Raw genomic sequence first — 57,671 nt, 5'->3', positions numbered from 1 at the left:
CGCCCGCCTGCTGGACCTGGTGGCCTCGTTACCTGACCAGCTCGACACCGTGGTCGGCGAACGCGGCTACCGGTTGTCCGGCGGCGAACGGCAACGGCTCACCATCGCCCGCCTGCTGCTCGCCAAGCCGCGCGTGGTGATCCTGGACGAGGCCACCGCGCACCTGGACTCGGAATCGGAGGCCGCCGTGCAGGAGGCGCTGACCGAGGCGCTGCAGGGCCGCACGTCGCTGGTGATCGCCCACCGTCTCTCGACGATCCGGGCGGCCGACCAGATCCTGGTGCTGGAGCACGGCGACATCGTCGAGCGGGGCACGCACACCGAGCTGATGACCGCCGAGGGCCGGTACGCCGACCTCTACAACACGCAGTTCGCCGAGCCTCCGGTGGTCGGTGTGGTGCCGACGCCGAAGTTCAGCGAGCGCCTCGGGGTGCCGCAGACGAACTGATCCCGGCAGGCGGACCCGCCGAGCCCGCCCCAGGGATCGGCGCCTGGAGCGAAGGTGTCCGGGGTGGTTGTGCGGGGCCGCGGCCGCAGGAGTGGTTCGGGAGCTTGTCCGAGGGCAAGGGCTGTCGGCAAACGGCATCGGGGTCCGGTGTCCGAGGCGTGGGCGGCTGGGGGACGGCTCCCGAGCGGGACGGCTGAGTAAGGACGGCCGCCGGGAAACGACCCCTGGGATGGCCGTGTGCGGCAGTGGCCGCGAGAGTGGTTCCGAGAGCTTGTTCGTGGAAAGGCTGCTTGGAAGAGGCGTCCGGGCCAGCTGTCCGGGTGTCGGCGGCGCGAGCCCGACCGAAGGGGACGGCTGCCAGGAGACGGTGCCTTGGGTGGTCGTGCGGGGCAGCTGTCCGGGTGTCGGCGGCGCGAGCCCGACCGAAGGGGACGGCTGCCAGGAGACGGTGCCTTGGGTGGTCGTGCGGGGCAGCGGCCGCAGGAGTGGTTCAGGGCGCTTGTACGTGGGGAAGAGGTGCCTGGGAGCGGCGTCTGGGCTGGGTGTCCAAGGTGTCGGCGGCGATTGCGTGGACGGCTGAGGAACGCGGCTGAGAGGGACAGCTGAGGGGACGGCCGCCGGAGACAGCTGACGGGCCAAGTCCGAGGCTTCGCGGCGGCTGCGTAAGCGATCGCCGTGCCCGGCTGAGCGGACAGGCGTCGGCAAACGACTTCCCGGGTGTCCGCGGCGGTCTCCGGCCGGCGCAATGCGGCGGTGGCCCGGCCAGCCGATCGGCTGGGTCGCGGCTCATCCTCCTGACCGGGTGATCGGCTGATGTCCCGCGGATCCCGTTCCGCCACGGTGAGAACCACCGAGGCGGAAGGGGTCGAGATGAGCATCTCCGGGGGCGGGCACGTGAGCCGGCGAGCGCTGATCGTCGGCGCGGTGGCGGCGGGCGGGCTGACGGGACGGGGCGGGGCGAGTGCGGCGGCGCAGGAGTCTGCTGTGCAGGCGCCGCGGATCGGGCCGGGTGACGTGCGGTACGAGAACCTGTTGCGGGGCAACAACTTCCGGTTCGCCGGGCGGCCCGACGAGATTCGGGTGGCCACCTCGGCCGACCAGGTGGTCCGCGCGGTGGACGAGGCGGTGCGGGCCGGGCGGCGGATCGCGGTGCGCAGTGGCGGGCACTGCTTCGAGAACCTCACGGCGGCGCCGGAGTTCAGGACGTTGCTCGACCTCTCGGGGATGAACGACGTCGGGTACGACGCGCGGCGGAAGGCCTTCTCGGTGCAGCCGGGGGCCACGCTCGGGCAGGTGTACCGGACGTTGTGCGCGGGGTGGGGCGTCACGATTCCCGGTGGCGGGTGTCCGGAGGTGGGGGCCGGCGGGCACATCGCGGGTGGTGGGTACGGGCCGTTGTCGCGCAGGTACGGGGCCGTGGTGGACCACCTGTACGGCGTCGAGGTCGTCGTGGTCGGCGAGGACGGGCGGGCGCGCCTGGTGGTCGCCACGCGGGAGCGGGATGATCCCCATCGCGAGCTGTGGTGGGCGCACACCGGGGGTGGTGGCGGCAACTTCGGTGTCGTGACCAGGTACTGGTTGCGGTCGCCGGGCGCCGGGGAGCGGTTGTTGCCGCCGGTGCCGCGGACGATGTTGCAGCACGTGGTCTTCTGGGACTGGGGACAGCTCACCGAGGAGAAGCTGGGCGGGTTGCTGCGCAACTTCGGGACGTGGCACGAGCGCAACAGCGCGCCGGGGGTGCCGCAGGCCGGGCTGTACGGGGTCCTCGAGGTGAAGCACCAGGCCGGTGGCGTGGTGATGCTCGCGGTGCAGGCCGACGCGGACCTGCCGGGCGTCGACGCGATGGTGACGGAGTTCGTGGACGCCGTGTCGGCGGGGCTCGGCCTCACGCCGGTGTTCGACCTGCGCAGGACGATGCCGTGGCTGCACCGGATGACGTGGCCGGGCACCGGTGAACCGGGGGACGTGCTCACCCGGCGGTACAAGATCAAGGCGGCCTACCTGCGCCGGTCGTACACGCCGAGGCAGCTGAACGCCTTGTGGCGCAACCTCACCGGGCCCGACGGCGGGGCGGGGAGCGTGCTGCTGATCGGGTACGGAGGTCAGGCCAACGCGGTGCGGCCGCAGGACACCGCGATCGCGCAACGGGACGTGGTGATGAAGGCGGTCTACCAGGCGGTGTGGAGCGAGGAACACGAGGACGCGGCCAATCTCGCCTGGGTGCGCGCGCTCTACCGCGATGTGTACGCCGACACCGGTGGCGTGCCCGTGCCGAACGAGGTCAACGACGGCTCCTACATCAACTACGCCGACGCCGACCTGGCGGACCCGGCGTGGAACACCTCGGGCGTGTCCGCGCAGCGCCTCTACTACAAGGACAACTACCCGCGCCTGCGACAGATCAAGGCCCGCTGGGATCCGCGCAACGTCTTCAGCCACGCCCTTGCGATCGAGGCCTAGGCTTGTGGGCCGGGGGAGGAACGCGGATGAGCATTCCTGCGGCGCGGTGGCCTTACGTCCTGCTGGCGGTGCTGGCCGCGGCCACCACGCTCGACCGGCGGCCGGAGCCCGCCGAGCTCGTGCTGTGCGCGGTCGTGGCGGCCTGGCTGGCGGCGGGGACGACCCTGCCGATCAGACCGTGGGTGGTCGCCGTGGGGCTGACCGCGCTCACGGGAGCGCTGGTGGCGCTCAACCCGTTGTTCGGGTTCCTCACGCCGGTGCCGTACTTCTACACGTTCCGCACGATCGCCTTTCCCTGGCAGCCGGTGAACGTGGCGGCGGTCGCCGTGGTGGCGGGCACGGCCCAGTCGTACGGGATCGACAAGTCGACTTCCGGCGGCGTCGCCATCTGGCTCGCCGTCATCGCCGGCAACGCCGTGCCCATGTGCGCGTACGCGTTCGTGGCGCGGAAATCCGACCAGCAGGAGGCGGAACGGGAGCAGGCGCTCGCTCAGGCACGCGAGGCGAACCGCAGGCTCGCGGAGTCGTTGGCGGACAACGCCACGCTGCACGAGCAACTGGTCGTGCAGGCACGCGAGGCCGGGGTGCGCGACGAGCGGCAGCGGATGGCGCGGGAGATCCACGACACGCTCGCCCAGGGGCTCACCGGCATCATCAGCCAGCTCCGCGCCGCCGACGACAGGACGTGGGCCCGCCACGTCGCGGCCGCCACCGAGCTCGCCAGGGAGAGCCTCGACGAGACGAGGAGGTCCGTCGCGGCACTGCGTCCCGAACCGCTGCGGACCGCGCGGCTGACCGAGGCGCTCACCGGCGTCGCCGGGAAGTGGTCGGCGCTGCACGGGATCCCGGTCGAGGTCACGACCACCGGCGACGCGCGGCCGATCGCGCCGGAGGCCGAGTTCGCGCTGCTGCGCGCCGCGCAGGAGGCGCTGGCGAACGTGGCGAGGCACGCGCGGGCCGGCCGGGTCGGCGTCACGTTGTCGTACCTGGAGAACGAGGTGGCGCTGGACGTGCGCGACGACGGCCGCGGGTTCGGCGACGTCCGGCCCGGAGGGTTCGGGCTCGAAGCGATGAGGCAGCGGATCGAAGGACTGGCGGGCACGGTGCAGATCGAGTCCGAACCCGGTGCGGGCACGGGAGTGTCGGCCCGCGTGCCACTGGAGGCGAGAGCGTGATCAAGGTGCTGGTCGTCGACGACCACCCGGTGGTCAGGGACGGGCTCGCGAGCCTGTTCGCCCAGGACCCCGGTTTCGAGGTGGTCGGCGAGGCGGGCGACGGCGCCGAGGCGGTGCGGCTCGCCCAGGCGCTGCGGCCCGACGTCGTGCTGATGGACCTGCGCATGCCGGGCACGGACGGCCTCACCGCCACCAGGGAGCTCGCGGGCATCGCCCATGTGCTGGTGCTGACCACCTACGACAACGACAACGACGTGGTGGCGGCGGTCGAGGCGGGCGCCACCGGCTACCTGCTCAAGGACGCTCCGCGCGACGAGCTCGTGCGCGCGGTCAGGGCCACCGCGCGGGGCGAGGCCGTGCTCGCCCCGGCCGCGGCGGCGTTGCTGATGAAACGGGTGCGCGGCGCCGCGGCGGAGGTGCTCAGCCCGCGCGAGCTGGAGGTGCTGCGGTGGGGGGGGCGGGGGGGGGGCGGGGCGGCGGGGGGGGGCCCCCCCCCCCGCGACGTGGCCCGGGGCCTCTTCATCACCGAGGCCACCGTCAAGTCGCACCTGCTCAACATCTACGCCAAGCTGGAGGTGGGCGACCGGGCGGCCGCCGTCACCGAGGCGTTCCACCGCGGGCTGCTCGTCCCGCGCGAGCAGCGGTTCAGCCCTTGAGGAACGCCGCCGTCGCGTTCAGCGCGCTCTGCGACGAGCCCGCCTTCTCCACGACCACCGCGAACGCCACGTTGTTCTGGTAGCCGACGAACCAGCCGTGCGCCTCACCGCCGCTCGCCTCCGCCGTGCCGGTCTTCCCGGCCAGGCCGGGGATGCCGGCGAGCTGCTTCGCCGTGCCCGCGGTGACCACCTCGCGCATCATCGCGCGCAGCGGCGGCAGGACGGCGGCGGGCGGGCCCGCCGCCACGTCGTTCGGCTCGGACGGCTTGCCGCGCAGCAGCGTCGGCGTCGGCGTCCTGCCCGAGACGACGGTGGCGGCGACCAGCGCCATGCCGAACGGACTGGCCACCACGTTGCCCTGGCCGAAGCTGTTCTCCACCCGCTGGTCGCCGGTGGCCGGTGGGACCTTGCCGGTGTTCGTCTCCGCGCCGGGGACGACCCAGTCGGCGCCCAGGCCGAACCGTTTCGCCATGTTCGGCAGGGCGTTCGGCTCGAGCTTGGAGCCCAGGTCGCCGAACGTCGTGTTGCACGACAGCGCGAACGCCGTGCGGAACGGCACGCTGTCGTGGCCGAAGTCCGCGTTGTTGATCCTGCGGGTGCCGATGGTGGCGGTGGCCGGGCAGGGGACGGCGGTGCCGCTCTGCACCAGGCCCGCGTTCATGACCGCCGCCGCGGTGACGATCTTCATCGTCGAGCCGGGGGCGTAGCGGCCGACGAACGGGTTGGTGCCGGCCAGCGCCTTGTTCTGCGCCACGGCCAGGATCTCGCTGGTGGAGGCCTCGATCGCCACGATCGCCGCGCCCTGCGGGAGGGCGTCCACGGCTGCCTGGGCCGCGGCCTGGCGGGCGGGGTCGATGGTGACGGTGATCTTCTCGCCGCCCTCCGCCTTCTTGGCGTCCAGCACGGTGAACGCGCCGCCCGCGGTGATGCCCACCTCCCAGCCGTCGACGCCCTTCACGTCGCCGACGGTGGCGGTGATCGTCTTGTACAGGCCGTCCGGGACAGTGCCCTGGGTCAGCGGCTTGCCGTCGCGGCCCAGCAGCGCGCCCTCCGCGAGCGACTTGCGATAGGTGAGCGACGCGCCCTCGGTGAGCCGAGGGTGGACGACCGAGGGCGTCCAGTGGACCTTCCAGGCGCCGTCGGCGCGGGTCATCGGGACCTTGACGTCGTACTTCAGCTGGCCGGAGCTCGGCAGCGTCCAGGTGACGGACGCGGTGAGCTCGGTCGTCGTGGCGTCAGCCGCCGGTGGTTCGGCCGCCGCGACCGTGGCCTGGTAGGCGGACGTGCCCATGCCGGCCTTGCTGGCTTCCAGGGCCGTGGTCGCCGCCGCCGGCGCGTCGGTGAAGGCGGCGGCAGTGGCCGGGCCCGAGAAGGCCCTGGTCAGGAAGGAGGTGGCCACCTGCACCGGAGTCTCCGCCGCCTTGATCGGCGCGTCGGCGACCACCACCGACCTGTTGCCCGACCAGAGCAGGGTGCCCGCCACACCGACCACGGCCGTCGTGGCGAGCGCTCCGCCGATCAGGATCCATCTACGAGTCTTCTGCTCCACTTGTTCGAATCCCCCCAGGTATGTGCTTTCCCCGGTGGGAGACTAACGACATCACGCTGAGGTTTTGTGGGGGTTTCCACCTATCCGAGCTGCGGGATGCGGGTCTGGTAGTGGCGGAGCAGGTCGGCGTTGGCCGCGTCGCCGCCCTCCACGTTCGCGCTGCGCCACAGGGGGAGCCGCACGCCGGACTCGGCCGCCTTGTCGATCAGGCGGACCATCAGCAGGTTCCACAGGAACGTGGTGGCCAGCGTGGAGATCGCCGCGGTGACCGGGGCGTGCACCGGGTAGGTCGAGTCGCCGGGCGGGACCAGGTTGTCGAGGACGACGGTCGAGACCTCGGCCAGGGTCGCCCCCGCGCGCCGAGGCGCCTGGGCGCTGGACGCCACGGAGGTCACGCCCACCACCGGGCAGCCCTTGCTCGCGGCCTCCTGGGCCAGTTCGACCGGGTAGTGGTTGACGCCCGACGTCGAGAACACGAACAGCACGTCGTGCGGGGCCAGACCCGACTCGCGCAGGACCTCGCCCGCGAGACCGGAGCGGCGTTCGGCCGACGTGCTGCTGATCGCGCCGTGCATCGGGAGCAGCTCGGGGTGGTAGATCGGGCGCACGCAGGCCAGGCCGCCTGCCCGGTAGAAGGTCTCGGCGACCGCCGCCAGCGAGTGGCCCGCGCCGGCGGTGAGGAGGATTCCGTCGGCCTGGACGGCGGCCAGCACGAGCTCGGCCACGTCGTCGAGCGCGGCCGCGTTGTGCTGCTCGACGCGCGTGAGGTGCGTGCGCACGAGATTGCCGTAGTCGGACCCGGTCACGGTGTCGGTCGTCATGCGGCCCAGTAGTACCCGATTGCAGATCACCTCACCAGTAACCCGGGCACCACAAACCTCGATACGCGCGATGAGGGGTGCGGTGGCGCTCTCGGACAGGGGGTGGGTTTGATCAGGCGGTACTTCTACTTCTGGGTCGCGCTGGTCGCGGTGTTCACGGCAGCGGCGGCCACGAACATCGCGCTGGCGGTCACCTACTCCGAGCTCTGGCCGGTGTGGGTGGGGCTGGCGCTGCTCGTCGTCGCGGCCGGGTGCGCCAGGGCGGCGGTCCGGGCCAGGCCCTGAAGCCGTGCACGACGACGGCGGACCGGGCCTGCGGTTCAACGCCCGGCGCGGAGTCGCGGTGGCACCGGGCGTCAAGCTCCGCCGGTACGCCGCCTGAGGTCCTCGGGCCGGTCGACGTCGGCACCGTCCGCCACGTCGGCGCAGTCGACGTGGCGGACGGTGTTCGCCTGGAGGTAGTCCCGCGCGCCCTGGTCGCCCGCCGCCGACGCCACGACGCCCGCGAAGTGGTCCGACCCGATCAGCACCGGGTGCCCGATCTCGCCGTCGTAGGTGGCGCGGGCCAGCACTTTCGGCTCGGCGAGGGCCATCAGGCGGTGCAACGCCTCGACGGTGACCCCCGGTGTGTCGACGGGGAGCACCACGACGGCGTCCGCGGTGCCTACGGCGTGCAGGCCGGTGCGCAGCGAGGACCCCATGCCGGTGTCCCAGTGGGGGTTGTCGACGACGGTCACGCCCTGGAGGGTGGCCTGTCGCCGCACCTCCGCCGCCTGCGCGCCGAGCACCACGACGACCGGGTCGCAGCCGGCGGCTCTGAGCAGCTCGGCGGCCGAGTCCACGAAGAGCTTGCCGTGCAACGGGACGAGGGCCTTGGGGGAACCGAACCGGCGGCCGGCCCCCGCGGCGAGCAGAAGACCGGCCACGCGCATGACCTCGAATCTACTGCTGTGACCGGCAACGCCGCCGGGCGATTGCGCGGTCAGCCGGTTTCGCCGATCCGGTAGCCGACCCCCGGTGTCGTGGCGATGACCGGCGGTTCACCGAGCTTGCGGCGCAACCGCCCCACCGTGACGGTGACGGTGTTGGTGAACGGATCGGCGTGCTCGTCCCAGACCTGCTCCAGCAGGGCCTCGGCGCTCAGGAAGCCCGGACTGGCCTCCAGCAGCGCTTCCAGCACGGCGAACTCCTTCACCGAGAGCGCGAGGTGACGGCCATCGCGCACGACGGTCCGGCGCACCGGGTCCAGTTCGATCCCGGCCGCGCGCAGCACCGGCGGTCTGGCGTCCGGCCTGCGGCGGGCCAGCGCCCGCACCCGCAGGACGAGCTCCGGGAAGTGGAAGGGCTTGGCGAGGTAGTCGTCCGCGCCCAGCGTCAGCCCGCTGACCCGGTCACCGGGCTCGCCCGCCGCGGTCAGCATCAGCACCATCGGCCTGCCCGGCCGCTCGATGATCATCTGGCACAGCACGTCGCCGTGCAGGCCCGGCAGGTCCCGGTCCAGGACCACCACGTCGTACGCGAGGAGGTCGAGACCGGCGGCGGTCAGCCCGTCGTGCGCGAGGTCGACGGGCATGCCCTGGTCGCGCAGGCCCTCCGCGACGACCTCGGCGAGGGCGGCGTCGTCTTCCACGAGCAGGACCCTCACGCCCGCACCGGCACCTTCGCGGCCGGCAGCGCGACCGACACGCGCAGGCCGCCCGCCGGCCGGGCGAGCAGGTCGAGCCGGCCGCCGTGCGCGGTGGCGATCGCGGCCACGATGGACAGTCCCAGACCCGAGGAGCCGATGCGCTCGCCGCCGAGCCGTTCGAACGGCTGCGCCAGCCGGTCGACCTCCCGCTGGTCGAAGACGGCTCCGCCGGTCTCCACGACCAGCGTTGTCCTCCCGCTCACGGATCCGGTGACGCGGACCCATCCGCCGCTCTCGTTGTGCGTCACGGCGTTGTCGACGACGTTGGCCACCAGCCGCGCCAGCAGCGCCGGACTTCCCTGCGCCGACGTCCCCGGCGGCACGTCCACCACCACGTCCAGCCCCTTCGCCCGCACCTCGCCGGACAGGTCGCGCAGCGCTCCCCGCACGAGCTCGCCGAGGTCGACCGGGGCGGAGTCGGCCAGCGCGCCGTGCTGCGCCCTGGCCAGCACGAGGAACCCGTCGAGCAGATGATCGACTCGGTCGAGCTGCACGCGCAGACGATCCGCCAGTGCCACCGTCGACGCGGCCGGATCCGGCTTGGCGACCGCGACGTCCAGTGACGTACGCATCGTCGTCAGCGGTGTCCGCAGCTCGTGCGAGGCGTTGGCGGCGAAGCGGCGTTGCGCGGCGAACGACACCTCGAGCCGTTCGAGCAACTCGTCGATGGTGTCGGCGAGGCCCTTCACCTCGTCGGCCGGGCCGGTGACGGCCAGCCGCTGGTCGAGCCTGTCCGCGGAGATGCGCCGCGTGGCGCTCGTGATGGTCCGCAACGGCCGCAGCACGCGCCGGGCCAGCACCCGGCCGACGAGCAGCGAGACGATCGCCATCACGACCAGCGCCAGCAGCGATCCGGCCAGCAGCTGACGTGCCTGCTGCGTGTGCACCTCGGCCAGCTGGTCCTGCAGTTGCCGGACCTGCTGTTGCGCCGAGTCGAGGCCGGGTGCGGGCGCCACGTCGGTCACCCTGCCGCGGGACAGCAGGAACGTCAGGCCCAGCAACCCGATGCCCGACGCGAGGAACACGACGGCGTAAAGGATCGTGAACCGCACCCCGATGGTTCCGCTGCGCAGCCTGCTCATGCCGCCAGCATGCCCGCGAGGACCTAACAGCGGCATGACAAGGCCGCTTCGGACCGTGTTAGCCGTTGATCCGTAGACCTGCGCCATGTCGATCACCGAACTTCTCCGGCGGGAGTGGACCGCGTTCCGCACGCCCGGCCGCCTGATCTCCCTGGCCGTCGCGGGCCTCTCCGTCATCGCGGCGGGCCTGCTGTTCGCCGGCGCCACCTCGTCCAGCGTCAGCGACACCTTCTGGTTCCGGTACCAGGACCTCGGCCGGAACGGCACCATCACGGTCAGGATGACGTCGATGACCGGGACGATCACCTATCCGCCGCCCGGTCACGACCAGATCGTCGCCGGGCTCGTGCCGTGGGCGAAGTCCGGGATCATCGTCAAGGACGGCCTGCGGCAGGGCTCGCGGTACGCCGCGCTCGCGATGACGGGCGCCCACGGCGTGCGGTTCCAGCACGACTACGTGCACGACGTCGCCGGAAGCGCGGCCCGGACTCCTCGCTGGCTGCGGCTGACCCGTTCCGGCGACACGGTCACCGGGTCCGAGTCGGCGGACGGCGAGCAGTGGCGCGTCGTCGGGACCGCGGAGCTCAAGGGGCTGCAGGAGACCGTCCAGGTCGGACTGTTCGCCACCTCGCCGGGCGACCTGACGCTCCGGAAGACAGGCCTGGGCGGCGCGATCGACCAGGTCCGGTTCACCCAGGCCGTCGGCGTCTTCGACCACGTCACCGTCGAGGGGGGCACCGGTGGGTGGAACAGCCGCTCGGTCGGCGAGATGAACCACACCGACTGGGAGAAGTTCCACAACGCGTCAGGAGCCGTGGAGAAGGACGGCGTCGTCACCATCAGCGGTACCGGCGACATCGGGCCGATCGGTGAGGGAGGTGCGCGCGGCGTCGAGAAAGCTCTGTCCGGACTGGTGATCGCGCTGATCGTCGTGCTGGTCGTCGCGGCCCGCTACGGCGCCCGTGAGACGCCCCGGCGGGTGCTCGCCGCCCGGACGGTCCTCATCGGATCGGCCACCTTCGTCACGGGTCTGCTCGCCGCCGGGATCGTCGTCGAGACGACGCAGCTGCCGACCTACGTCCGGGTGGTCGCCGGTGTCGCCACGGCCCTCGCGCTCTGCGCGGTCTTCTCGTACGGGCTCGGTGCGTGGCTGCGCCGCGGCTGGGCAGCGATCCTCATCGGACTGACGCTGGTCGCCGTGCCCTATGCGGTGACCGCGGTGCCACTGCTGCCCGACGAGATCGCGGACTGGCTGCTGCGGCTCACACCGGCGGCGGGTTTCGCCGTCAAGCAGACGGTGGTGGCGTATCCGCAGGTGACAGCGCACTACGCGCCGTCGGCCGGATACTTCCCGCTGCCGGGGTGGGCCGGGCTCCTGGTGCTGGGCGCCTACGCGGCGGCCGCGACGTTGCTCGCCGTCAGCCGAGGTTTTCCAGGATCAGCGACGAGGCGGCCTCCGGGATCTCCTCGGGGATCCAGTGGCTGACGTCCTCGACCATCTCGAAGCGGTACGGCCCGGTGCACCACTTCTCGGTCTCGAAGGCGGCCACCGAGCCGAACGCGACGTCCTCCGTGCTCCACACGTACATGGTCTTGACGCCGACCTTGTCCGCGGCGCCGTGCGGCTTGCCGGCGCGGTACCAGTTGAGCGCGGCGGTGAGCGCGCCCGGTTCGCTCAGCCGCTGGACGTACTCCTCGACGTGCGAGGGCCGGATCCGCCACTCGAACATCTGCTTGATGGCCTGCGCGTTGTTGTCGAGCATGCGCTTCTCGGTGCTGCGCTCACGCCAGTCGCGCATGTACTGCGACCGCATCGCCTGGTCCTCATCGGACTGCAGCGCGACCTTCAGCGCGGCGGGGTGCGGTGTGGAGAAGACGGTGAGCGTGCGCACGCGTTCGGGGTGCTCGATCGCGGTCCACCACGCGACGGCGCCGCCCCAGTCGTGCCCGACGAGGTCGAACGTGTCCCAGCCCAGCGAGTCCGCCATCGCGATCACGTCACCGACCAGGTGCGTGATCGTGTACTCGGACGCCTGTTCCGGGCGCACACCGGGGGAGTAGCCGCGCTGGTCGGGTGCGACGGCGCGGAAACCGTTCACGCCGAGCACCGCGACCTGGTGCTCCCACTCGATCGCGGCCTCGGGGAAGCCGTGCAGCAGCAACACCGGGCGGCCGTCCTCCGGGCCGGACGCGATGGCGTCGAAGGAGCCTGCCTCGGTGGGGATGCCGATGTGGTCGATCACGGCCCCGACACTACCGGTGTGACCTGGCTCTCAACGGGCGAGCCGAAGGGCGTGGCCTCACGAACAGCAAATGTGCAACCGCATGTAGACGTGCTGAAACCGCAGGGCGCGACGAGAGCCGTCGTGCTCGTCCTGCACGGCGGCAGGGAACGCGGCACCGGACCTGTCCGGCGCCACAACCTCGCGTACCTGCGCATGGTCCCGCTGGCCCGGGCGCTGCGCGCGCCCGGTGTCGAGGTCTGGAACCTGCGCTACCGCGTCCGCGGCTGGAACGCGCCGAGCCTCGACCCGGTGAAGGACGCGCGGTGGGCGCTCTCGAGGATCACCGAACTGCACCCCGGCAGGCCGGTCGTCCTGGTCGGACACTCGATGGGAGGCCGGACCGCGCTGCGCGTCGCCGGGGACCCGAGCGTGGTCGCCGTGTGCGCGCTGGCGCCGTGGATCGTGCCCGGCGAGCCGTTCGAGCAGCTCAGGGGCAAGGCGCTGCTCATCGCGCACGGTGATCGGGAGCGGATGACCGACCCCGCCAAGTCGCTGTGGTTCGCGCGGCAGGCCAAGACCGTGACGGACCGGGTGGCGCGGTTCAGCGTCGTCGGCGACGGGCACGCGATGCTCAGGAGGGCACGGGACTGGACCCGGCTGGTCGTCTCCTTCGTCCACGGTGAGCTCGGGCTCGAACCGGTCGCCCCCGACATCGCGAATGCCATGCGGGAGGCCTCACCGCGAGGCCTCGACGTGCCTTTGGGAGGCTCGCGTGGCTGAGGTCGCCGTCATCGGAGCAGGGGTCGCCGGTCTCACGGCCGCCTATGTGTTGCAACGCGGGCACGAGGTCACCCTGTTCGAGGCCGACGACCGGCTCGGCGGCCACGCGCACACGCACGACCTGGGTGGCGTGGCCGTCGACTCCGGGTTCATCGTCCACAACGAACGGACCTACCCGAACCTGATCAGGCTCTTCCGCGAGCTCGGCGTGTCCACTCAGGACTCCGAGATGTCGATGAGCGTCCGGTGCGACGGCTGCGGCCTGGAGTACGCGGGCGCGAAGAAGCTGCCGGGGCTGTTCGCCCGCCGCGAGAACGCCATCAACCTCGACTACCTGCGCATGCTCAGCGAGGTCACCCGGTTCTACAAGCACGCCCAGCGCGTCCTCGACCACGAGGAGACGCACGACGTCACGCTCGGCGCGTTCCTCGCGATCGGCGGGTACAGCCGGTACTTCGTCGACCACTTCATCGTTCCGCTGGTCAGCGCGGTGTGGTCGTCCGGCGCGGCGCTGAGCATGAAGTACCCGGCCTGGTACCTGTTCGAGTTCCTCGCGAACCACGGGATGCTCGCGATCGGCGGCACCCCGCAGTGGAAGACCGTCGTCGGCGGCTCGCGCACGTACGTCGAGCGCGCGGTGAAGGGTCTCAAGGCCGTGCACGTCGGCACGCCCGTCAGGGCCGTCACGCGCAGCGGTTCCGGCGTGGAGATCCGGGACGAGAACAACGTGCTGCACACCGCGGACCACGTCGTCATCGCCACGCACCCGGACCAGGCGCTGGGGCTGCTGGCCGACCCGACGCGCGAGGAGAAGGAGGTGCTCGGCGCGTTCCAGTACTCGCGCAACGAGACCTGGCTGCACACCGACGCCTCGATCCTGCCGCGCACGAGCGGCGCGCGGGCGTCGTGGAACCTCTACAAGAAGGCCTGCCACGAGGCGAACGACCAGGTGCTCGTCAGCTACCACATGAACCGGCTGATGCGCCTGGACGACCCGCGCGACTTCGTCGTCACGCTCAACCCGCACGACGTGAACCCGGACCGCGTGCTCGCGAAGATGGTCTACGAGCACCCGATCTACACGCCGGAGTCCGTTGCGGCCCAACGACGTCTGCCGGAGATCAACACCCGCTCGACCGCCTACGCCGGCGCGTACCACGGCTGGGGCTTCCACGAGGACGGCTGCGCGTCGGGAGTGCGCGCGGCCCAGCACCTCGGCGTCGACTGGTGATCTACGACGTCGTCATCACGCACGCCCGCCGCGAGCTCATCGACCGGGCGTTCAGCCACCGCGCCTACATGTGGCTGGTCGACCTGGCCGAGCTCCCGCGGCTGCCCTGGTGGGCGCGCCCGTTCGCGAAGTTCGAGGCCCGTGACCACCTCGGGTCACCGTCGAAGACCATCCGGGAGAACCTCGACGAGTGGCTGGCCGGGCGCGGGATCGACCTCGGCGGCGGACAGGTCCTCATGCTCGCGAACGCGCGCGTGCTCGGTTACGTCTTCAACCCGCTGTCCGTGTACTGGTGCCACGACGCTTCCGGAGAGCTCGTGTGCGTCGTCGCGGAAGTGCACAACACCTACGGCGGACGGCACTGCTATCTGCTGCGCACCGACGACAAGGGCCGTGCGTCGGTGGACAAGGAGTTCTACGTCTCCCCGTTCCTGGAGGTCGACGGCCACTACGTGATGAAGCTGCCGAAACCGGGAGACCGGCTGTCGGTGACCATCGCGTTGCGGCGGGACGGGAAGACGATCTTCAGCGCGACGATGAAGGGCGAGCGCAGTTCGGGACTGCGCATGCTGCTGCGCCGTCCGCTGATGCCCCAGCGCGTGTCCGCGTTGATCCGCCGCCACGGAATCGCGCTCTACGTGAGGCGAGTCCCGATCATCCCCAGGAGTGATGGATGAGCACGTTGTCCCTGCCCCGGCCCAACCAGGGCGTCTGGCCCGGACTGTTCACGGCGCCGCGTTCGCCGATGCGCGCCCGCGTCGCCGAGGCGTTGTTCCGCAGGGCCGTGCGCCCCCTGGCGGTGACCGTCCGGTTCCCCGACGGCAGGACGTGGGGAGCGGGCGGCCCGGAGATGCGGATCGTCCGGCCCGGCGAGTTCTTCCACCGGCTCGGCGCCGACGCCAAGATCGGCTTCGGCGAGGCCTACATGGTGGGCGACTGGGAGTCCGACGAGCTCGCGGACGTGCTCTCGGTGTTCGCGGCGAAGCTCTCGACGCTGATCCCGCCCAGCCTGCAGCTGATGCGGCGGTGGGCGGAGCGGCGGCAGACCGAGATCAACGACGTCGCGGGCTCTCGGCAGAACATCCACCGCCACTACGACCTGTCGAACGAGCTGTTCGCGCTGTTCCTCGACGAGACGATGACGTACTCGTCGGCCCTGTTCGAGCCCGGGGACACCGACCTGCGCACGGCCCAGCTGCGCAAGATCGACGGCGTGCTCGACTACGCGGGCGTGCGCGCGGGCTCGCGCGTGCTGGAGATCGGCACGGGCTGGGGCGCGCTCGCCATCCGCGCCGCCCAGCGGGGTGCCACGGTCACGTCGCTGACCATCTCCGCCGAACAGCGGAAACTGGCGCTGGACCGGGTGAGGGACGCGGGCCTCCACGATCGGGTGACGGTCGAGTTGCGCGACTACCGAGAGGAGCACGGCCGGTACGACGCGGTCGTGAGCGTCGAGATGATCGAGGCAGTCGGTGCCGAATACTGGCCCGAGTACTTCTCCGTGCTCGACCGGGTGCTCGCGCCGGGCGGCCGGGTGGGGCTGCAGTCGATCACCATGCCGCACGACCGCATGATCGCGAGCAAGGCCAGCTACACCTGGATCCACAAGTACATCTTCCCCGGCGGGCTCATCCCGTCCGTGCGGTCGATCGAGGATTCCGTGCGCGAGAACACGCGGCTGCAGATCGTCGGGTCGAGGTCGTTCGGCCTCGACTACGCCGAGACGCTGCGCCGCTGGCGCGAAACGTTCCTCACCCGTTGGGACGAGGTGCGGGAGCTGGGCTTCGACGACACGTTCCGCCGGATGTGGGAGTTCTACCTGGCCTACTCGGAGGCCGGGTTCCGCGTCGGGTACCTCGGGGTGCAGCAGTTCGGCATGGCCGAAAGACTGGGCCATTAGGACCACGTTCTACCCCAGAAGGGTGCTCGTTCCCCCGTCCGTGCGGACTTCGTGGTCCTCTTTGAAGCAGGCGGTATCAATCGGCTCGCTGCGGTCTCTTCTTCAGTGAAGCCCCTAGTGTCGCTGTAGTGGAGGAGGTCGCCGGGATGGTTCTACCCACAGCCGTGCGGGCCGGTGGCGGTGTCTCGGTCCTCGTGCCCGGTGAAGGCGCAGGGGCTTGGGACCGGCCGACGGTGCCCACACGCCGCCGGGTGCTCCAGGCACCGGTCTCCAACCAGTGGCTCGCCGAAGCCGAGTTCGCCGACCTCGTCGATGCCGCTCTCGCCGGAGACAGACGGGCGGTCGAGCACCTGCTCGGCCGCATCCAGCCGCTGATCGTGCGCTACTGCCGCGCCAGGGTCGGCGGCCGCGAGCGCACGCTGGTCTCGGCCGAGGACATCGCGCAGGAGGTGTGCGTGGCGGTGCTCGGCGCGTTGTCGAAGTACCGCTACGAACCCGGTTCGTTCCTCGCGTTCGTGTACGGCATCGCCGCGCACAAGGTCGCCGACGCCCGCCGGCGCGCCGTCCGCAACCGAGCCGAGGTCGTGCCGGAGCTGCCGGACTGCCCGTCGCTGGACCTGGGCCCGGAACAGCACGCCGTCAACGGCGAGATGATGGCCCAGGTGACGCGCCTGCTGCACAAGCTGCCTGCTCGCCAGCGCGAGATCCTCGTGCTGCGGGTGGCTGTGGGCCTGTCCGCCGAGGAGGTCGCGCTGGCGGTCTCGTCGACTCCGGGCGCGGTGCGGGTGGCGCAGCACCGCGCGCTCACCCGGATGCGGGAGATGATCGCCGAGGAGGGCTGACCCGCTCGCCGATCGCGGCGGGCATCGCGGGCGACTGGGTGAGGGCCCGCGGCTCAAGGCTGTTGAGGAACCGTCGTCCGCAGATCCGCGAGCGCCCCGACCGCAGCCGTGACCAGCACCAACGTGCCGAACACGAGCAGCGCGACCGCGCCGCCGGCCACGTCCGCCAGGAACGCGCCGAGCACCGGTGCGATCGGCGTGAGCCCGCGGCTCGCGAAGTTCAGGACGGCGTCCATCCGGCCCATCAGGTCCTCGGGCACCATCGCGGTGAAGACCGCGCCCACGGAGACGTTGAGCAACGGGGTGCCGATCGCGGTGATCACGAGCGGCACGAACGGCCACCACGCGCCGAGCGGGAGTGCCATCGCCGTCATGCACACGCCCATGACGGTGAGCACCGCGACGATCAGCCGGGCGGGCGTCAGGGTGACCCTGGGCGACAGCAGGGCGCCGAGGACGCCGCCCACGCCGAGGCCGGTGAGCACCAGGCCGACCAGCCAGTCGGCGCCGCCCCGCTCCTTGACCAGCGCCATGACCGGCAGCACCGAGGCCCCGCCGAGCAGGTTCAGCGTCAGGAAGATCACGACGATGTTGCGCAGCCCGCGCTGGTGCCACAGCCAGGCCCACGGCTCGCGCAGGTCCTGGCGCATGCGCTGACGTGGCCGCTGCCCGGTCCGCGGCGGGATCTTGGCGAACCACGCGCACACGGCGGCGACGAGGAACGACAGGGCGTCGCCGACGAACGGGACCGAGCGCCCGAGGCCGAACAGGAGCGCGCCGAGGGACGGTCCGACCAGGTACGCCACGTGGGTGCGCGCTTCTTCCTGCGCGTACGCGGTCCTGAGCTGCTCCGGTGGCACGACCTCCTTGATGGCGGTGGCGCGGGCCGGGCCGGCGAACGCGGTGCAGACGCCGTCCACCGCCGCCAGGACGAGGAACACGGGGATCGAGTCGAGGCCGGTGACGACGTTGGCCGCCATCGCCGCGGCGGCCAGGGCCTGCGTGGCCTGGCTGCGGACCAGGACCTTGCCGCGGTCCCAGCGGTCCACCCATACGCCCGCCGGCATCTGCGTGAGGATCAGCGCCGCCGCCCGCACCCCCGCGAACACGCCCGCCCAGAAGACCGACCCGGTGACCGCGAAGATCAGCAGCGGGACCGCCACGGTCGTGAGCTGCGTGCCCAGCTGCGACACGGCGGCGCCGGCCCAGAGCAGCTGGAAACGGGAGTTCTTCCTGAGCGGAACCGCCATGAGGACTGTTCTTAGCGCATGATCACCGGCTTCGGGTGGCAAGGTTTACGCATGGCCCATCCGGAACCCGCCTACGACGTGCTGCTCACCGGCACCGTTTTCCTCGACATCATCTTCACCGGTCTGCCCCGGCCGCCGGAGCCGGGGACCGAGGTGTGGGCCGAGGGACTCGGGTCGTGTCCCGGCGGCATCGCGAACCTCGCCGTGGCGTTGCGCCGGCTCGAGCTGAAGACCGCGCTGGCGGCGGCGTTCGGGGAGGACGCGTACGGCGACTTCTGCTGGGACGTCCTGGCGGACCAGGAAGGCGTCGACCTCTCCTACTGCCGCCGTTTCTACGGGTGGCACTCGCCCGTGACCGTGTCCATGGCGATGGAGCGCGACCGCAGCATGGTCACGCACGGGCACAAGGCGCCCGTCGTCGCCGATGACCTCTTCTCTCCGCCGCCGTCGGCACGTGCGTGCTTCGTGCACATCCAGGCGGAGGACGAGCAGTGGGTGCGCACGGCGAAGGAGAACGGCGCGAAGCTCTTCGCCGACATCGGCTGGGACCGCACCGGGGCGTGGTCGCCGGAGCTGTTGCGCCGGCTCGACGGTTATGACGTGTTCCTCCCGAACCACGTGGAGGCGCAGGGGTACACCCGCACCGACACCCCGGTGGCCGCCGCGCGCCGGCTCGCCGAGCACGTGCCCGTGGTGGTCGTCACACGCGGCGGCGGGGGAGCGGTCGCGGTGGACAGCGCCACCGGCGAGTGCGTGGACGTGCCGGGGCTCAACGTCGCGCAACTCGACGCGACCGGTGCCGGTGACGTGTTTGGGGCCGGGTTCGTGATGGGCACTCTGGCCGGGTGGCCGCTCGAACACCGGGTGCGGTTCGCGAACCTGTGCGCCGCGCTGTCCGTGCAGCACTTCGGTGGTTCGCTGTCGGCACCGGGCTGGGGAGACATCGCGGTCTGGTGGCGCACGGTGAGCAGGCGGCCGGACGAAGAACTGTCGCGCTACGGGTTCCTGGACGACCTGCTTCCCGACCACACGGGCGTCGAGGTGCGCAGGGCCAGTCCGACGATCGGCCTCCGGTTGCTCCGGTAGGTTGAAAACAGTCGATCAGCGGACGCAACCTCACGGGCCTCCCGCGCGACTTAATACGTAGAGACTTTCTGGGGTTTGTTCGGAAGGAGTTGCGGGTTGTTCGCCGCACGCGCGTCAGGCTTGGTCAAATTGCTGGGGTTGTGCCTGACGGCGGGCGTCCTCCTCGCTGCGATGGTGTTCCCGTTCGTCGGAGGTCTCGGGCTCGCGTCGAACCGCGCGGCCGACCAGGTCGACCAGACGTCGGGTGACCTCGCGAAGGGTGAGCTGCCGCTCGTCACCACCATCCAGGACATGAACGGCGACCCGATCGCCTACCTGTACGACCAGTACCGCATCCCGTTGGAGACCAAGGACATCGCGGACACCATGAAGGGCGCGATCCTGGCCATCGAGGACAAGCGGTTCTACGAGCACCAGGGCGTCGACTGGCAGGGCATCGCCCGTGCCGCCGCCAAGGCCGGTGTGGACGGTGGGGCGACGCAGGGCGCGTCGACGCTGACCCAGCAGTACGTGAAGAACTACATGGCGTTCGTGCTCGGCGCCGACAACGAGCAGGAGGCCTGGGAGAAGGCCACCGAGGCGACCATCGGCCGCAAGATGCGCGAGGCGCGCGTCGCGCTGCAGCTCGAGCAGCAGATGACGAAGGACGAGATCCTCACCGGCTACCTCAACATCGTGCCGCTGGGGAACCAGACCTACGGCGTCGGTGCCGCCGCGAAGGCGTACTTCAACACCACCGCCGACAAGCTGACGGTTCCGCAGGCCGCACTGCTCGCCGCGATCGCGAACCGCCCGTCGTCGCTGAACCCCGGCGCCTCCCCGGACAAGGCGCTGGAGCGCCGCAACATCGTCATCGACAAGATGCGCGAGAACGGCGCGTTCGGCGCCGACGAGACCGAGGCCAAGAAGAAGGCCGAGGAGTTCAAGGCCCAGCCGCTCGGCATCGTCGAGGACCTGCAGATCCTGCCCAAGGGCTGCGTCGGCGCCGGTGACGGCCCGATCTACGGCTTCTTCTGCTCCTACCTGCTCGACTACCTGCGCGCCTCCGGCATCACGAACAAGCAGCTGCAGCGCGGTGGCCTCACCATCAAGACCACGATGGACCCGAAGGCCACCAAGGCCGCGAAGCAGTCGGCCGAGCAGCAGGTCCCGAAGACCCAGAACGGCATCGCGAACGTCATGTCCGTCGTCCAGCCGGGCACCGACAAGCACCGCGTGCGCGCCCTCGTCGCCTCCCGCGACTACGGCAACAAGGCCGAGCTCGGCCAGGTCGCCCGCCCCGTGCCCGCCGAGGTCCTGCCGTTCGGTCCCGGCTCGGTGAACAAGATCTTCACCGCCGCCGCCGCGTTGAAGAACGGCGTCACCGGGATCGACCGCAAGATCAAGGTCCCGAAGGTCTACAACTCCAAGGTCTACCCGAACGACGGCACGGCCTGGCGCGTGCAGAACGCGGCCGACTACCCGGAGGAGATGACGCTCACCCAGGCCCTCGCGACGTCCCCGAACACGGGCTTCGTGATCCTGCAGGAGCAGGCGGGCCTGAACAACGTCGTCGACATGGCCTACAAGCTCGGCATGCGCGAGACCCTCACCGGCGTGAACCGCGGCGCGGAGCCCCTGAAGTCCGACGGCTCCAACGGCCCGTCGCAGGGCGACTGGACCAAGCAGAACAACGCCGGCTCGTACACCCTCGGCCCCGGCGCCACCAGCGTCCTCGAACTGGCCAACGTGGCAGCGACCATCGTCTCGAGCGGCACCTGGTGCCCGCCGAGCCCGGTGGAGAAGGTCATCGACCGCTACGGCAAGGACATCCCGCTGAAGGAAGCGCCCTGCGAGCAGGCCGTGGAACCGGACCTGGCGAACAGCCTCGCCCAGGGCATGTCCCACGACACGATCGGCGGCGGCACGGCAGCGGGCGCGGCGACCGGCTCCGGCTGGAACCGCCCCGTCATCGGCAAGACCGGCACCACCGAAGAGCACAAGTCGGTCGCCTTCCTGGCCGCGACCCCGCAGTACGCGGGCGCCGTCATGACCTACGCCGACGGCAACAACCCGCAGGTCATCTGCGCCAACCCGATCCGCCTCTGCCCCGGTAGCTCGCAGGGCGTCTTCGGTGGCCAGGTAGCCGCACCCACCTGGTTCAACGCCATGAAGGTGATCCACGAGGGCCTCCCGGTGGCCCCGCTGCCCCCGGCAGCACCCAGGTACAAGTAACCAACGCCCGACCGAGGGGCCGCCGGACGCCACGCGCGTCCGGCGGCCCTTTGCGTTGAGCGGGGTCGGGCCTGGGCGGTGTGGCCGGTGGAGGTGGGGTGGGAGCGTCGTGGCGGGCCGTGCGGTGGATGGCGGAGTGGCGGCAGGCGGAGCAGAAGTGCGGGGTGGGGCTGCCGGACGGGTGGGGCAGCCGGGAGGAGCAGCGGCCAGGTGGAGGGGCCAGTTGTGGTGGCTGGCGGCGCGGCGGCCGGGCGGTGGGGGCAGCCGGGAGGGAACAGCGGCCGGGTCAGGGCCGGGTGTGGTGGCTGGGTGGTGCGGCGGTCGGGCGAAGCCAAAGGTCAAGTAGTGGGTAGCCAGGCGGCGAGGCCTGCTGGTGTGGCTGAGTGGTGACGCCGAGCGGGGTGGCTGAGAGGCGCCGCGCCCAAGTGGTGGCGCCAACCGCGGTGGGCCCGGCTTAGAGGTGGAGCTGGGCGGAGTGGCGGGGCGGCCAGGTGGCGCGGCGGCAACCGGTTGGAGCAGCGGCCAGGTTGTGGTGCCGCTGTGGTGGGACGTGCCGGGTGGAGAGGGCTGAGCTGTGACGCCAAGCGGAGTGGCCCCACCCACCTGGCGCCCGAGTCTTGGCGCCAGGTGGGTGGGGTCCGGTCCAGGGTGAGGCCGGGCGGAGTGGCTGAGCGGCGGGGCGCTCACATAGTGGTGCAGGTGCGGTGACGGCGTGGCCAAAGGGAGAGACCGGGCGGCACGGCGGAGCGGCGCCGATTGGAGCGCCTAGGCAGCGACGCCGAGCCTGGTGAGGCTGGCGTGATGGTGCCAACCGGAGTGGTCGGTCCGGGGGCGAGGCCAGCCGAGCGCATCGACCCAGAACAGGCGGTGCAGAGGACGCTAGCCCGAAGGGCAACGGCGAAGCCGAGCCACCTGCCACCCAACGCAATGGCGAAGCCGAGGCGTCCCTCCTCAAGCAAAGGGGCAACGGCGGAGCCGAGCCACCCTGCCGCCCACGGCAATGGCGAAGCCGAGGCGTGTGAACCTAGGCCTGCTGGTCAAGCGGTGGTGACGCAACCCCGACGGCGATTGGGGCTTGACCTTGAGGGGGCGGGATGCTCCCCTCATGGGCACGGCCGGGCGCTTTTCAGCCCGGCCTTTTCCGGCCGTTTCAGCATCCCGCCAGAGGCTCAAGGTCAAGCCCCAATCGCTATCGACGCGAAGCGGCGATGACCGGCACCGGCTCGGCACTGCCCGCCCAACCACCCACACAAGGTGACCGCAGCGCACGGCAGGCGACCACCCCGCTGGAACCGGCGACAAGCCAACGCAAGCCGACCCGCACGCCTCCTCGGGCTCGAACGCGCCTGCTCGCCCATCAGCCGCCCGCCAGCCCACACCCGTCGCGCACGCGCCCACGGCAAAGGCCACCACCCCGGCGCCGACGCGAGCCCAAACGACCCAGCCACCCGAAGTAACCACCCCCGCCAGCCCCGTCCCCGCCCCACCCCCAGGCAAACCTTTCACGATAAAGCGACTGACCAGTACAAACGCCAACCCGAGGATTGGTCCAAAGCCCGTTGACCAAGCCCTAAACCACTCGACTACTCAAAGTGACGAGCAGTGGGCCTAATCACCTGAACGCCCACTTCGCTTGCCTGCGCCGGTCACGCGAGGTTACGTTCTGGGCCGCATGTCACGGTTCGATAACCGCAAGGACACGGATCTCCCCCGAAGCGGTCCAGTCCACCACCGGGCCCCCGAAGCCCGCAGCCAGGCCCCCCGACGCCAGGCGAAGCGCGGTCATCCGAACTCCCCCGAGTGCATGGAGACAGGTTTGGCACGGCATCGTTCGAAGGGTCCCCTGGTCGACGTCATCACCAAGGTGGACCTGGACCGCAAGAAGGCTGTTGCGGTGGTGGTCGCCGCGGGCGCCCTCGCCGGCGCCGGTTTCGCTCAGGCGGCTACCGCCGTCACCCCGGTCGACCGCATCATCGCCCCCGTTGCGGCCACCAAGAACCTCGCTGCGGCGATGACCGCCGAGCAGCAGGCGCCGCAGGGTCCGCAGACGATCCACGACGTCAACACCGGCTCCGAGGCGCGCAAGCTGCTGCAGGCCGAGCAGATCCAGGCGCAGTTCCACGTCGCCGAGGCGCTCAAGTCCGCCGAGGGCGCCTTCGTGAAGCGGCAGGAGGCCGCCAAGGCCGAGACTGCGCGGCTCGCGGCCGAGGCCGCGCGGATCGCCGCCGAGGAGGAGGCGAAGCGGCCCAAGTGCGTGCGGCCCGCCCAGGGTTCGTTCACGTCCGGGTTCGGTGCCCGCTGGGGAACCAGCCACAACGGCGTCGACATCGCGAACGCCATCGGCACGCCGATCGTCGCCGTCATGGACGGCACCGTCGTCGAGGCCGGGCCCGCGTCCGGGTTCGGGCTGTGGGTCCGCGTTCAGCACGAGGACGGCACCATCACCGTCTACGGGCACATGAACACCATCGACGTCCAGCAGGGTGCGAAGGTCAAGTCCGGGCAGCAGATCGCGACGATCGGCAACCGCGGCCAGTCGACCGGGCCGCACCTGCACTTCGAGGTGTGGGTCGCGGGCGGGCAGAAGGTCAACCCCGTCGGCTGGCTCGCCGAGCGCGGTGTGAGTCTCTGACCGAACTCGGTCACACGATCACGAGAAGTCCCGATAGTCTCCGGCCACGCCGCCGTGCATGAGGTGCGGCGGTGTGGAGACCGGAGCCGAGCCAGTGATCTACCGCAGCCCCCTGCCCGCGGTGGCCGTTCCCGACCGCACCGTTCCGGAGCACGTGCTGGAACGCGCGTGGCACAACGACAAGCTCGCTCTCGTGGACGCCGTCACGGGCGAGTCGCTCACGTACGCCGAGTTGGCCCGACAGGTCGAGACCACGGCCAAAGGCTTGGTGCACAACGGGATCAGACCCGGTGACACCGTCGCGATCGCCAGTGCCAACCGACCGCGGTACGCCGTCGGCCTGCACGCCGTCCTGGCCGCGGGAGCGACGGCCGCGCTCATCAACCCGATGCTCACGCCGCCGGAGATCGCGCGGCTGAAGCAGCTCGCGAACGTCACGCGGACGCTCGACCTCGACGACCTTCCCTCCAGCGACACCGATTCGCTCCCACCGGGAAACCCGGACGGCACCGCCGTCGTCCTCTTCTCCAGCGGCACCACCGGTCTCACCAAAGCCGTCGGCCACAGCCACCGCGCGCTCGTCGCGAACCTGGAGCAGCACCGGCCGGGCTGGCGCATCGACGAGACCGACGTCCTCGCCGCGAACCTGCCGTTCTTCCACGTCTACGGCTTCACGATCATCCTCAACTCCGGTCTGCTCGGCGGCGCCACGCTCGTCACCATGCCCCGCTGCGACGCCGGCACCTACCTGCGGTGCCTCGGAGAACACCGGGTCACCCGGGCGTTCCTGGTGCCTCCGCTCGCCGCGGCCATCGCGGACCACGGGGAACCCGTCCCGGAACTCGGCCTCAAGCTCGTCCTCTGCGGCGCCGCGCCCCTCGACGACGCCGTCCGCCGGGAAGCCGAGCGCAAGCTCCAGGCGCCCGTCCGCCAGGGGTACGGCCTCACGGAAGCCGGTGGCACGCACCAGACATTCGACGGTGACGTGGAATCCGACCCCGCGAGCGTCGGCGTGCTGTGTCCCGGCACGGAGGCGCGGATCGTCGAGCCGGGCACCACGACGGACGCGGCGGAGGGCGAGATGCTCGTCCGCGGCCCGCAGGTCATGCAGGGCTACCTCGGCGACGAACGGGCCACGCGCGACGCCTTCGTGGACGGCTGGCTGCGCACCGGTGATCTGGTGCGCGTCCACAACGGCCGGTTCCACGTCGTCGACCGCATCAAGGAGATGATCAAGTACAAGGGGTACCAGGTCGCACCCGCCGAGCTGGAGGCCGTGTTGCGGCGCCATCCCGCCGTCCGGGACGCGGCGGTGATCGGTGCGCCCGATCGGGTTAACGGCGAGATCCCGAAAGCCTTCGTGGTCACGCAAGGCGACGTCACTTCGGATGAACTCATGGCCTTCGTGGCGGCAGAGGTGGCGCCGTACAAGAAGATCCGCCAGGTTGAGTTCGTGCGAGAGATACCGAAGTCCGTGTCGGGCAAGATCCTCCGTCGCCTGCTGAAGGACGACTCGCAGTGAAGGTGCTGATCACCGGTGGCGCCAAGGAGCTCGGCAGGGCGTTCAGCGGTGTTCTTGCCGCGCAAGGGCATCAGCTCGTGCTCACCGGCCGCGACGAGGAGGCGCTCGGCATCGCCGAGGCCGAGCTGAAGGCCCAGGGCGCCGACGTCGAGACGCACGTCGCGGACCTCGGCGATCCGCACGCGACGGCCAAGCTGATCGAGAGCCTCGGCGGGATCGACGTGCTGGTCAACAACGGTGCGCTCGGCGGGCCGGTCGGTCCGACGTGGCAGGTCGACGAGAACGACTGGTGGCACACGTTCGAGGTGAACCTGCGCGGCACCGCGTTCGCCGCGAACGCCGCCATCCGCACGATGACGAGCGGGCGGGTCGTCAACGTGGTCAGCAACGCCGGTGTGCACCGATGGCCTTATGTCACAGCGTATTCGGTGTCCAAAGCGGCCGTCATCAAGCTGACCGAGAACCTCGCGGTCGAACTGAAGCACCGGCCGATCGCCGTGCTGTGCTACGACCCCGGCATGGTCGACATCGGTCTGATGCGCCGCGGCGCCGAGATGGACTCCGGTGATCCGCACCAGCGGAAGATCTCGGAGTGGGCGAGGTCTCAGCGCGCCGCGGGCAGGTTCACCCCGGTGGAGCAGTCGGCCGATCTTTTGGCCCGAATCGTGCGCGGAGAGTTCGATCACCTCTCCGGCGGCGTGATCACGCCGAAGGACAGCTGAGAAATTTTCCTCGTTTGATGCGTACATAAGGCCCTTCCTCACCTACCGGTCAACCGGGATCGTCGCGAGTGGCTCCCCAAGTCCTCAGGAGGCGTCGTGCCTGTCGGAACATCCCCTGCTGCCCTGAATCTGGCCGCGCACCTCGAACCGGCTCACCTCGAACTCGCCCGCGACCCGTTGCACGTCGACCTGCCGGCGGACGTGCGCGACCGGATCGCGCGCTGCCGCGGGTTCGTGCTCGAAGTCAGCGCGTCCGGACGCGCGATCTACGGCGTCACAACGGGTTTCGGCCCGCTCGTCGAGTTCGCTGGCCGTCCGGACAGCGCCGGTCAATGTGACAACACCCTCTTCCACCTCATCGTCGGCCACGGTGAACTGCTGCCGCCCGACGTCGCTCGCGCTGCCGTGCTCGCGCGGCTGTTCTCGTTGGCGCAAGGGCGATCCGGAGTGTCCGAGCAGGTCGTGGACTCGCTGACTGCCATGCTGGACACCGAGTTCGCCCCAGCTGTACCACGTTTGGGCTCACTCGGTGCGAGCGGCGACCTCCAGCCGCTCGCCTACGTGGCACATTCTTTGCGCGGTAACGGGAACGCGTTCTTCCAGGGGCGGCTCATGCCCGCCGTGGAAGCGCTTGCACTGGCCGGGCTCAAGAAGCTCGCGTTGGACGGGCGTGACGCGCTCGCTCTGGTGAACGGCATTTCGGTGACCGCCGCAGCACTCGGACTCGCTGTCGCGCAGGCGGTTCGCGCACGCCGGACGGCGGAGTTGTTGTCCGCCTTGATGACCGACGTCCTGGGCTGCGGCACCGAGTTCACCTCGGTTGGACTACTGGCCGCGTTCGGGCATCCGGACGTCGCTGAATCGGGTGCGTCCATCAGGACCTGGCTCGAAGGCAGTACGCCATCCGGTGCGCGCCCGTTGCAGGAGCCGTACAGCATCCGGTGCACACCGCAGCTGATCGGAGCGGCCGGCACGAGCGTGCGGCACGCCGACGAGGTGGTGCGCCGCGACCTCAACGGGGTGAGCGACAACCCGTTGTTCTTCCCGGAGACCGGGGAGGTCGTGCACGGCGGCAACTTCTTCGGCCAGCCCAGCGCTTTCGCGGCCGACCAGCTCAACGTCGCCCTGGTGCAGCTGGGCAACCTGGCCGAACGCCAGCTCGACCTGCTGGTGGATCCCCACCGCAGCAACGGGTTGCCGCCGATGCTGAGCCCGCTGCCCGGCCACCACCACGCGCTGCAGGGAGTCCAGCTCTGCGCGACCGCCACCGTGGCGGCGATGCGCAGGGCGGCCACACCGGCCTCGACGCAGAGCCTGCCGACGAACCTGCACAACCAGGACGTCGTCCCGTTCGGCACGCAGGCCGCGCTGACGGCGCTCGACCAGGCGCGCCTGCTGCGGTACCTGCACGCGGGTCTCGCGATCGCGCTGCGCCAGGCGGTGCACGTCGGTGCGCGCCGTCCGCAGGGGACGCGGCTCGCGGCGGTGTTCGACCGGCTCGCGGACGAGGTGCCACCGATCGCGGAGGACCGGCCTCTCGACACCGCGCTGGGCCGGGTGGCGGACGTACTCGACAGTCTCGTGTCCGAAGTGGAGTGTGCTTGATGAGTGCTCCAGTCTGCCTCCCCCGGTGGGGGCACACCTGGGTGGATCTGCCCGTCCTGCGGTTGCCGATGCCGGGCGCGGACCTGATCCCGTGCGCGACCGGCTGCTTTCAGACGCCGATCGCCATCCGCACGCCGGAAGACCCGGTCGAGCAGGCCGTGCACCGGTGGTTCCTCGGCCACCACGGCGCGTTCCTGGTCTGGAGGTTTCTTTCGGCTTCACTCGATCGGCTGATACGCGAGCCTGATTCCCGGCTGGCCCGCCTCGCTGCGCTTGGATACGACGCGTACTCGGTGATGCTCGCCTATTCGGGCAGTTGTTCCCGTGAGGTGTACGAGGACGTCATCCGGCCGATGATGGTGACGTTCGACCCGGCGTTCAGCGGGCGGTGGGCGCGTGACTACGAGCCACTGCCCGGCCTGCTGCGCCGGGCACGTGCCGCTCTGGGGTCCGTGGCGGCCGAACCGCTCACCTCTGCGAGCAAGGCGAACCTGGTGGCGCACATGGAGGTCATGCGCAGGCTCGTGCCCGACGGCCCGTCGCTGCTGCGCGAGTCCGGCCGTGCGCGCATGTCCACCACCGACGCCGAACGGGCCCGGTTCGACGAGTTCTTCCTCGTCAGCCGGGAGAACGTGTGCGTGAGCCGCTACCGCGCGCACCGCGCCGCCGTTTTGTCCGCGATCGGTCACGACCTCGCGAAACACCCGCTGAGGCCCGAGTACGGAGAGACACTCAGGACGTTCGCCACCCGACTATGAGAGAAGGCCGCGCGTGAACGACTTCAAGGCCGTGGTCATGACCCCGCAGATCTACCGCTACGTGCGCGAGCAGGCAGGCCGGCCCAGCGCGGTGCAGGAGAAGCTCATCGCCCGCACGCTGGAGCTCGGCGACTCGGCGGAGATGCAGATCCCGCACGAGCAGGCGGTGCTGCTGTCGCTGCTGGTCAAGATCACCGGCGCGCAGACCGTGGTCGAGATCGGCACCTACACCGGTTACTCCACGCTGGCGTTCGCGCAGGCACTTCCCCCGTCCGGCAAGGTCATCACCTGCGACGTCTCCGCCGAGTGGACCTCCATCGCGGAGGAGGCGTGGCAGGCGGCGGGCGTGCGCGACCGGATCGACCTGCGGCTCGGCGCGGCGGCCCAGACGCTGGCCGAGCTGCCGGAGGAACCGGTCATCGACCTGGTGTTCATCGACGCGGACAAGGTCGGGTACGTCCACTACTGGGACCTGCTGGTCCCGCGCGTGCGCCAGGGCGGCCTGCTGCTCGCCGACAACACCCTTTACTACGGAGAGGCGGCCGACGAGCAGCCCGAGGGCAACGCCGCCGCGATCGACGCCTTCAACAGGTTCGTGCTCGCCGACACGCGGGTCGAGTCGGTGCTGGTGCCGATCGCGGACGGGCTGACCATGGCGCGCAAGAGGTGAGGTTGTGGGCATACCGACCGGTCGGTAGGGTGACCTCCAAGTCCTGAACTGGAGGCATTCATGGCTCGTTGGGGAATCACGCTGCCGCTGATCGGTGTGCCGGTGCTGGAGCACCGCGCGCTCGTGTCCGAGCTCGCCGGGCTCGGCTACACGGACGTGTGGTCGGCCGAGACGACCGGCACCGACGCGTTCACGCCGCTCGCCCTGGCCGCGCAGTGGTCCTCCGAGCTGCGCTTCGGCACGGCGATCGCGCCCGTCTACACCCGTGGCCCGGCCACGCTGGCGATGACCGCCGCGACGCTCGCGGAGGTGACCGGCGGCCGGTTCGTGCTGGGCATCGGCTCGTCGTCGCCCGCCATCGTGCAGCGCTGGAACGCGATCCCGTTCGAGGAGCCGTTCAAGCGCACCCGCGACACGCTGCGCTTCCTGAAGGCCGCGCTGGCGGGCGAGAAGGTCTCCGCCGACTACGACACGTTCTCGGTGAAGGGCTTCAAGCTGGAGCGCCCGCCCGCGGAGAAGGTGCCGATCATGCTCGCGGCCCTGCGTCCCAACATGCTGCGCCTGGCCGGTCGCGAGGCCGACGGCGCGATCACGAACTGGCTCGCCGCCTCCGACGTGCCGAAGGTGCGTGAGGAACTGGGCGAGGCCGAGCTCGCGGCACGGATCTTCGTGTGCCCGACCGAGGACGCCGACGCCGCGCGGGCCCTGGGCCGCATGCTGATCAGCACGTACCTGACCGTGCCGGCCTACGCGGCGTTCCACGACTGGCTCGGCCGCGGCGAGGCGTTGCGCCCGATGCACGAGGCGTGGGCGGCGGGCGACCGCAAGGCCGCGTCGAAGGCGATCCCGGACGAGGTCGTGGACGCGCTGGTCGTGCACGGGTCGCTCGACCACTGCCGCAGCCGCGTGGCCGAATACCAGGCCAACGGGGTCGACACGCCGATCATCGCGCTGCTCCCGACCGGGGGCGACCAGGCCGAGCAGGCACGCGCGCTCGCACCCCGGGAATAACCCGTGCCCAGCGCGACCGAGCAGAAGATCATCGACGCGGCCGTGCGCCTGTTCGCGTCGCAGGGCTACGACGCGACCTCGGTGCAGGAGATCGTCAAGGCCGCCGAGGTCACCAAGGGCGCGCTGTACCACTACTTCCGCTCGAAGGACGACCTGCTCTTCGAGATCTACCGGCTGCTGATCACGGCCCAGTCCGCCGACATGGACCGGATCATCGGCCTCGGTCTGTCCGCCGCCGAGACGGTGCGCGAGATCCTGGCGTCGCTCGTCGTCTCGACGGCCGAACGGGTCGACGAGACGGCGGTGTTCGTCCGGGAGCTGCACCGGCTCGGCGAGGACCGGATGACGGACTTCCGCGCCGAACGCCGCCGCTACCACGAGACGTTCCTCGCCGTCGTGGAGAAGGGGCAGGCGGACGGCGAGTTCAGCTCCGTCGTGCCCGCGGACACCGTCGTGCGGATCGCGCTGGGCGTCGTGAACCAGCTGCCCATGTGGTTCCGGCCGGACGGTCAGAAGACGCCCGCGCAGCTGGCAGGGGAGATCGCCGACTTCGTGCTGGCCGGATTGAGATGACGAATTAGCGGGCGTTAAGGGCGTTCTGGTCGACTGCCGCAGTGCCCCGTCTGAACCTGTTGTTCGCGACCATGCCCATACCCGGCCACGTCGCGCCGTTGCTGCCCATCGCCCGTGCGCTGACCGAGCGAGGCCACCACGTGCGCTGGTGCACCGGCCGTGTGTTCGCCGACAGGATCACCGCCACCGGTGCGGAGTTCGTCGCGATGGACCCGTCGGCCGACCACCAGGGCCGCAACGCCGACGAGCTGTTCCCCGAGCGCGCCCGGCTCAAGGGCATCGCGAAGCTGCGCTACGACATGACCGCGGTGTTCCTCGACCCGATCCCCGCACAGGTCGGCGACCTGCGGCGGGCGCTGGCCGAACGGCCTGCCGACCTCGTTCTGCACGACGCCGCCTACCTCGGCGCGGCCGTGTTCGAGGAGCTCGGCGGCCCGCGCGCCGTCAGCGTCGGCGTCACACCGATGATGCTGCCCGCACCGGACGTGCCGCCGTTCGGACCCGGTCTGAAGCACCGGACCGGCCCGCTCGCGCGGTTGCGGTACGCGGTCGTGCGCGGGCTGCTGGACAACGTGGTGTTCAAGCCCGTGTTCGAACACCGCGACCGGATCCGCGCCGGCCTGCACCTGCCGCGGGGTGAGCGCGGGCTCATGGCCGTGTCACCGCATCTGCACCTGCAGAACGGCATCGCCAGCCTTGAACACCCGCGCTCGTTCATGCCGCCGCAGGTGCGGTTCGTCGGCGCGCTGGTCGACCCGGCACCGGAGGCCGCGCTGCCGGACTGGTGGGACCGCATGATCACCGCCGGCCGCCCGATCGTGCACGTCACCCAGGGGACCGTCGCGGACACGGACCTGGGCCAGCTGGTGCTACCGGTCATCCGCGCACTCGCGGACGACCACGTCACCGTCGTCGCCAGCACCGGCGCGCACGACGTGGGACCGCTGCCCGCCAACGTCTTCACGGCGCCGTTCCTGCCCTACGACAGGCTGCTGCCGGAGCTGTCCGCCATGGTCACCAACGGCGGGATGGGCGGTGTGCAACTCGCGCTCGCCCAGGGCGTCCCGCTGGTCGTGGCGGGCGCGACGGAGGACAAGCCCGAGGTCGCCGCCCGCGTCGAACGGTCCGGCGCCGGACTGAACCTGCGCACGGCGACGCCGTCGGAGAAGGCGATCAAGGCCGCGGTGCGCGAGGTGCTGCACGGCGGGACGTTCCGGGTGCGGGCCCGCGAGCTGGCGGCGGAGTACCGGCTGCACGACGCCGGCGCGCTCAGCGCCGACCACGTGGAACGGCTCGCCCGGACCAGCCCGGTGCGGACCGCCTGATCCCCGATCATCTCGGCAGGGATCCTCTTCGCACCGTGCCGCGTCCTAGTTCCCGGGTAACGGCGGGAGTCGGGAGATCGACTCCCACAGCAGGGGGTCTTCATGTCGCATCTGCCGCAGCACCAGCCACCTGAGTACGGCGTCGCGCCGCCGTTGCACGACGAGGTGCGCAGGACGCGGAAGGGGCCGTGGATCTTCCTGCTGCTCGTCGCGCTGCTGGCCGTGGGCGGCGTGATGTACGGGCCTGGCGCTGTCGACGCGGTGCGCGACGCCGTTCAGCGGACCGAACCGGAGCCGGAGCCGGTGGTGCTGCCCGAACCGCCTGCCGCACCGGCGGAACGGGTCGTCGTGTTCGAGGTGACCGGCACCGGCAAGGCCTTCAACATCACCGCGACCGTCGGCGCGTCCATCCACAACGAGGCGGGCGTGACTCTCCCGTGGACGCGCACCGTCGAGGTGCCCGCCGGCCCCACGTCCGAGTCCGTGATGCTCGTGGTGGTGGCGGGCCCGGACGGTGCCGAGGTACGCGGCAAGTACACGATCGACGGTGTGACTGTCCGCGAGGGCAAGGCTTCCGGGCCGTACGGCGTTCTGACGATCACCGACTCCTGAGTGCCGCCGGCGCCTTGTCCGCGTGGGCCGCTGGCGGAGTCCGGCCCGCCCTCGGACGCATGTTGTTGCGGAAACCCGGGCACGGCGCGCGTCGCCGCGGCCGTGCCGGTCCCGACCGCCTACTGGGCGCGGCTCCTGAGTGCCGCCAGCGCCTTGTCCGCGTGCGCGTTCATGGAGAACTCGCTCTTGATCACCTCGATGATCTCGCGGCCGGCGCCGATGACGAACGTGTGCCGCTTGACCGGGATCGGCCCGAACCGGCGCCGCACGTCGTACTGCTCCGCGACGTCGCCGCCGGTGTCGGAGAGCAGCGGGTAGTCGAAGTCGTTCAGCTCGGCGAACTGCTTCTGCTTCGCCACGTCGTCCATCGAGATCCCGACGCGCTGGGCGCCTGCCTCCTCGAACTCCTTCCCGAGGTCGCGGAAGTGGCAGCTCTGCGCGGTGCACCCGGTGGTCATCGCGCCGGGGTAGAAGAACAGCACGACCGGGCCGGCCTCGAGCAGTGCCGACAGCTTGCGGTCGGTGCCGTCCTGGTCGGGCAGTGTGAAGTCGGGGGCGAGGTCGCCGGGCTTCATGGATCTCCAATACGCTCGGGCCGTGACCAGCATGTCCGACGTGGCCAAGGCCGCAGGGGTGTCCGCTGCGACCGTATCGCGTGCGCTGCGGGGCGAACCGGGCGTGTCCGAGGCGACCAGGCAGCACGTGAGCGAGATCGCGCGGCGCATGAAGTACGCGATCGCGCGGGACGCCTCCTCTTTGGCCGGTGGCCGACGGTACGCGATCGCCGTGCTGACGTCCGAGGTCAGCCCGGTGCTGGCGGGCGCGGAGGGCGCGTTGCGGCAGGCCGGCTACGACGTGCTGCTCTACGTGCTCGGGGACGCGGACGCGCGCGCGAAGTTCTTCGGCGAGCTGCCACTCGGGCGCCGTGTGGACGGTGTGCTGCTGTTGTCGATGTCGTTGTCCCCGGCGGAGCAGGTCGCGCTGGAGTCGCTGGAGGTCCCGCACGTCGCGGTCGACGACACCGACCTCCGCCACGCGCTGCGGACCGCCGTGTCCCACCTGCAGGGGCTGGGGCACCGCGACGTGGCCCTGGTGCTGGCCGACGGCGTCGACGAGTCGTACGACGAGATCCTGGTCGCCGCCGGGCTCACCGTGCGTCCCGAGTGGACGGTCTGGTGCTCGCCGACGGTCGACGGCGGCGAGCAGGTGGTCGACGTGCTGCTCGACGGCGAACGGCTGCCGACGGCGGTCATCAGCTCGAACGGCGCCGCCGCGGTGGGGATCTTCCTGCGCATGCAGCGGGACGGGCGCGCGGTGCCGGACGAGGTGTCGATCGTGTCGCTCGACGGGCAGGAGCTCACCCGCGTCGTCGGGCTGACCGCCGTCGAGGGGGCGGCGAAGGCGCAGGGGGAGCGGGCTGTCGCCGACCTCTTCACGCTGATCAGGGGCGGGGAGATCGAACCGGCGGAGCACCAGGTGCGGCTGGTCGTGCGCAACTCCAGCGGGCCCGCCGCCTGAGTAGGGTGTCGGTCATGCCCGCCGGAGAACGCCTGACCGAGCTCGCCGCGCTGCCGACCACCCCCGGCTACGCCCACGCCGTGGCGGTCACCGGCAAACTCGCGTTCATCTCCGGCCAGGTGGCGGTCGACGCGGCCGGGTGCGTGGTCGGGGTGGACGACCTGGCGGCGCAGACGCGGCAGGCGCTGAGCAATCTTCATCACGTCATCCGGAGGTTTGGCGCCGACTGGTCGGATGTCGTGAAGTTCACCTGGTTCGTGCTGGACGCGTCCGAGGTGCAGACGATCCGCGACGTGCGTGACGAAATCCTGCGTCCCGCGCTGGGCGAGGTGCACAACCCGGCCAGCACGCTGGTCCAGGTGGCGGCGTTGTTCGGGCCCGATTTCCTGGTCGAGGTCGAGGCGGTCGTGGCCATTCCGGACGAAGCATCGGATGTCTAAGTAAAAGCACCCCTGCGTGTGCGTCCCGACCGGCCTGCACCCATCGGGTGACCAGGGACCATTTGCTCTGGTAATGCTGACCGAGCTGTGACATAGCTTGTAGGTGTGGAGCAGTTGCTGACGCGGCTGGCGGACGCCTGGGGCGTCGCCACTCGATACGAAAACGCGGACCAGCAAGAGGTCTCGGTCGATCGTGACGTCGTGGTCAAGATCCTCGCCCAGTTCGGAGTCGACGCGTCCACTGAGGACTCGGTCGCCCGCGAGCTCACCGAGGTCGAGCGGCGCCGGGCCGAGCAGAAGCTCCCGCCGACGATCGTCATCCGCGAGTACGAGACGTACGACCTCCGGGGTCCCGCGACCATCGAGCTCGAGGACGGCACCTCGTTCGCCGTCGAACGGCACGTCCCGGACTCGGTGCCGCTCGGCTGGCACCGCGTGGTGACCGGGGACCAGACCGTCACGCTCGCCGTCGCGCCGAGGACCCTGCCGGAGGTACCGCGCACCTGGGGCTGGATGCTGCAGCTCTACGCCGCGCGCTCGAAGGAGTCGTGGGGGATGGGCGACTTCGCCGACCTCGCCACGATCGCCCGCAGGTCGTCCCTCGAGCTCGACGCCGGCGTCGTCCTGGTCAACCCGGTGCAGGCCCCGAGCCCCACGCACCCGGTCGAGCGCTCGCCGTACTCGCCGACGACCCGCCGGTTCGCGAACCCGCTGTACCTGCGCGTCACCGACACGGCCGAGTTCCTGCAGGCCTGCCCGCGCACCCGGCAGCTCATCCGCGACCTCAAGCCCGCGAACGAGGACCTGATCGACTACGACGCCGTGTGGGAGGCGAAGAAGCAGGCACTCGAACTGCTCTTCCCCGGCGGCGAGGTCGAGGTGGACGCCGAGCTGGAGAAGTTCGCGACCTACTGCGCGCTCGCCGAGGTCCACGGCAAGGACTGGCGCGCGTGGCCGGAGGACCGCGAGGACCCACCGGCGGAACGGGTCGCGTTCTACGCCTGGCTCCAGCACCTCTGCACCCGCCAGCTCCAGGACGTCCGGCTCGCCGCGCACGAGGCAGGCATGGCCGTCGGCGTCATCCACGACCTGCCGGTGGGCGTCGACCCCGGTGGCGCGGACACGTTCGCCGATCCCGACGTGTTCGCCATCGACGTCACGGTCGGCGCGCCGCCCGACGCGTTCAGCGCGGACGGCCAGGGCTGGGGCCTGCCGCCGTGGCGCCCGGACAGGCTCGCTGAGACCGGCTACCGGCCGTTCCGGCAGGTGCTGCGCAGCGTCCTGCAGCACGCGGACGGCATCCGCATCGACCACGTCGCCGGCCTGTGGCGGCTCTGGTGGATCCCGCCGGGCGAGCCGCCGTCGCGCGGCACGTACGTCTACTACGACGCGGACGCCATGCTGGGCGTGCTCGCGCTGGAGGCGTACCGGGCGGGCGCGGTCGTGGTCGGCGAGGACCTCGGCACGGTCGAGCCGATCGTCACGAAGACGTTGCAGGAGAACGGCATGCTGACCAGCGCCGTCCTCTACTTCCAGCGCGACTACTACGCCGAGGGCCACCCGCTGATCCCGCCGTCGCAGTGGAACCCGAACCAGATGGCCAGCATCTCGACGCACGACCTGCCGACCGCGGCGACGTTCTTCGCCGGACCGGACGGCCCCGACTTCGACGAGCTGATGCGCCAGGAGGGCGTCAAGCCCGCGGACAGGGTCGAGGGCGCCCACGAACTGCTCGCGCAGGCACCCTGCGCGTTGGTCCTGACCTCACCTCAGGACGCTCTGCGGGAAACCCGGCAGCCGAACGTGCCGGGCACGATCGACGAGCACCCGAACTGGAGAATCCCCCTGCCGGTGGAGCTGGACGAGTTCTTCCCGCTCGTCCGCGAGATCACCCGTCCGCTCCGCAGCCGCGGAAGATGAAACTTTTGCGTAACTGCAGGTCGTAGACCTGAGGAGTACTGTAAGGCCGTCACCGGACGGCGGAAGACGAACGTTCTTGGAGGTGGCGTACCAGATGAGCTCAGCCGTGGGCACGCGGACATCGACCGGCGTGCTTGAACTGGCCGTCGAGCAGGTCCTCGCTTCGGTGAGGCCCACTGCGCTCGGCGACCCGGTCGTCGGGGCACGGCGCGCGGAGGAATCCCTGCGTGACGCGCTGCGGGACGCAGGTCCCGTGGACGACAACACCGCCCTGCAGTACGCGCTGGCGTGCGCGCAGGCCGCGTGTGAACACCTGAAGTACGTGGAGATCCAGGAAGCCCGCACGTTGCTGACCGCCGCCCGCGGCCAGCTGGTGCTGGCGCACGAAGGAGTGTGACTGCGTCCGGTAGTCGCCGACGGGTGACGATCACACGATCGAATAAAGCCGCTCCCACTCTCGTGAGAACCTTGCTGCAGCGGGCCGGAAATCGTCGGTGCCCGCTCGTAGGGTTCAGGTGTGATCGTCCACCAGGCCTACCGGTGCGCAACGGACCCGGCACAGGCGCGGGCAGAGCCCGCGCACCGCGGTGCCGCGAGGTCCGCGCGCGCTTCGGCGCCGCGCCGCGGCTCCCGCGCGGTCCCGATCGCGGAGTTCCGGCGGCAGGAGTACAAAACGTCCCGGCGGGGTAGTTGTCTGGTCGTGGCAGACCGCTGGTTCCCGTCGTCCAAGACCTGCCCGGATCGTGGTGCGCTGAAAGCCGAGCTGACGCGCCCCGAGCCCCGGCGGTCCGGCCAGACGTGGCGCCGACCGGAAGACCCGCTGCACGTGGGCTGGTGGCCTTGAACGTCGATCCGCACCGGGTGACCGGTCCACACGAAAACCCGACCTGCCGTGCGGCAACGACGTGATGCCACGCCGTTGCCGCACGGATATGGTCTGTCAGCAGCTAGTTTCTTGTGACGAGGAGCATTGTGCGACCCTGGCCCGGTAGGTCCTACCCGCTTGGCGCCGGCTACGACGGCGTGGGCACCAATTTCGCCCTGTTCTCCGAAGTCGCGGAGTACGTGGAGCTCTGCCTCTTCGACGAGGACGGCACGGAGACACGCGTGAGGCTGCCGGAGGTGGACGGTTTCGTCCACCACGGCTACCTGCTCGGCGTAGGCCCCGGACAGCGCTACGGATATCGCGTGCACGGCCCGTACGACCCGGCGCGAGGCCTGCGCTGCAACCCCAACAAGCTGCTGATCGACCCGTACGCGAAGGCCATCTCCAACGGCCTGACGTGGAACGAGGCGCTGTACGGCTACAAGTTCGGGTCGCCGGACGAGCGCAACGACGACGACTCGGCGCCCTACGTGTCGAAGTCCGTGGTCGTGAACCCGTTCTTCGACTGGACGAACGACAGGCTGCCGAAGACTCCGTACAACGAGAGCGTCATCTACGAGACGCACGTCCGCGGTCTCACGATCGACCACCCGGAGATCCCGCCGCGCCTGCGGGGCACGTACGCGGGCCTCGCGCACCCGGTGATGATCGACCACCTCGTGAAGACGGGCATCACGGCGGTCGAGCTGATGCCGGTGCACCAGTTCATCAGCGACCACACGCTGGAGGAGCGCAGGCTCAGCAACTACTGGGGCTACAACACGATCGGGTTCTTCGCGCCGCACGACGGCTACGCGGCGATGCCGCTCAACCAGGTGCAGGAGTTCAAGGGCATGGTCCGGGCCCTGCACCAGGCGGGCATCGAGGTCATCCTCGACGTCGTCTACAACCACACGGCGGAGGGCAACCACCTCGGGCCGACGCTGTCCATGCGCGGTATCGACAACGAGTCGTACTACCGGCTCGAGGACGACGACCCGAAGTACTACACGGACTACACGGGCACCGGGAACTCGCTGAACGTGCGCTCGCCGCACACCCTGCAGCTGATCATGGACTCGCTGCGGTACTGGGTCACCGAGATGCACGTCGACGGTTTCCGGTTCGACCTCGCGGCGACGCTGGCCCGCGAGTTCTACGACGTGGACCGCCTGGCGACGTTCTTCGAGGTCGTGCAGCAGGACCCGGTGGTGTCGCAGGTCAAGCTGATCGCCGAGCCGTGGGACGTCGGGCCCGGTGGCTACCAGGTCGGCAACTTCCCTCCGCTGTGGACGGAGTGGAACGGCAAGTACCGCGACACGGTGCGCGACTTCTGGCGCGGTGAGCCCGCGACGCTCGGCGAGTTCGCGTCGCGCATCACCGGCAGCAGCGACCTCTACCAGGACGACGGCCGCCGCCCGTACGCGTCGATCAACTTCGTGACGGCGCACGACGGCTTCACGCTGAACGACCTGGTGTCGTACAACGAGAAGCACAACGAGGCCAACGGCGAGGACAACCAGGACGGCGAGAGCCACAACCGGTCCTGGAACTGCGGTGTCGAGGGGCCGACGGACGACGAGGAGATCCTCGCGCTGCGGCGGCGGCAGCGCCGCAACCTGATGGCGACGATGCTGCTGTCGCAGGGCGTGCCGATGATCGTGAACGGCGACGAGTTCGGCCGCACGCAGAACGGCAACAACAACGCCTACTGCCAGGACAACGAAGTCTCGTGGGTCGACTGGTCGCTGCTGGAGTCCAACGCCGAGCTGGCCGAGTTCACCTCGGCGCTCGCCGCGTTCCGCAAGGCGCACCCGGTCTTCCGGCGCCGCCGGTTCTTCGCCGGCCGGCCGATCCGCAAGGGCGAGGAGCTGCGCGACATCGCGTGGTTCACGCCGGCGGGCGAGGAGATGACCGAGCAGAACTGGGAGGACGACTTCGGCAAGTGCATCGTCGTCTTCCTCAACGGCGAGGGCATTCCCGACCTCGACCTGCGCGGCATGCGGGTCGTCGACGACTCGTTCCTGATGGCGTTCAACGCGCACCACGAGGACATCCAGATCACGTTGCCCGACACCGAGTACGGTCCTGAGTGGAAGGTCGTCGTGGACACCACGACCGGCGAGGTCGGCGGCAACGAGAAGCCGATCGCCGCGTCCGGGCAGCTGTCGCTCACCGCGCGGTCGCTCGTCGTGCTGCAGCGGGTGGGCTGATGGGCGCGCCGTCCTCGACCTACCGCGTCCAGTTCACCCCGTCGTTCACCTTCGCCGACGCCGCCGGCATCGCGGACTACCTGGCCCGCCTGGGAGTCGGCGCGCTGTACGGGTCGCCGATGCTCGACGCGCGGGAGGGCTCGACGCACGGCTACGACGTCACCGACCCGACCCTCGCGCGACCCGAACTGGGCGGCGACGCCGGGCGGGTCGAGCTCCAGGACCGGCTGAAGGCGCTGGACCTCGGCCTGGTCGTCGACATCGTGCCGAACCACATGGTCGTGCCGAACCCGTGGTGGGAGGACGTGCTCGCGCACGGCCAGGCCTCGAAGTACGCGCGGTACTTCGACATCGACTGGTCGTCGGGCAAGGTGCTGCTGCCCGTCCTCGCCGAGGACGCCCCCGACGAGGTCCACGAGCACTACCTGAAAGCCAACTGGCGGCGCGGGAACACCGAGCTGAACTACCGCAGGTTCTTCGACATCACCGAGCTCGCGGCGGTGCGGGTCGAGGACCCCGAGGTGTTCGAGGCGACGCACCGGGCGGTGCTGTCGTGGGGTGTCACGGGGCTGCGCATCGACCACCCGGACGGGCTCGCCGATCCCGGCGGCTACTTCCGGCGGCTGCGGGAGCACTTCGACGGCTGGCTGGTCGTGGAGAAGATCCTCGGGCCGGACGAGTCGCTGCCGCAGAGCTGGCCGGTCGACGGCACCACGGGCTACGACGCGCTGCGCGAGATCTGCGGCGTGTTCATCGCGCCCACGGACGCCTACGCCGGCGACTTCCACGCGGTCGAGCACGCCTCGCGGCAGCAGGTCTCGGACTCGATCCTGGTGGCGGAGGTGCGCCGGATCGCGCGCCTCGTCGAAGGGGTGGAGTTCGAGGAGGCGTGCCGGGCCGTCGCCGAGGTGATGGTCAACTTCCCGGTGTACCGGTCGTACCTCCCGGAGGGCCTGCGGTACTGGGAGACCGCGGTCAGGCTGAGCAGGTCGCCCGCGGTGCGCGCGCTGGACGAGCAGGTCCGCGCCGATCCGCACGGCGAGCTGGCGACCAGGATCCAGCAGACGTCCGGCATGGTCGTCGCGAAGGGCACCGAGGACACCGCGTTCTACCGGTACACGAACTTCGTGGCGCTCAACGAGGTCGGTGGCTCACCGGACAGGTTCGGCCTGCCCGTCGGCGAGTTCCACCAGCGCGCGGCCCGGCGTGAGGCCGCGGAGCCGAACGCGATGACAGCGCTGTCGACGCACGACACGAAACGCTCCGAGGACGTGCGGGCACGGCTCGCCGTGCTGGCGGAGATCCCGGACGCCTACCTGGCCTTCGAGGCCGAGATGACCGAGAAGCACGGCATCTCCGAACCGACGCTGAACCGCCTGGCGTGGCAGTCGGTCGTCGGCGCGTGGCCGCTCACCGAGGAGCGGCTGGGCCAGTACCTGGAGAAGGCGTCGCGCGAGGCGAAGATCAAGACCTCGTGGGTCGACCGGAACGCCGAGTTCGACGCCGAGGTGGCCGCGTGGCCCGCCAAGGCGCTGAACGAGCCCGAGGTCGCCGCGTTCGCCGAACGGCTCAAGGTGCCCGGCTGGTCGAACTCGCTGGGGCAGAAGCTGGTCCAGCTCACCGCGCCGGGCGTGCCGGACGTGTACCAGGGCACCGAGCTGTGGGACTTCTCACTGGTCGACCCGGACAACCGCCGGCCCGTCGACTACGACGTGCGCCGGGACCTGTTGGCGCGCATCGAGTCCGGCTGGCTGCCGGAGGTCGACGACTCCGGCGCGGCCAAGCTCCTCGTGGTGCAGAAGGCCTTGCACGTGCGCAAGCGCGGCCTGCACGGCTACCGGCCGCTGCACGCCGAAGGCCCGGCCGCCGAGCACGTGCTGGCGTTCGAACGGTCCGGGGTGATCACGGTCGCGACGCGGCTGCCGGTCGGCCTGGAGCAGAAGGGCTGGCAGGACACGGTTCTGCCACTGCCGGGTGCGAAGTGGACGGACGTCCTCACCGGGCGCCCGGTGACGGAGGACCTGGCGTCCTTGCTCGACACCTATCCGGTAGCGCTGCTGGTGCAGGGGGATCAGTGAGCTTCTCCGTCTGGGCGCCGACGCCCGAGTCGGTGCACGTGCGCGTCGACGGCTTCGACCACGAGATGAAGCGCGACGGCGACTGGTGGTTCTCCGATGTGGAATCGCCGGCCGGTGCGGACTACGCGTTCGTCATCGAGGGCCAGGCGTACCCGGATCCGCGGTCGCTGTGGCAGCCGGGCGGGGTGCACGAGCCTTCGCGGGTGTACGCCCACGACTTCGCGTGGACCGACAGCGCCTGGACCGGCCGGGCGCTGCCGGGCGGCGTGATCTACGAGCTGCACATCGGCACGTTCACGCCGGAGGGCACGTTCGACGCCGCGATCGGCAAGCTCGACCACCTGGTGGACCTCGGCATCTCGTTCGTCGAGGTCATGCCGGTCAACAGCTTCGACGGCGTCGAGGGCTGGGGTTATGACGGCGTGCTGTGGGGCGCGGTCCACGAGCCCTACGGCGGGCCGGACGGCTTCAAGCGGTTCGTGGACGCGTGCCACGCCCGTGGCCTGGCCGTGCTGCTGGACGTCGTCTACAACCACCTCGGGCCGTCCGGCGCGTACCTCGACAGGTTCGGGCCGTACTTCGCCGGGCGCAACGACTGGGGCCCCGGGCTGAACCTGGACGGGCCGGGCTCCGACGAGGTGCGCCGGTACGTCATCGACAACGCGCTGCAGTGGCTGCGGGACTTCCACGTCGACGGGTTGCGGCTCGACGCCGTGCACGCGCTGGCGGACCAGCGGGCGACCCACGTCCTCGAGGAGATGGCCGTCGAGGTGGACGCGCTGTCGGCGTCCGTCGGCCGTCCGCTCACGTTGATCGCCGAGTCCGACCTGAACGACGCCAGGCTGGTGACGGCGCGCGAAGCCGGCGGCTACGGCCTGCACGCGCAGTGGTCGGACGACCTGCACCACTGCCTGCACGTCGCGCTGACCGGCGAGACCTTCGGCTACTACGAGGACTTCGCGGCGCCCGGAGCGGTGAAGAACACGCTGGAGAAGGTGTTCTTCCACGCCGGCACCTGGTCCTCGTTCCGTGAGAAGCACCACGGCAAGCCGGTCGACACCGCGCTGATCCCTGGCTACCGGTTCCTCGCGTACACGCAGAACCACGACCAGGTCGGCAACCGCGCCACGGGCGACCGGTTGCCCGCGTCCGTGTCGAAGGGGAGGTTGCTGTGCGCCGCGGCGATCGTGCTGACCTCGCCGTACACGCCCATGATCTTCATGGGGGAGGAGTGGGCGGCGTCCACCCCGTGGCAGTTCTTCGCGTCGTTCCCGGACCCGCAGCTCGCGGAGGCCGTCCGGACCGGCCGCCGGCGTGAGTTCTCCCGGCACGGATGGGGCGAATCCGACGTTCCGGACCCGATGTCGCCTCAGACGGTCGAGAACTCGCGCCTGCGCTGGGACGAGGCGGGGGAAGGTGACCACGCCGAGGTCCTGGAGACCTACAAAGCCCTGATCGCGTTGCGCCGCTCCCGCCCGGAGCTGGCCGACCCGCGACTGGACAGGTTCGTGGTGAAGCAGGACGGGGAGTGCTTCGTGTTGCACCGCGGAGCGATCCGCGTGGTCGTCAACCTCGGCACGACCCCCGTCCCGCTGCCTCACGGAGAAGTGCTGCTCGCCTCCTCGGCGAACCCGTCGTCGCTCCCGCCGGACTCGTTCGCGGTCGTCGCGTCGACGTGATCCCACAGCATCTGGTCAGCCAGGTCGACGGGCCGTCCCAGGTGCGCGTGCACGAACGCCGTGACCAGCCGGTCCGCGGCGACGTGCAGCTTGATGTTGTGGTGCTGGGAGATGTGCACCAGCAGCTGGAAAGCCTGCTGGGGTGTGCAGGGTTTGCGTGCGGCGATCAGGCCTGTGGCCTGCCCGATGACAGTCCGGGACACCAGAGCTTTGCGCAGCCCTGCCACCTCGGCCTCGAGGGCGGTGATTCTCGCGGACGACACCGCCGGCTCCTTTCGCGTCGTCATGTCACAGCGGCATGCCGGTGTGACGACGGTGCTCTGGAGCTGCATTGCGAAGGGCGGGCACACCCAGGGCAAGCCGTCACATCGGCTTGCGGCTGGGTTCTCAACCGCGAGTGATCACCTTATCAACTGTTTCGGACGGTGCTCGCCGGGTAACCGAGTTCCATGGGTGCCGATGAGAAGTTCGAGAACAAGGCCGAAGAACTCAAGGGTCGCGCGAAGGAAGCCGTCGGCGACGCCACCGACAACGAGCAGTGGCAGGCCGAGGGCCGCGCGGAGCGCGCCAAGGCCGACATCAAGCAGGCCGGCGAGAAGGTCAAGGATGCCTTCCGCTCGGACAAGTAGGAGTCCCGGCAAGACCGCGGATGCCGCCCAGTACGTCCCCGACGGGGCGGACTGGGCGGCTTTGCGTTCGGCGTCGGCGGGATGCCGCGGCTGCGAGCTCTACCGGGACGCGACGCAGACCGTGTTCGGCGAGGGACCGGTGCCGGCCCGCCTGATGGTGGTCGGGGAGTGCCCGGGTGACCGCGAGGACACCGAGGGGCACGTGTTCGTCGGACCCGCGGGGCGGCTGCTGAACAAGGCGTTCGAGGCCGCGGGCATCGAACGGTCGAAGGCGTACCTGACGAACGCGGTGAAGCACTTCCGGTTCATCGAACGGGGGAAGCGCCGGATCCACCAGCAGCCCCGGCGCAGCGAGGTCGTGGCCTGCTTCCCCTGGCTGCGCGAGGAGATCCGGGTGGTTGAGCCCCGGCTCGTGATCGTGCTGGGGGCCGTGGCGGCCAAGGCGGTGCTGGGGCCGTCGTTCAAGCTGACCGAGCACCGCGGTGAGGTGCTGGACCACGACGGGCTGAAGGTCGGGGTGACGGTGCACCCGTCGTCGGTCGTGCGCGCGGAGAACTTCACCGAGGCGTTCGACGCGTTCGTCGCGGATCTGCGGGCCGTGCGGAAGTCCTGAAACGGGACAACCCCCGGACGACTCCTGCGCGAGCAGGCCGAGCGGGACCAGCGCTCGAAGTCCGGGGGTCGGGTGGCTGCCTGGGATTACGACTAGGCGTCACCAAAGGCGGTCCTATCGGACAGCCACCTCACGAGTCCTGTTGCTGTACAACTTGGGACCACCTCCTCTCATGTGTACAACGAACCTACGTCGGGCTCGGCGGACCTCGCAACGGACTTTTTCCACGCCACTTCGCGAGCCTGTTTCGCGTAGAATCCGCAGGCATGGTGCGCATCCCACTGACGTCGCTGGAACGGGAGCGCGGCAGGCGGCTCGGTCAGTTGCTGCGGGACGCCCGCGGCGAGGAGAGCATGGTCGAGATCGCGGCCCGCGCCGGACTGTCCGCCGAGACCGTGCGCAAGATCGAGACGGGACGTGCCCCCACGCCGTCCTTCTTCACCATCGCCGCCCTCGCCGGAGCGCTCGGGATCTCGCTCGATTCCATCAACGAACTGCTGACCCCGCAAAGCCGATCGGCCTGATCGCGGCGAATTCGCTCGGTCGAGTTACCACTGTAGTTTGAATTCGCCGGCATTTCCACAGATGATCTTGACCTCCTGTCGCGCCCCGTGTTCGGGTGGAGCCACGAGATTCGCTCCTCTCGACGCAGGGGGAAATGGTGAAATTCGTTTCAGCGGTGATCACCGCGTTCCTGGCGCTCGTCCTCGTCGGTGCGCCCACGACGTACGCGGCACCGGAAGCGCAGATCAGCAGGGGTGAGATGCTGAAGCGGGCGGCCACGTGGCTGACCGCGAACAACGGCAAGCAGGTGCCGTACAGCATGTCCGAGTACTGGAAGGACGGGTACCGGCAAGATTGTTCGGGCTTTGTCTCGATGGCCGCGAATCTGGGGAACACCGATCCCAAGGGCGGGCCGAACACCGTCGCTCTCGCCACCGCCAAGTACACGACTCCGATCAAGATCGCCGATCTCAAACCCGGTGATCTGCTCATCGACCCGGTCGACGAACCGGGCGACGACTTCCGCCACGTCGTGATCTTCGAGAAGTGGACGAAGGCCGACAGGTCGCAGTACATGGCCTACGAGCAGCGCGGCGGCCACGGCACCGACCACCGCGTGCTCACGTACGGCCTGCAGAACACCAAGTACAAGCCCTACCGGTTGAAGAACGTCACCGGCTGAGCGTCCGGTCGCCCCGGCGCCGGCGCAGTGCCGACCTGCTGAGCGCCACCGCCGCGACCACGGCCACGAGCACGCCCGTGGACAGGATCTGCCCGCGGGCCTGCTCGTCGCTCAGCATCAGCACGATGACGCCGGCGATCCCGGCCAGCGCCAGCCAGGAGAGGTGCGGATAGCCCCACATGGGGACCGCCGGGTTCTCCATCGTGCGGCGCAGGCGGATCTGCGAGATCGCGATGAACGCCCAGACGACCAGCAGCGCCGAGCCGACCGCGTTGAGCAGCAGCAGGAAAACGGTGTCCGGCCACAGGTAGTTGAGGAGCACGGAGAAGAACCCGAACGCCGTGGAGGCCAGCACCGCGTTGCGCGGCACGCCGTTCTTCTTGACCAGCAGGGCTTTCGGGGCTTCGCCGCGTTCGGCCAGTGAGCTGAGCATGCGCGCGGCGCCGTAGAGCGTGGCGTTGATCGCGCTCAGCAGGGCCACGAAGATGACGACGTTCATGATCTGCCCGGCCGCCGGGATCCCGATCCGGTTCAGCACGGCGACGTACGGGCTGGCGCCGACCTCGGAGTCGTTCCACGGCAGGAGCGTCACGACCACGGCCATCGAGCCGAGGTAGAACACCAGCAGCCGGGTCATGGACGTCCGGACGGCCTTCCTGACGGCGTGCTGGGGGTTCTCGGCGTCGGCGGCCGCGATCGTGACGACCTCCAGGCCGCCGAACGCGAACACCACCGCCATGAACCCGGCGATGACGCCGCCCCAGCCGTGGGGCAGGAAATCGCTCAGGTTCCGCGTTCCGGGCGAGTCGACACCGGGGAGCAGGCCCGCGATGGCCGCCGCTCCCAGCGCGAGGAAGAGGACGATCGCGGCGACCTTGAGGCCAGCGAACCAGAACTCGAACTCGCCGAAGTTGCGGACGCCCACGAGGTTCACCGCGGTGAGCGCGCTCATGAAGATCAGCACCCAGGCCCACTGCGGCACCGCGGGCACCCAGCCGGACGCGATCTTGGCCGCGCCGGTCGCCTCGACCGCGAGCACGACACCGACGGCCGCCCAATAGGTCCAGCCGACCGTGAAACCGGCCCACGGCCCGATCGCCTTTTCGGCGTGCACGGAGAACGCGCCGCCGCTCGGGTGCTCGGCCGCCATTTCCGCGAGCATGCGCAGGACGAGCAGCGCCAGAATTCCGGCGAGTCCGAACGAGATGAGCACGGCCGGTCCGGCGAGCGCTATCCCGGCGCCCGTCCCGACGAAGAGGCCCGCTCCGATCACGCCTCCCAGCGCGATCATGGTGACATGCCGTTCCCGCAGGTGAGTCACGCTCTCCAGCCCCGTTCAAGTGTGCCGATGGCGGGCCGATAGTGAGTTCATGGCGGCGGAGAGTCAAATCGTGTGATCGGAGTTACACCGCCTCCAACCAAGTGAGGGTGAGATCGATGAACTCGCCTAGAGGAGCACTGCCGTCCGGAGTTCTGCCGCAGCTCGACACTTTCGCCGGTGCGCTCGAGCGTTGCTCGGACTGGGGGTGGCTGGTGCTGCGGTCGGAGAACCGGCTGCTGCTGACCACCGATCACGGGGTGTCCGCCGTGGAGATGGCCGCGGGGATCGCCGGGGAGGTGCAGCACTACCTGTCCGTGCGGATGCTGGCCGGGCCGGTGCTGGTGCTGCCCTCGGTCGCGGGCGCTCCTGGGCGGTGGCTCATCCTCACCGAGTCCGCCGACGAGGCCTCGCAGGTGAACCTGATCCGGTTGCGGGCGCGCGGCGCGCTGACGCACCGGCTGGGCACCCTCGTGCCGTTGCCGCCCTCGCGGATCGACGGGGGCGGGGTGCGGTGGCTCGGTGAGATGCCGGCCACGAAGCCGTTCCTGCCACCGTTCTCGGCCGTGGTGGCGGCGCTGCGGGCGGTCACGGAGACAGCCGGTTCGCGCTGACTGTTCGCCGTGTCGTAACTGCGCGTTTTTCCACACCGGTCTTCCAGGACTTTCACGATCACTGAATCGATTTCCGGGTCGCCTTCGAAACGCCTTTGTCACGCGCGGGTGATGCGCCCGTTCTTGCGGCGTCTTTACACTTCGGAATCGAGAGAGAGCCGTTACCGCGACTCCTCTGGGTTATCGGCGGCTACCCCGGTTGCGATGCAAATTCACTCCACAGGACGCGTCCGAGGCTCTACGGTTTATGAGGTCAGACGCCAACGGAAGGAGCTGGGCATGGACGGCTACGAAATTCTCGCCGACGAGGACGGGCACGTTCGCGGTTACGACTAGACGTCACCCATCGGCTGCGTGAGGGAGTCACCCCGAAGCGACTCCCTCGGCCCGAGTGAGCCAGCGGAACAGTTGTTCGTTCGTCGCCGAGGAATGCGTCCAGAGCTTCTCGGTTTTCGTGCCGGGGTGTCAGACCGTCCCCGGACGCTTGATCGTGCTCGCGCGGACCACGAGCGTCGTCGGGAGCTCCCGGTGCTCGGCCGGTCCACCGGCGAGCAGGGACGCGAGGAGGTCGACGGCGACCTCGCCGGCGGCCTCGGTCGGCATGTGGACCGTCGTCAGCGCGGGAGAGCACATCGTCGCGTAGAGGATGTCGTCGAAGCCCGTCACGCTGATCTGCTCCGGCACCTTCACGTCGTGCGCGGCGAGGTAGGCGAGCACACCGAGTGCCATCAGGTCGTTGTAGCAGAGGAACGCCGTCGCACCGGTGCCGAGCGCCCGCTCCGCGGCCGCGTGGCCCCCGTTGAAGTTCGGCTCGAACGAGCCGAGCAGCCGGGCACGGCCGGCGAGGCCCTGGATCCTGCGGTTGTTCGACCACGCCGCGGCGGGGCCACCGAGGTAGGCGTAGTCCTCGTGGCCCAGCGACTCGAGGTGCGCGACCACCTGGTCCATGCCGGACGCGCTGTCCATCAGCACCGACGAGACGCCCGGCACGATGCGGTTGATCAGCACCAGCGGGGTCGCCGCCGCCAGTTCGGCGATCGTGTCGTCGGACAGCAGCGACGCGCACAGCACCACGCCGTCGACCTGCGCCGCCATCGTCCGCACGAGCTCGGCCTCGGTGTCCGGGTCCTCCCTGCTGTCGCAGAAGAACACCGAGGTGCCCGCCTCGCCCGCCTTCGTCTGCACGCCCCGCAGGACCGAGGGGAAGAACGGGTTGAGCAGGTCGGGCACCACGATGCCGAGGTTCCCGGTGCGGCCGGTGATCAGGCTCCGCGCCGCCCGGTTCGGCTGGTAGCCGAGCCCGGCGACGACGTCCAGGACCCGTTGCCGGGTGGCCTCCTTGACGAGACCCGGCGCGCTCAGCGCGCGCGAGACCGTCGAAACGGAGACCTGAGCCTGGAGCGCGACATCCCTGATCGTGACGGCCACCGGCAAATCATCGCAGTGAACGTCAAGAACGCCCCGTTCGCCGGACGCCTGCCGGTCACAGCTCCAGGCCGGTCAGCACCAGGACGCGCTGCTCGGTGAGGTCGTCCATCGCCGCCCGCAGGCCCTCCCGGCCGATGCCGGACTCCTTCACGCCGCCGTACGGCATCTGGTCCGCGCGGTAGCTCGGCACGTCGCCGACGATCACGCCGCCGACCTGGAGCCGTTGCGCCGCGCGGAAAGCCAGCCGCACGTCCGTGGTGAACAGACCCGCCTGCAGGCCGTACCGGGACGCGTTGACGCGGTCGAACGCCTCCTCGACGCTGTCCACCCGCGTGAGCGTCACGACCGGGCCGAACACCTCCTCGGCGTTGACCTTCGAGTCCTCCGGCACGTCGGTCAGCACGGTGGGTGCATACGTGCGGCCCTCGCGGGTTCCTCCCGTCAGGACCGTTGCGCCGGCTTCGCGCACCCAGGACTCGACGCGGTCGGCCGCGGCGTCGTTGATCAACGGACCGACGTCGCCCGCCACGTCGAGCTTGTTCACGTGCTGCACGACGGCTTCCGAGATCTCGTCGTACACGTCGGTGTGCACGTAGACGCGCTGCACCGAGATGCACGACTGGCCGGCCTGGTACATCGCGAACGTGGCGATGCGCTGCGCCGCGAACTCGACGTCCTGCCAGTCGGGGGCGACGATCGCGGCCGCGTTGCCGCCCAGTTCCAGCGTGACGTGCTTGCGCGGCACGCGTTCCTTGATGCCCCAGCCGACCGGGCCGGACCCGGTGAAGGAGACCACCGGCAGGCGCGGGTCCTCGACCAGCGCGGCCGTGTCCTCATTGGACAGGTGCAGGACCGCGAAGGCGCCGCGCGGCAGGTCGGTCTCGGCCAGCAGGTCGCCGAGCAGGAACGCGACCTTCGGCGTGGCGGGCGCGGGCTTCAGCACGATCGGCGCGCCGACGGCCAGCGCGGGCGCCACCTTGTGCGCCACCAGGTTCAGCGGGAAGTTGAACGGCGCGATGCCCAGCACGGGACCGCGCGGCACCCGGCGGACCAGCGCGAGGCGGCCCTCGGCGGACGGGTCGGTGTCGAGGCGCTGCAGCTCACCGGAGAACCGGCGGGCCTCCTCCGCCGCCCAGCGGAACGTGGAGACAGCGCGGGTCACCTCGACGCGCGCCCACTTCAGCGGCTTGCCCGAGTCGTCGTTGATGGCCTGCGCGAACTCCTCGGCGCGCTCGGCCAGGCGCCGCGACACGTGGTCCAAAGCGGACGCACGGCGGTGCGCGGGGAGAGCGGCCAGTTCGGCAGCGACGGCGTGCGCCTGCGCGACGGCGTTCTCGACGTCTTCGGGGGTGTGGAAGTCGGTCATGCGAGCAGAGCTCCTTCGAGCACGTCGAGTCCTTCGGCGAGCAGGTCGTTCGGAATGACCAGCGGGGGCAGCAAGCGGATCACGTTGCCGTAGGTGCCGCACGTCAGCACGACGACACCCTGTTCGTGGCACGCCTTCGCGACGCGCGTGGCGACGTCGGGCGTGCGTTCGGTGAACTCGATGGCGAGCATCGCGCCACGGCCGCGGATGTCCGCGATGACGTCGGTCTTCTCCGCGATCGCCCTGAGCCGGCCCAGCACCGTCTCCTCGATCCGGCGTGCGGCGGCGTTGAGGTCGCGCTCGCGCATCGTGCGGATGGCGCCCAGGGCCGCCGCGCACGCCACCGGGTTGCCGCCGTAGGTGCCGCCGAGGCCGCCGACGTGCACGGCGTCCATGATCTCGGCGCGGCCCGTGACGGCGGCGAGCGGCAGCCCGCCCGCGATGCCCTTGGCCGTGGTGATCAGGTCCGGCACGACGCCCTCGTGGTCGAGCGCGAACCACGAACCGGTGCGGCAGAAGCCTGTCTGGATCTCGTCGGCGACGAACAGCACGCCGCGTTCCCGGCACCACCGCGCGAGCGCCGGCAGGAAGCCCTCGGCGGGCTCGACGAACCCGCCCTCGCCCTGGATCGGCTCGATCACGACGGCGGCGGTGTTGTCCGCGCCCACCTGCTTCTCGACGGCGGCGATCGCCCTGGCCGCCGCTTCGGGGCCGGTCAGGCCGTCGTGCAGCGGGTAGGACCCCGGCACGCGGTAGACCTCGGGCGCGAACGGGCCGAACCTGTGCTTGTACGGCATGTTCTTGGCGGTCAGCGCCATCGTGAGGTTCGTGCGGCCGTGGTAGCCGTGGTCGAACACCACGACGGCCTGCCTGCCGGTGACGTGCCGGGCGATCTTGACCGCGTTCTCGACGGCTTCGGCGCCGGAGTTGAACAGCACCGACCGCTTCTCGTGGTCGCCCGGCGTCAGGTCGTTCAGCTCCTCGCAGACCTGGAGGTAGCTCTCGTACGGCGTGATCATGAAGCAGGTGTGGCTGAACCTGTCGATCTGCGCGTGCACGGCCTCGGCCACGGCGGGTGCGGGGTTGCCGGCGTTCGTCACGGCGATGCCGGAACCGAGGTCGATCAGCTGGTTGCCGTCGACGTCGATCAGCAGGCCGTCGTCGGCGGAGTCGACGTAGGCGGGCAGCGTCGAGCCGACCCCGGCGGCGACGGCGTTCCCGCGCCGCGCCTGGAGCTCCAGGGACTTGGGACCGGGGATCGCGGTTCGCAGTCGGGTCATGTGCTCAGCATGGCCCTGGTCAGCAGCCTGCGCAGTGTCTGAAATGGCGTTCTTCGCGACAGAGGTTGTACAAATTGGCACATGCCCATCACGGTGCGGGAGTTGGCGGGGAAGCTGGCGTTGCCGGTGCTGGCGGGGGACCTGTCGAAGCCGGTCGGGTGGGTGCACGGCACGGAGCTCGCCGACCCCACGCCGTTCCTGGAGGGTGGCGAGCTGCTGCTCACGACGGGCCTCAACGCCCTGCGCGACGGCTACGTCGAACGGCTCGTGCGCGCGGGAGTCGTCGGGCTCGGCTTCGGCACCGGCGTGGGGCACGACGTCGTGCCGCCCGCGCTGGTCCGAGCGGCGGCGGAGGCGGGACTGGGGCTGGTCGAGGTGCCGCGCGAGGTGCCGTTCATCGCGATCAGCAAGGCCGTGTCGAAGGCGCTCGCCGCCGACGAGTACGCGGCGCTGACCAGGACCAGCGAAGCCCAGCGCGCCCTCACCAGAGCCGCCGTCCGGTCCGGCGTCGGCGCGGTGGTGCGCCGGCTCGGCCAGTGGATCGACGGCTGGGCCGTGCTCCTCGACGCGGCCGGTCAGCCCGTGCACGCCCACAACCCCCGCCTCGTCCCGGACCTGACCGCCGAGCTGACCCGGCTGAGGACAGCGGGCGGCCTGGCCAGCGCCGCGTTCGAGCTCGACGGCGTGCACGTGTTCCTCCAGGTCCTCGGCAGCCGTGCCCGGGGCGTCCTGGCGGTCGGTACCGCCCGGCCGGATCCGGGGATCGTCAACACGGCCGCGTCGCTGCTCGTCCTCGCGCTCGCCCAGCACGACTCCGCCGACGCGGCCAGGAGGGAACTCCGCGCCGCCCAGTTCCGGATGCTGCTGGCCGGGCTCGCGGTCGACGGGCTGCCCCGCCGGTTCCGGGTGTTCCTCGTTGCCAAACCACCCGACGAGGACGTGTTCTGGGCCGAGCACGACGGCGATGTCGTCGTGCTCACCGACGAGTTCGACGGTGTCGCATCGTCCGAAGTGGACCAGAGCGGCGTCGCGCGGGGATACCGCGAGGCCCGCCAGGTCCGTCAGGCCGGCCTGCGCACGTTCGAGGAGCTCGCCGGGAACCTGCCGCTGCCGGACGGGTTCGCGGAAGCGTTGCTGAAGCCTCTCGACGCGGAAACCCGTGCGACGCTCCGGGTGTGGCTGGCGCACCACGGCGCGTGGGACCCGGCGGCGACGGAGCTGGGCGTGCACCGGCACACGCTGCGCAACCGGGTGCGCCGCGCCGAGCAGGCGTTGAACCGCTCGCTCGACTCACCCGGCCTGCGCGCGGAGTTGTGGCTAGCCCTCCACCGCGAAGGTCAGTGAGGCGGTGTAGCCGGACTGGACGTCACCCGACACCGTCGCCATCTGGTGGTCGACGCCGTCGCGGAACACCATGTCCTGCTTCAAAGAAGTGCGCGACATGTTCTGCACGCTCTGCGTGTACCCGGCCGTGCCGTAGACCTCCTTGCACGTCGTCTCGGGCAACGCGAGCTGCGAGGTCGTGATCTTGTTGCCTGCCTTGGTCGCCTCGGCGAGGCTCGGGTAGACCTCGAAGTGGATGTGCGGCCAGCGCCCCGCATACGCGCCGGGGAAGACGCTGACGAAGGTCAGCCCGCCGGACGCGTCGGCCTCCTGGACCCCGCGCAGGAAGTTCTCGTTCTTCACGCGGTCCGAGTACATCGAGTAGTCGCCGTTGATGTCGCAGTGCCACAGGTAGACCGCGGCGCCCGCGAACGGCTTGCCGTCGTCCTTCTGGACCGTCAGGTCGATCGTCAGCCGCACGCCCTCGGCCGTGCGGCTCGACGAACCGAAGCTGGAACGGATGTCCGAACGCACGATTCCGCTCTGCGTCAACGCGTTCGGGCCGTTGGAACCGTCGCCGGGGTACGGGCCGGCGGTCTCCTCGGGGATGGTCTCCAGCGGCGAGCCGTCGGCTGTCGTGGCGGAGCCGGTGGTGGTCGGGGTCGCGGTGGTGGTCGACGGGGCGCAGGCCACGAGCGTGAGGCCTGCGCCGCCGAGCAGCGACAGCGCCCGCCGGCGCCCGATGAGCGTGGCGAGGTCGAACTGGAGGCCGCGGTCGTGGTTGTCCGTCATGCGACCCAGACTGCGGCCGAATCCTGTGAGCCGCCTGTGGGCGAGCTGTCTGTGTTTTATGGCTGTGTTCATGGCCGCTGCTTCGCAGACGGCGGTGAGTTCGTCGGGAAGTGGGGGGGGGGGGGGGGGGCGCGGGGGGGGCGGGGGGGGGGCGCGGGGGGGGCGGGGGGGGCCGCCGCTTCGGGCCGAATCGCCTTCGGCGGTTGACCCGAAGAGGCGACCGGACGACCGACACGAACTCACACGTGCGACTCGACTCCGGGAGGGTCGGCGTGGAGTGGCAGATGGCGGTGAGTTCGTCGGGAAGTTGAACTCACGCGCGCGACTCGGGGTTCGGGAGGGGTGGCGTGGAGTGGCAGACGGCGGTGAGTTCGTCGGGAAGTTGAACTCACGCGCGCGACTCGGGGTTCGGGAGGGGTGGCGTGGAGTGGCAGACGGCGGTGAGTTCGTCGGGAAGTTGAACTCACGCGCGTGACTTGGAGTCCGGGAGGGGTGGCGTGGAGTGGCAGGCCGCGGTGAGTTCGTCGGGAAGTTGAACTCACGCGCGTGACTTGGAGTCCGGGAGGGGTGGCGTGGAGTGGCAGGCCGCGGTGAGTTCGTCGGGAGGTTGAACTCACGCGCGCAGCTCGGAGGCCGGGAGGGGAGGCGTGGAGTGGCAGACGGCGGTGAGTTCGTCGGGAAGTTGAACTCACATGCGTGACTTGGAGTTCGGCAGCGTCGGCGTCAAGGGGTAGACGGCGGTGGTTCGTCTGGGGGTTGAACTCACGCACGCGGTTCGAACTCCGGGAGGGTCAGCGCGGAGTGCTCGGGCCGGGCGGCTTCGGCGGGCATCGTCTCGCGCGAGCGCAGGGCGGCGTTGCGCGCGGCCAGCGCCTCGGGGGTGCCGGGGAACAGCTCCGCGTTGCCGACGTCGACCAGGTTCTGGTTCGCCTCGACGAACGGCCGGATCGTGCGCTCGTACGCCCCGAAGTCGCTCATGGTGCCCGCCAGCACGTAGGCGCCGACCAGCGCGAGGCTCGACCCCTGCCCGGTCAGGAACGACGGGGCGTGCGCGGCGTCCCCGGCCAGGGCGACGCGACCGGACGACCAGCGCGGCATGCGGATCTGGCTGACCGTGTCGAAGAACAGGTCGTCGGCCCCGTGCATCGCCTCGACCAGCCCCGGCACCTCCCAGCCGTCACCGGCGAACACCTCCGCCACGAGGTCTCGCTGGGCCTGCGGGTCGCGGAACGCGCGGAACGGCGCCTCGGCGCGCGCGAAGCTCAGGAAGCCGTGCACCGTCTCGTTCGCACCGACGGCGTACAGCGCGGCGGCGCGGCCGGGTTCGTTCCACATCACGGCTTCCTGCGTGAGGCCGAGGTGGTTGGGGAGCGTGAAGCCCGCGAAGCAGTAGCCGAGGTAGCGGTGGAACTGCTCCTCCGGCCCGAACGTCAGCTCGCGCACCACCGAGTGCAGTCCGTCGGCGCCGATCACGTGGTCGTAGGTGCGTGCGAGGCCGCTGCGGAACGTCACGTCCACGCCGCCGGAGTGCTCGTCCATGGTGACGATCGTGTTGTCGAAGAGGAACTCCACGTCGTCGCGCACGACGTCGTAGAGGATCTCCGCGAGGTCGCCGCGCCGGACCTCCAGGTCGTCGCCTCCGCCACCGGTGAGCGACTCCGGCCGGACCGACGCGACCTGGTCGCCGCCGGCGTCGAGGAACGTGATCCGGCGGGTGTCGACGTGGGCCGCGCGCAGCCGGGGGAGCAGGCCCATCCGCTCGACCACGCCCAGCGCGGTGCCGCGGATGTCGATGGGGTAGCCGCCGCCGCGCAGGGTGTGGGACTTCTCGACGACGGTGACGTCGAAGCCGCGCCGCCGCAGCCAGAACGCGAGCGCCGGGCCGGCGATGCTGGCGCCGGAGATCAGGACCGAGCTCATGATGCCTCCAGATAACTGACTTAGGTATCCTTTTTCGGATCGCGATGATCGCTACGGTGATGCGCGACCAGGGCAAGCATATACCTAAGTTAGGTAAGTAAGGTGTGAGATGAGCGGGCTGGACCCTGCGGCGATGCTGCCGCAACTGATGCAACTGGGCACCGTGCTCAACCGCAGCCAGCTGGTCGAGCGGGCGATGGAGCACGTCGGCCTCCGGATCGACCGCCCGGCCCTGACCGTGCTCATCACCCTGCGCATGGCCGACCGGCCGTTGCGGGTGGGGGAGATCGCCGCGCGGATGCAGGTCGTCGGCCCGCACGTCACGAGGCACCTGCACGACCTGGAGCGCGCCGATCTGGTCCGCCGCGTCACCGACCCCGACGACCAGCGCGCGCGTCTGGTCGAGCTCACGGAGCAGGGTGCGGCGGCGGCCGGGCGGTACCTCGAGGCCGTCCTCGGCTGGTTCGCCGACGCCGTCGCCGACTGGTCCGAGGAGGACAAGGCCGCGTTCGGCCGGTTGCTCGGCCGGTTCGTGGACGACCTCCAGGCGCACCTCGTCCGGGAGTGAGCGTCAGACCTCCCTGCCGTTGATCCTCACGCCGGTGAACGTGGTGCCGTTCGCGTTCTTGATGCTCGGCTTCGCGGTCGTCACGTTCGTGATGGCCCCGCGTCAACGCGTGCCCGAAGTCGGCATACTGCTCGCGTGCTCGGATTGCGCCCGGCGGAGTTCGCGGTGTACGAGGTGCTCGTGGACGCCTACCAGCTCGGCCTGGCCGAGCTCCGCCTCGCCACGGACCTGGACGAGCCGGACGTCCTCGGCGTGCTGAGGTCGTTGACGGAGCTGGGGTTCGTCCACCAGGTCAACGGGCTGCACACGGCCGTGGCCCCGGACGTCGCGCTCGCCATGCACTTCCTGCGCCGGGAGGACGACCTGCGGCGTGACCGGCTGCTGGCAGGCGAGCTGCAGGTCCGGTACGAACGCGCGGCCGGCGTGCGCGCGCCCGCCGACCTCGTCGAGGTCGTGCACGGGGCCGAGGCGATCTCGCGGCGCGTCGACCAGGTCATGCGCACCGCCCGGCGGGAGGTCTGCTTCGTGGACAAGCCGCCCTACGCCAAGGCGCCCACGTCCCTGCACCCGGTGGAGGAGGAGCTGCTGAACCGCGGCATCCGGTTCCGCGGGATCTACGAGCGCCAGGCGCTGGAGCTGCACGACCTGCGCGCCGACCTGGAGATGGGGCTGTCGCTGGGGGAGGAGGCGCGGGTGGTCGCCGTCGCGCCGACGAAGATGATCCTGGCGGACGCCCATCTGGGGCTCATCCCGCTGCACAGCACGGAGACGACGCTGGAGAGCGCGGTGATCGTGCACCGGTCGGCGTTGCTCGACTCGCTCGGGGCGTTGTTCGCCAGGCTGTGGGACGACGCGGTGCCGCTGGCGTTGCCGGGGCAGCCCGCGAGCACCGAGATCTCGATCGAGGACGCGCGCCTGCTCGCGTTGCTGGCCACCGGACTGCCGGACCGCAGCATCGCGAAGCAGCTCGGGCTGAGCTATCGGACGTTCCAGCGGCGGCTGCACCGGTTGATGGACGAGCTGGGCGCGCAGACCCGGTTCCAGGCGGGGGTGGGCGCCGCGGCGCGAGGGGCCGGGTACCCGCT

Annotated in this window: 53 protein-coding genes (1 of these 53 only partly in view); 38 read left to right on the top strand and 15 right to left on the bottom strand. The window is 70.5% G+C overall.

Translation table 11 applies throughout. The features are described from left to right. The 4 genes from ORI60_RS37760 to ORI60_RS37745 all read left to right on the top strand — a co-directional run. Positions 1–448, top strand: partial view of an ABC transporter ATP-binding protein gene (locus ORI60_RS37760; RefSeq protein ID WP_266042815.1) — the final stretch only. The gene continues 1,439 nt to the left of window position 1, outside the view; only the last 448 of its 1,887 coding nucleotides appear in the window; its start codon lies off the left edge, out of view; it ends in the stop codon at positions 446–448. Positions 449–1,318: 870 nt separating this feature from the next. Further along, the gene (locus ORI60_RS37755; protein ID WP_266042814.1) at positions 1,319–2,908 is read left to right on the top strand and encodes an FAD-dependent oxidoreductase; all 1,590 of its coding nucleotides are present in this window, start codon (positions 1,319–1,321) and stop codon (positions 2,906–2,908) included. Between the two features lie 26 nt (positions 2,909–2,934). Beyond that, positions 2,935–4,083 carry a sensor histidine kinase gene (locus ORI60_RS37750; protein ID WP_266042813.1) on the top strand — a complete coding sequence of 383 codons (1,149 nt, stop codon included), beginning with the start codon at positions 2,935–2,937 and terminating at the stop codon, positions 4,081–4,083. Beyond that, entirely contained in the window at positions 4,080–4,739 is a 660-nt protein-coding gene (locus ORI60_RS37745) for a response regulator transcription factor (RefSeq protein WP_266042812.1), read from the top strand. The genes ORI60_RS37750 and ORI60_RS37745 overlap by 4 nt, the downstream gene beginning before the upstream one ends. Here the strand turns inward: ORI60_RS37745 and ORI60_RS37740 are convergent. Both ORI60_RS37740 and ORI60_RS37735 read right to left on the bottom strand, forming a co-directional pair. Beyond that, positions 4,729–6,288: a penicillin-binding transpeptidase domain-containing protein gene (locus ORI60_RS37740; protein ID WP_266042811.1), complete on the bottom strand. Its 1,560-nt coding sequence runs from the start codon at positions 6,286–6,288 to the stop codon at positions 4,729–4,731. The genes ORI60_RS37745 and ORI60_RS37740 overlap by 11 nt on opposite strands. 80 nt (positions 6,289–6,368) lie before the next feature. Then, entirely contained in the window at positions 6,369–7,109 is a 741-nt protein-coding gene (locus ORI60_RS37735; protein WP_266042810.1) for an SIS domain-containing protein, read from the bottom strand. 102 nt (positions 7,110–7,211) lie between these two features. Between ORI60_RS37735 and ORI60_RS37730 the strand changes: the two genes are divergently transcribed. Then, on the top strand, positions 7,212–7,394 hold the full coding sequence (locus ORI60_RS37730) for a hypothetical protein (RefSeq protein WP_266042809.1): 183 nt from the start codon (positions 7,212–7,214) through the stop codon (positions 7,392–7,394). Positions 7,395–7,465: 71 nt separating this feature from the next. Here the strand turns inward: ORI60_RS37730 and ORI60_RS37725 are convergent, their stop codons facing one another. Genes ORI60_RS37725 through ORI60_RS37715 form a run of 3 tightly spaced genes read right to left on the bottom strand, consistent with a single transcriptional unit; the run spans position 7,466 to position 9,878 of the window. Continuing rightward, entirely contained in the window at positions 7,466–8,041 is a 576-nt protein-coding gene (locus ORI60_RS37725; RefSeq protein ID WP_266042808.1) for a nucleotidyltransferase family protein, read from the bottom strand. A gap of 50 nt (positions 8,042–8,091) precedes the next feature. Next, positions 8,092–8,754, bottom strand: a complete 663-nt coding sequence (locus ORI60_RS37720) for a response regulator transcription factor (RefSeq protein ID WP_266042807.1) — start codon at positions 8,752–8,754, stop codon at positions 8,092–8,094. After that, on the bottom strand, positions 8,751–9,878 hold the full coding sequence (locus ORI60_RS37715) for a sensor histidine kinase (RefSeq protein ID WP_266042806.1): 1,128 nt from the start codon (positions 9,876–9,878) through the stop codon (positions 8,751–8,753). Before ORI60_RS37715 ends, ORI60_RS37720 begins: the two co-directional genes overlap by 4 nt. 85 nt (positions 9,879–9,963) lie before the next feature. Between ORI60_RS37715 and ORI60_RS37710 the strand changes: the two genes are divergently transcribed. Beyond that, a complete protein-coding gene (locus ORI60_RS37710) occupies positions 9,964–11,364 on the top strand; it encodes a hypothetical protein (protein ID WP_266042805.1) in 1,401 nt (466 codons plus the stop codon). Here the strand turns inward: ORI60_RS37710 and ORI60_RS37705 are convergent. Then, the gene (locus ORI60_RS37705) at positions 11,297–12,121 is read right to left on the bottom strand and encodes an alpha/beta fold hydrolase (RefSeq protein WP_266042804.1); all 825 of its coding nucleotides are present in this window, start codon (positions 12,119–12,121) and stop codon (positions 11,297–11,299) included. The two genes, ORI60_RS37710 and ORI60_RS37705, sit on opposite strands and share 68 nt — an antisense overlap. Before the next feature lie 90 nt (positions 12,122–12,211). On the opposite strand from ORI60_RS37705, the gene ORI60_RS37700 reads away from it, so the two are divergent. The 5 genes from ORI60_RS37700 (at position 12,212) to shbA (ending at position 16,856) form a co-directional block, all read left to right on the top strand. Next, the gene (locus ORI60_RS37700) at positions 12,212–12,883 is read left to right on the top strand and encodes an alpha/beta hydrolase (RefSeq protein ID WP_266042803.1); all 672 of its coding nucleotides are present in this window, start codon (positions 12,212–12,214) and stop codon (positions 12,881–12,883) included. After that, the gene (locus ORI60_RS37695) at positions 12,876–14,114 is read left to right on the top strand and encodes an NAD(P)/FAD-dependent oxidoreductase (protein ID WP_266042802.1); all 1,239 of its coding nucleotides are present in this window, start codon (positions 12,876–12,878) and stop codon (positions 14,112–14,114) included. The genes ORI60_RS37700 and ORI60_RS37695 overlap by 8 nt, the downstream gene beginning before the upstream one ends. Then, positions 14,111–14,791, top strand: coding sequence for a DUF1365 domain-containing protein (locus ORI60_RS37690; RefSeq protein ID WP_266042801.1), 681 nt, complete (start codon positions 14,111–14,113; stop codon positions 14,789–14,791). Before ORI60_RS37695 ends, ORI60_RS37690 begins: the two co-directional genes overlap by 4 nt. Then, entirely contained in the window at positions 14,788–16,014 is a 1,227-nt protein-coding gene (locus ORI60_RS37685; RefSeq protein ID WP_266042800.1) for an SAM-dependent methyltransferase, read from the top strand. The genes ORI60_RS37690 and ORI60_RS37685 overlap by 4 nt, the downstream gene beginning before the upstream one ends. Positions 16,015–16,160: 146 nt before the next feature. Continuing rightward, the gene (shbA, locus tag ORI60_RS37680; RefSeq protein WP_266042799.1) at positions 16,161–16,856 is read left to right on the top strand and encodes an RNA polymerase sigma factor ShbA; all 696 of its coding nucleotides are present in this window, start codon (positions 16,161–16,163) and stop codon (positions 16,854–16,856) included. Between the two features lie 53 nt (positions 16,857–16,909). On the opposite strand, the gene ORI60_RS37675 is transcribed toward shbA, so the two are convergent. Then, positions 16,910–18,106, bottom strand: coding sequence for an MFS transporter (locus ORI60_RS37675; protein ID WP_266042798.1), 1,197 nt, complete (start codon positions 18,104–18,106; stop codon positions 16,910–16,912). Positions 18,107–18,157: 51 nt separating this feature from the next. On the opposite strand from ORI60_RS37675, the gene ORI60_RS37670 reads away from it, so the two are divergent. From ORI60_RS37670 to ORI60_RS37615, 12 genes are all read left to right on the top strand, one after another. Then, entirely contained in the window at positions 18,158–19,192 is a 1,035-nt protein-coding gene (locus tag ORI60_RS37670; protein WP_266042797.1) for a carbohydrate kinase family protein, read from the top strand. Positions 19,193–19,321: 129 nt separating this feature from the next. Beyond that, on the top strand, positions 19,322–21,406 hold the full coding sequence (locus ORI60_RS37665) for a transglycosylase domain-containing protein (RefSeq protein WP_266042796.1): 2,085 nt from the start codon (positions 19,322–19,324) through the stop codon (positions 21,404–21,406). A gap of 1,816 nt (positions 21,407–23,222) precedes the next feature. Further along, on the top strand, positions 23,223–24,038 hold the full coding sequence (locus ORI60_RS37660) for a M23 family metallopeptidase (protein WP_266042795.1): 816 nt from the start codon (positions 23,223–23,225) through the stop codon (positions 24,036–24,038). A 73-nt stretch (positions 24,039–24,111) separates the two neighbouring features. Continuing rightward, positions 24,112–25,560 carry an AMP-binding protein gene (locus ORI60_RS37655; RefSeq protein ID WP_266042794.1) on the top strand — a complete coding sequence of 483 codons (1,449 nt, stop codon included), beginning with the start codon at positions 24,112–24,114 and terminating at the stop codon, positions 25,558–25,560. Next, entirely contained in the window at positions 25,557–26,282 is a 726-nt protein-coding gene (locus tag ORI60_RS37650; protein WP_266042793.1) for an SDR family NAD(P)-dependent oxidoreductase, read from the top strand. Before ORI60_RS37655 ends, ORI60_RS37650 begins: the two co-directional genes overlap by 4 nt. Before the next feature lie 96 nt (positions 26,283–26,378). Beyond that, positions 26,379–27,887 (top strand): HAL/PAL/TAL family ammonia-lyase, encoded by a 1,509-nt coding sequence (locus tag ORI60_RS37645; protein WP_266042792.1) that lies wholly within the window; start codon positions 26,379–26,381, stop codon positions 27,885–27,887. Then, a complete protein-coding gene (locus ORI60_RS37640; protein WP_266042791.1) occupies positions 27,887–28,645 on the top strand; it encodes an L-tyrosine 3-hydroxylase in 759 nt (252 codons plus the stop codon). The genes ORI60_RS37645 and ORI60_RS37640 overlap by 1 nt, the downstream gene beginning before the upstream one ends. Before the next feature lie 13 nt (positions 28,646–28,658). After that, positions 28,659–29,315, top strand: coding sequence for an O-methyltransferase (locus tag ORI60_RS37635; RefSeq protein WP_266042790.1), 657 nt, complete (start codon positions 28,659–28,661; stop codon positions 29,313–29,315). Positions 29,316–29,375: 60 nt separating this feature from the next. Beyond that, positions 29,376–30,326, top strand: coding sequence for an LLM class F420-dependent oxidoreductase (locus tag ORI60_RS37630; protein ID WP_266042789.1), 951 nt, complete (start codon positions 29,376–29,378; stop codon positions 30,324–30,326). A gap of 3 nt (positions 30,327–30,329) precedes the next feature. Further along, positions 30,330–30,899 (top strand): TetR/AcrR family transcriptional regulator, encoded by a 570-nt coding sequence (locus tag ORI60_RS37625; protein ID WP_266042788.1) that lies wholly within the window; start codon positions 30,330–30,332, stop codon positions 30,897–30,899. Positions 30,900–30,940: 41 nt separating this feature from the next. Continuing rightward, a complete protein-coding gene (locus ORI60_RS37620) occupies positions 30,941–32,224 on the top strand; it encodes a glycosyltransferase (protein WP_266042787.1) in 1,284 nt (427 codons plus the stop codon). Positions 32,225–32,326: 102 nt separating this feature from the next. Beyond that, the gene (locus tag ORI60_RS37615; protein WP_266042786.1) at positions 32,327–32,836 is read left to right on the top strand and encodes an MmpS family transport accessory protein; all 510 of its coding nucleotides are present in this window, start codon (positions 32,327–32,329) and stop codon (positions 32,834–32,836) included. Positions 32,837–32,955: 119 nt separating this feature from the next. Here the strand turns inward: ORI60_RS37615 and ORI60_RS37610 are convergent, their stop codons facing one another. Beyond that, complete coding sequence (locus tag ORI60_RS37610) at positions 32,956–33,411, bottom strand: peroxiredoxin (RefSeq protein WP_266042785.1); 456 nt, start codon at positions 33,409–33,411, stop codon at positions 32,956–32,958. 31 nt (positions 33,412–33,442) lie between these two features. Between ORI60_RS37610 and ORI60_RS37605 the strand changes: the two genes are divergently transcribed. From ORI60_RS37605 to treZ, 7 genes are all read left to right on the top strand, one after another. Beyond that, positions 33,443–34,354 (top strand): LacI family DNA-binding transcriptional regulator, encoded by a 912-nt coding sequence (locus tag ORI60_RS37605; protein WP_266042830.1) that lies wholly within the window; start codon positions 33,443–33,445, stop codon positions 34,352–34,354. 14 nt (positions 34,355–34,368) lie between these two features. Further along, entirely contained in the window at positions 34,369–34,794 is a 426-nt protein-coding gene (locus ORI60_RS37600; protein ID WP_266042784.1) for a RidA family protein, read from the top strand. A 105-nt stretch (positions 34,795–34,899) separates the two neighbouring features. Further along, positions 34,900–36,714, top strand: a complete 1,815-nt coding sequence (locus tag ORI60_RS37595) for a 4-alpha-glucanotransferase (RefSeq protein ID WP_266042783.1) — start codon at positions 34,900–34,902, stop codon at positions 36,712–36,714. A 94-nt stretch (positions 36,715–36,808) separates the two neighbouring features. Next, positions 36,809–37,111, top strand: coding sequence for a hypothetical protein (locus ORI60_RS37590; RefSeq protein ID WP_266042782.1), 303 nt, complete (start codon positions 36,809–36,811; stop codon positions 37,109–37,111). A gap of 575 nt (positions 37,112–37,686) precedes the next feature. Then, positions 37,687–39,792: a glycogen debranching protein GlgX gene (gene glgX, locus ORI60_RS37585; RefSeq protein ID WP_266042781.1), complete on the top strand. Its 2,106-nt coding sequence runs from the start codon at positions 37,687–37,689 to the stop codon at positions 39,790–39,792. Beyond that, the gene (gene treY, locus ORI60_RS37580) at positions 39,792–41,870 is read left to right on the top strand and encodes a malto-oligosyltrehalose synthase (protein WP_266042780.1); all 2,079 of its coding nucleotides are present in this window, start codon (positions 39,792–39,794) and stop codon (positions 41,868–41,870) included. The genes glgX and treY overlap by 1 nt, the downstream gene beginning before the upstream one ends. Further along, positions 41,867–43,549 carry a malto-oligosyltrehalose trehalohydrolase gene (gene treZ, locus ORI60_RS37575; RefSeq protein WP_266042779.1) on the top strand — a complete coding sequence of 561 codons (1,683 nt, stop codon included), beginning with the start codon at positions 41,867–41,869 and terminating at the stop codon, positions 43,547–43,549. The genes treY and treZ overlap by 4 nt, the downstream gene beginning before the upstream one ends. On the opposite strand, the gene ORI60_RS37570 is transcribed toward treZ, so the two are convergent. Then, positions 43,468–43,812, bottom strand: a complete 345-nt coding sequence (locus tag ORI60_RS37570; protein ID WP_266042778.1) for an ANTAR domain-containing protein — start codon at positions 43,810–43,812, stop codon at positions 43,468–43,470. The genes treZ and ORI60_RS37570 overlap by 82 nt on opposite strands. Before the next feature lie 186 nt (positions 43,813–43,998). Here ORI60_RS37570 and ORI60_RS37565 point away from each other — a divergent pair, with 186 nt between their 5' ends. The 4 genes from ORI60_RS37565 (at position 43,999) to ORI60_RS37550 (ending at position 45,977) form a co-directional block, all read left to right on the top strand. Next, positions 43,999–44,178, top strand: a complete 180-nt coding sequence (locus ORI60_RS37565) for a CsbD family protein (protein ID WP_090065142.1) — start codon at positions 43,999–44,001, stop codon at positions 44,176–44,178. Continuing rightward, positions 44,156–44,791, top strand: coding sequence for a UdgX family uracil-DNA binding protein (locus ORI60_RS37560; protein WP_266042777.1), 636 nt, complete (start codon positions 44,156–44,158; stop codon positions 44,789–44,791). The genes ORI60_RS37565 and ORI60_RS37560 overlap by 23 nt, the downstream gene beginning before the upstream one ends. A gap of 266 nt (positions 44,792–45,057) precedes the next feature. Further along, positions 45,058–45,315 (top strand): helix-turn-helix domain-containing protein, encoded by a 258-nt coding sequence (locus tag ORI60_RS37555; RefSeq protein ID WP_030479084.1) that lies wholly within the window; start codon positions 45,058–45,060, stop codon positions 45,313–45,315. Between the two features lie 134 nt (positions 45,316–45,449). Beyond that, positions 45,450–45,977 carry a hypothetical protein gene (locus ORI60_RS37550; protein WP_266042776.1) on the top strand — a complete coding sequence of 176 codons (528 nt, stop codon included), beginning with the start codon at positions 45,450–45,452 and terminating at the stop codon, positions 45,975–45,977. On the opposite strand, the gene ORI60_RS37545 is transcribed toward ORI60_RS37550, so the two are convergent. Beyond that, the gene (locus tag ORI60_RS37545) at positions 45,967–47,298 is read right to left on the bottom strand and encodes an amino acid permease (protein WP_266042775.1); all 1,332 of its coding nucleotides are present in this window, start codon (positions 47,296–47,298) and stop codon (positions 45,967–45,969) included. The genes ORI60_RS37550 and ORI60_RS37545 overlap by 11 nt on opposite strands. A gap of 116 nt (positions 47,299–47,414) precedes the next feature. On the opposite strand from ORI60_RS37545, the gene ORI60_RS37540 reads away from it, so the two are divergent. Next, a complete protein-coding gene (locus tag ORI60_RS37540; protein WP_266042774.1) occupies positions 47,415–47,909 on the top strand; it encodes a hypothetical protein in 495 nt (164 codons plus the stop codon). Between the two features lie 465 nt (positions 47,910–48,374). On the opposite strand, the gene ORI60_RS37535 is transcribed toward ORI60_RS37540, so the two are convergent. Genes ORI60_RS37535 through gabT form a run of 3 tightly spaced genes read right to left on the bottom strand, consistent with a single transcriptional unit; the run spans position 48,375 to position 51,983 of the window. Then, positions 48,375–49,337, bottom strand: coding sequence for a LacI family DNA-binding transcriptional regulator (locus ORI60_RS37535; protein WP_266042773.1), 963 nt, complete (start codon positions 49,335–49,337; stop codon positions 48,375–48,377). 55 nt (positions 49,338–49,392) lie between these two features. Beyond that, a complete protein-coding gene (locus ORI60_RS37530; RefSeq protein WP_266042772.1) occupies positions 49,393–50,703 on the bottom strand; it encodes an aldehyde dehydrogenase family protein in 1,311 nt (436 codons plus the stop codon). Next, a complete protein-coding gene (gene gabT, locus ORI60_RS37525; RefSeq protein WP_266042771.1) occupies positions 50,700–51,983 on the bottom strand; it encodes a 4-aminobutyrate--2-oxoglutarate transaminase in 1,284 nt (427 codons plus the stop codon). The genes ORI60_RS37530 and gabT overlap by 4 nt, the downstream gene beginning before the upstream one ends. Before the next feature lie 81 nt (positions 51,984–52,064). Here gabT and ORI60_RS37520 point away from each other — a divergent pair, with 81 nt between their 5' ends. Continuing rightward, a complete protein-coding gene (locus tag ORI60_RS37520) occupies positions 52,065–53,327 on the top strand; it encodes a PucR family transcriptional regulator (protein WP_266042770.1) in 1,263 nt (420 codons plus the stop codon). On the opposite strand, the gene ORI60_RS37515 is transcribed toward ORI60_RS37520, so the two are convergent. Together ORI60_RS37515 and ORI60_RS37510 are read right to left on the bottom strand one after the other, a co-directional pair. After that, positions 53,301–54,098, bottom strand: coding sequence for an intradiol ring-cleavage dioxygenase (locus ORI60_RS37515; RefSeq protein ID WP_266042769.1), 798 nt, complete (start codon positions 54,096–54,098; stop codon positions 53,301–53,303). The genes ORI60_RS37520 and ORI60_RS37515 overlap by 27 nt on opposite strands. Before the next feature lie 762 nt (positions 54,099–54,860). Then, positions 54,861–56,018: an FAD-dependent monooxygenase gene (locus tag ORI60_RS37510; RefSeq protein WP_266042768.1), complete on the bottom strand. Its 1,158-nt coding sequence runs from the start codon at positions 56,016–56,018 to the stop codon at positions 54,861–54,863. Between the two features lie 109 nt (positions 56,019–56,127). Here ORI60_RS37510 and ORI60_RS37505 point away from each other — a divergent pair, with 109 nt between their 5' ends. Both ORI60_RS37505 and ORI60_RS37500 read left to right on the top strand, forming a co-directional pair. Then, on the top strand, positions 56,128–56,586 hold the full coding sequence (locus ORI60_RS37505) for a MarR family winged helix-turn-helix transcriptional regulator (RefSeq protein WP_266042767.1): 459 nt from the start codon (positions 56,128–56,130) through the stop codon (positions 56,584–56,586). Between the two features lie 135 nt (positions 56,587–56,721). Next, positions 56,722–57,671 (top strand): helix-turn-helix domain-containing protein (locus tag ORI60_RS37500; RefSeq protein ID WP_266042766.1); only part of this gene is annotated, 950 nt, incomplete at its 3' end.

Origin of the sequence: Lentzea sp. NEAU-D7, from assembly GCF_026242055.1 — a bacterium.
Taxonomy (GTDB): domain Bacteria; phylum Actinomycetota; class Actinomycetes; order Mycobacteriales; family Pseudonocardiaceae; genus Lentzea.
Note: the sequence above shows the minus strand (reverse complement) of the source record. Positions and strands in the feature narration are given on the sequence as shown.

Bases quoted from the DNA above. Each gene is read 5' to 3' on its own strand.
- ORI60_RS37755 (WP_266042814.1), top strand. From the start codon at position 1,319: ATGAGCATCTCCGGGGGCGGGCACGTGAGCCGGCGAGCGCTGATCGTC.
- ORI60_RS37750 (WP_266042813.1), top strand. From the start codon at position 2,935: ATGAGCATTCCTGCGGCGCGGTGGCCTTACGTCCTGCTGGCGGTGCTG.
- ORI60_RS37735 (WP_266042810.1), bottom strand. From the start codon at position 7,109: ATGACGACCGACACCGTGACCGGGTCCGACTACGGCAATCTCGTGCGC.
- ORI60_RS37725 (WP_266042808.1), bottom strand. From the start codon at position 8,041: ATGCGCGTGGCCGGTCTTCTGCTCGCCGCGGGGGCCGGCCGCCGGTTC.
- ORI60_RS37715 (WP_266042806.1), bottom strand. From the start codon at position 9,878: ATGAGCAGGCTGCGCAGCGGAACCATCGGGGTGCGGTTCACGATCCTT.
- ORI60_RS37710 (WP_266042805.1), top strand. From the start codon at position 9,964: ATGTCGATCACCGAACTTCTCCGGCGGGAGTGGACCGCGTTCCGCACG.
- ORI60_RS37685 (WP_266042800.1), top strand. From the start codon at position 14,788: ATGAGCACGTTGTCCCTGCCCCGGCCCAACCAGGGCGTCTGGCCCGGA.
- shbA (WP_266042799.1), top strand. From the start codon at position 16,161: ATGGTTCTACCCACAGCCGTGCGGGCCGGTGGCGGTGTCTCGGTCCTC.
- ORI60_RS37675 (WP_266042798.1), bottom strand. From the start codon at position 18,106: ATGGCGGTTCCGCTCAGGAAGAACTCCCGTTTCCAGCTGCTCTGGGCC.
- ORI60_RS37670 (WP_266042797.1), top strand. From the start codon at position 18,158: ATGGCCCATCCGGAACCCGCCTACGACGTGCTGCTCACCGGCACCGTT.
- ORI60_RS37640 (WP_266042791.1), top strand. From the start codon at position 27,887: ATGAGTGCTCCAGTCTGCCTCCCCCGGTGGGGGCACACCTGGGTGGAT.
- ORI60_RS37630 (WP_266042789.1), top strand. From the start codon at position 29,376: ATGGCTCGTTGGGGAATCACGCTGCCGCTGATCGGTGTGCCGGTGCTG.
- ORI60_RS37615 (WP_266042786.1), top strand. From the start codon at position 32,327: ATGTCGCATCTGCCGCAGCACCAGCCACCTGAGTACGGCGTCGCGCCG.
- ORI60_RS37610 (WP_266042785.1), bottom strand. From the start codon at position 33,411: ATGAAGCCCGGCGACCTCGCCCCCGACTTCACACTGCCCGACCAGGAC.
- ORI60_RS37605 (WP_266042830.1), top strand. From the start codon at position 33,443: ATGTCCGACGTGGCCAAGGCCGCAGGGGTGTCCGCTGCGACCGTATCG.
- ORI60_RS37600 (WP_266042784.1), top strand. From the start codon at position 34,369: ATGCCCGCCGGAGAACGCCTGACCGAGCTCGCCGCGCTGCCGACCACC.
- ORI60_RS37590 (WP_266042782.1), top strand. From the start codon at position 36,809: ATGAGCTCAGCCGTGGGCACGCGGACATCGACCGGCGTGCTTGAACTG.
- treY (WP_266042780.1), top strand. From the start codon at position 39,792: ATGGGCGCGCCGTCCTCGACCTACCGCGTCCAGTTCACCCCGTCGTTC.
- ORI60_RS37565 (WP_090065142.1), top strand. From the start codon at position 43,999: ATGGGTGCCGATGAGAAGTTCGAGAACAAGGCCGAAGAACTCAAGGGT.
- ORI60_RS37560 (WP_266042777.1), top strand. From the start codon at position 44,156: ATGCCTTCCGCTCGGACAAGTAGGAGTCCCGGCAAGACCGCGGATGCC.
- ORI60_RS37555 (WP_030479084.1), top strand. From the start codon at position 45,058: ATGGTGCGCATCCCACTGACGTCGCTGGAACGGGAGCGCGGCAGGCGG.
- ORI60_RS37550 (WP_266042776.1), top strand. From the start codon at position 45,450: ATGGTGAAATTCGTTTCAGCGGTGATCACCGCGTTCCTGGCGCTCGTC.
- ORI60_RS37540 (WP_266042774.1), top strand. From the start codon at position 47,415: ATGAACTCGCCTAGAGGAGCACTGCCGTCCGGAGTTCTGCCGCAGCTC.
- ORI60_RS37530 (WP_266042772.1), bottom strand. From the start codon at position 50,703: ATGACCGACTTCCACACCCCCGAAGACGTCGAGAACGCCGTCGCGCAG.
- gabT (WP_266042771.1), bottom strand. From the start codon at position 51,983: ATGACCCGACTGCGAACCGCGATCCCCGGTCCCAAGTCCCTGGAGCTC.
- ORI60_RS37520 (WP_266042770.1), top strand. From the start codon at position 52,065: ATGCCCATCACGGTGCGGGAGTTGGCGGGGAAGCTGGCGTTGCCGGTG.
- ORI60_RS37515 (WP_266042769.1), bottom strand. From the start codon at position 54,098: ATGACGGACAACCACGACCGCGGCCTCCAGTTCGACCTCGCCACGCTC.
- ORI60_RS37510 (WP_266042768.1), bottom strand. From the start codon at position 56,018: ATGAGCTCGGTCCTGATCTCCGGCGCCAGCATCGCCGGCCCGGCGCTC.
- ORI60_RS37505 (WP_266042767.1), top strand. From the start codon at position 56,128: ATGAGCGGGCTGGACCCTGCGGCGATGCTGCCGCAACTGATGCAACTG.